Annotated in this window: 70 protein-coding genes and 1 tRNA gene (1 of these 71 running past the window's edge); 30 read left to right on the top strand and 41 right to left on the bottom strand. The window is 43.9% G+C overall.

What is annotated here, in order from left to right; translation table 11 throughout:
• Positions 1–207, top strand: partial view of a hypothetical protein gene (locus tag ACMXYT_RS17265; protein WP_415912889.1) — the final stretch only. Its footprint begins 384 nt before the window's first position; 207 of the gene's 591 nt are visible here — the last part of the coding sequence; its start codon lies beyond the left edge, outside the window; it ends in the stop codon at positions 205–207.
• A gap of 112 nt (positions 208–319) precedes the next feature.
• Here the strand turns inward: ACMXYT_RS17265 and parC are convergent, their stop codons facing one another.
• Positions 320–2,551: a DNA topoisomerase IV subunit A gene (gene parC / locus ACMXYT_RS17260; protein WP_415913438.1), complete on the bottom strand. Its 2,232-nt coding sequence runs from the start codon at positions 2,549–2,551 to the stop codon at positions 320–322.
• A 21-nt stretch (positions 2,552–2,572) separates the two neighbouring features.
• The gene (gene parE / locus ACMXYT_RS17255) at positions 2,573–4,471 is read right to left on the bottom strand and encodes a DNA topoisomerase IV subunit B (RefSeq protein ID WP_415912888.1); all 1,899 of its coding nucleotides are present in this window, start codon (positions 4,469–4,471) and stop codon (positions 2,573–2,575) included.
• 318 nt (positions 4,472–4,789) lie between these two features.
• Between parE and ACMXYT_RS17250 the strand changes: the two genes are divergently transcribed.
• Together ACMXYT_RS17250 and ACMXYT_RS17245 are read left to right on the top strand one after the other, a co-directional pair.
• Positions 4,790–5,677 (top strand): calcium-binding protein, encoded by an 888-nt coding sequence (locus ACMXYT_RS17250; RefSeq protein ID WP_415912887.1) that lies wholly within the window; start codon positions 4,790–4,792, stop codon positions 5,675–5,677.
• Positions 5,678–5,686: 9 nt separating this feature from the next.
• The gene (locus ACMXYT_RS17245) at positions 5,687–6,391 is read left to right on the top strand and encodes a hypothetical protein (protein WP_415912886.1); all 705 of its coding nucleotides are present in this window, start codon (positions 5,687–5,689) and stop codon (positions 6,389–6,391) included.
• Here ACMXYT_RS17245 and lepB read toward each other — a convergent pair.
• From lepB to ACMXYT_RS17220, 5 genes are all read right to left on the bottom strand, one after another.
• Entirely contained in the window at positions 6,381–6,953 is a 573-nt protein-coding gene (gene lepB, locus ACMXYT_RS17240; RefSeq protein WP_415913437.1) for a signal peptidase I, read from the bottom strand. The two genes, ACMXYT_RS17245 and lepB, sit on opposite strands and share 11 nt — an antisense overlap.
• Before the next feature lie 40 nt (positions 6,954–6,993).
• Entirely contained in the window at positions 6,994–7,569 is a 576-nt protein-coding gene (locus ACMXYT_RS17235) for a hypothetical protein (RefSeq protein WP_415912885.1), read from the bottom strand.
• A gap of 19 nt (positions 7,570–7,588) precedes the next feature.
• Complete coding sequence (locus ACMXYT_RS17230; RefSeq protein WP_415912884.1) at positions 7,589–9,265, bottom strand: methyl-accepting chemotaxis protein; 1,677 nt, start codon at positions 9,263–9,265, stop codon at positions 7,589–7,591.
• Entirely contained in the window at positions 9,266–9,634 is a 369-nt protein-coding gene (locus ACMXYT_RS17225) for a hypothetical protein (RefSeq protein WP_415912883.1), read from the bottom strand.
• Positions 9,635–9,830: 196 nt separating this feature from the next.
• On the bottom strand, positions 9,831–10,367 hold the full coding sequence (locus tag ACMXYT_RS17220) for a hypothetical protein (protein ID WP_415912882.1): 537 nt from the start codon (positions 10,365–10,367) through the stop codon (positions 9,831–9,833).
• A gap of 174 nt (positions 10,368–10,541) precedes the next feature.
• Here ACMXYT_RS17220 and ACMXYT_RS17215 point away from each other — a divergent pair, with 174 nt between their 5' ends.
• Complete coding sequence (locus ACMXYT_RS17215; protein ID WP_415912881.1) at positions 10,542–11,582, top strand: tetratricopeptide repeat protein; 1,041 nt, start codon at positions 10,542–10,544, stop codon at positions 11,580–11,582.
• On the opposite strand, the gene ACMXYT_RS17210 is transcribed toward ACMXYT_RS17215, so the two are convergent.
• The 8 genes from ACMXYT_RS17210 to ACMXYT_RS17175 form a co-directional block, all read right to left on the bottom strand.
• Positions 11,575–11,928, bottom strand: a complete 354-nt coding sequence (locus ACMXYT_RS17210) for a hypothetical protein (protein WP_415912880.1) — start codon at positions 11,926–11,928, stop codon at positions 11,575–11,577. The two genes, ACMXYT_RS17215 and ACMXYT_RS17210, sit on opposite strands and share 8 nt — an antisense overlap.
• Before the next feature lie 129 nt (positions 11,929–12,057).
• Complete coding sequence (locus ACMXYT_RS17205; protein WP_415912879.1) at positions 12,058–13,140, bottom strand: hypothetical protein; 1,083 nt, start codon at positions 13,138–13,140, stop codon at positions 12,058–12,060.
• A 95-nt stretch (positions 13,141–13,235) separates the two neighbouring features.
• Positions 13,236–13,421: a hypothetical protein gene (locus tag ACMXYT_RS17200; RefSeq protein ID WP_415912878.1), complete on the bottom strand. Its 186-nt coding sequence runs from the start codon at positions 13,419–13,421 to the stop codon at positions 13,236–13,238.
• 10 nt (positions 13,422–13,431) lie between these two features.
• Complete coding sequence (locus ACMXYT_RS17195; protein WP_415912877.1) at positions 13,432–13,998, bottom strand: hypothetical protein; 567 nt, start codon at positions 13,996–13,998, stop codon at positions 13,432–13,434.
• Between the two features lie 363 nt (positions 13,999–14,361).
• Positions 14,362–15,786, bottom strand: a complete 1,425-nt coding sequence (locus ACMXYT_RS17190; RefSeq protein WP_415912876.1) for a PhoH family protein — start codon at positions 15,784–15,786, stop codon at positions 14,362–14,364.
• A gap of 80 nt (positions 15,787–15,866) precedes the next feature.
• Entirely contained in the window at positions 15,867–16,229 is a 363-nt protein-coding gene (locus ACMXYT_RS17185; RefSeq protein WP_415912875.1) for a hypothetical protein, read from the bottom strand.
• 53 nt (positions 16,230–16,282) lie between these two features.
• Entirely contained in the window at positions 16,283–16,801 is a 519-nt protein-coding gene (locus ACMXYT_RS17180) for a hypothetical protein (protein ID WP_415912874.1), read from the bottom strand.
• Entirely contained in the window at positions 16,798–17,280 is a 483-nt protein-coding gene (locus ACMXYT_RS17175; RefSeq protein WP_415912873.1) for a hypothetical protein, read from the bottom strand. Before ACMXYT_RS17175 ends, ACMXYT_RS17180 begins: the two co-directional genes overlap by 4 nt.
• A 60-nt stretch (positions 17,281–17,340) precedes the next feature.
• On the opposite strand from ACMXYT_RS17175, the gene ACMXYT_RS17170 reads away from it, so the two are divergent.
• Positions 17,341–17,628, top strand: a complete 288-nt coding sequence (locus ACMXYT_RS17170; RefSeq protein WP_415912872.1) for a hypothetical protein — start codon at positions 17,341–17,343, stop codon at positions 17,626–17,628.
• A gap of 58 nt (positions 17,629–17,686) precedes the next feature.
• The gene (locus tag ACMXYT_RS17165) at positions 17,687–18,397 is read left to right on the top strand and encodes a hypothetical protein (protein ID WP_415912871.1); all 711 of its coding nucleotides are present in this window, start codon (positions 17,687–17,689) and stop codon (positions 18,395–18,397) included.
• Here ACMXYT_RS17165 and ACMXYT_RS17160 read toward each other — a convergent pair.
• From ACMXYT_RS17160 to ACMXYT_RS17150, 3 genes are all read right to left on the bottom strand, one after another.
• Positions 18,371–18,733, bottom strand: a complete 363-nt coding sequence (locus tag ACMXYT_RS17160) for a hypothetical protein (RefSeq protein WP_415912870.1) — start codon at positions 18,731–18,733, stop codon at positions 18,371–18,373. The genes ACMXYT_RS17165 and ACMXYT_RS17160 overlap by 27 nt on opposite strands.
• Positions 18,734–18,850: 117 nt before the next feature.
• Positions 18,851–19,045: a hypothetical protein gene (locus ACMXYT_RS17155; protein WP_415912869.1), complete on the bottom strand. Its 195-nt coding sequence runs from the start codon at positions 19,043–19,045 to the stop codon at positions 18,851–18,853.
• Positions 19,035–19,409 (bottom strand): hypothetical protein, encoded by a 375-nt coding sequence (locus tag ACMXYT_RS17150; protein ID WP_415912868.1) that lies wholly within the window; start codon positions 19,407–19,409, stop codon positions 19,035–19,037. Before ACMXYT_RS17150 ends, ACMXYT_RS17155 begins: the two co-directional genes overlap by 11 nt.
• A gap of 264 nt (positions 19,410–19,673) precedes the next feature.
• Here ACMXYT_RS17150 and ACMXYT_RS17145 point away from each other — a divergent pair, with 264 nt between their 5' ends.
• Positions 19,674–20,009: a hypothetical protein gene (locus ACMXYT_RS17145; protein WP_415912867.1), complete on the top strand. Its 336-nt coding sequence runs from the start codon at positions 19,674–19,676 to the stop codon at positions 20,007–20,009.
• Between the two features lie 65 nt (positions 20,010–20,074).
• Here the strand turns inward: ACMXYT_RS17145 and ACMXYT_RS17140 are convergent, their stop codons facing one another.
• Positions 20,075–20,623: a hypothetical protein gene (locus ACMXYT_RS17140; RefSeq protein WP_415912866.1), complete on the bottom strand. Its 549-nt coding sequence runs from the start codon at positions 20,621–20,623 to the stop codon at positions 20,075–20,077.
• A gap of 394 nt (positions 20,624–21,017) precedes the next feature.
• Here ACMXYT_RS17140 and ACMXYT_RS17135 point away from each other — a divergent pair, with 394 nt between their 5' ends.
• On the top strand, positions 21,018–21,281 hold the full coding sequence (locus tag ACMXYT_RS17135; RefSeq protein WP_415912865.1) for a hypothetical protein: 264 nt from the start codon (positions 21,018–21,020) through the stop codon (positions 21,279–21,281).
• Here the strand turns inward: ACMXYT_RS17135 and ACMXYT_RS17130 are convergent.
• Positions 21,274–22,053, bottom strand: a complete 780-nt coding sequence (locus ACMXYT_RS17130; protein WP_415912864.1) for a hypothetical protein — start codon at positions 22,051–22,053, stop codon at positions 21,274–21,276. The genes ACMXYT_RS17135 and ACMXYT_RS17130 overlap by 8 nt on opposite strands.
• Positions 22,054–22,201: 148 nt before the next feature.
• On the opposite strand from ACMXYT_RS17130, the gene ACMXYT_RS17125 reads away from it, so the two are divergent.
• Positions 22,202–22,783, top strand: a complete 582-nt coding sequence (locus ACMXYT_RS17125) for a hypothetical protein (RefSeq protein ID WP_415912863.1) — start codon at positions 22,202–22,204, stop codon at positions 22,781–22,783.
• Positions 22,784–22,785: 2 nt separating this feature from the next.
• Here the strand turns inward: ACMXYT_RS17125 and ACMXYT_RS17120 are convergent, their stop codons facing one another.
• The 6 genes from ACMXYT_RS17120 to ACMXYT_RS17095 all read right to left on the bottom strand — a co-directional run bounded on the left by ACMXYT_RS17120 (position 22,786) and on the right by ACMXYT_RS17095 (position 26,739).
• Positions 22,786–23,016, bottom strand: a complete 231-nt coding sequence (locus ACMXYT_RS17120; protein WP_415912862.1) for a hypothetical protein — start codon at positions 23,014–23,016, stop codon at positions 22,786–22,788.
• 4 nt (positions 23,017–23,020) lie between these two features.
• On the bottom strand, positions 23,021–23,335 hold the full coding sequence (locus ACMXYT_RS17115) for a hypothetical protein (protein WP_415912861.1): 315 nt from the start codon (positions 23,333–23,335) through the stop codon (positions 23,021–23,023).
• 30 nt (positions 23,336–23,365) lie between these two features.
• A tRNA-Gln gene (locus tag ACMXYT_RS17110) sits at positions 23,366–23,440 on the bottom strand.
• Positions 23,441–23,493: 53 nt separating this feature from the next.
• The gene (locus ACMXYT_RS17105) at positions 23,494–24,594 is read right to left on the bottom strand and encodes a M50 family metallopeptidase (RefSeq protein ID WP_415912860.1); all 1,101 of its coding nucleotides are present in this window, start codon (positions 24,592–24,594) and stop codon (positions 23,494–23,496) included.
• A 332-nt stretch (positions 24,595–24,926) separates the two neighbouring features.
• On the bottom strand, positions 24,927–26,054 hold the full coding sequence (locus tag ACMXYT_RS17100) for a hypothetical protein (protein ID WP_415912859.1): 1,128 nt from the start codon (positions 26,052–26,054) through the stop codon (positions 24,927–24,929).
• Positions 26,044–26,739: a hypothetical protein gene (locus ACMXYT_RS17095; protein ID WP_415912858.1), complete on the bottom strand. Its 696-nt coding sequence runs from the start codon at positions 26,737–26,739 to the stop codon at positions 26,044–26,046. Before ACMXYT_RS17095 ends, ACMXYT_RS17100 begins: the two co-directional genes overlap by 11 nt.
• 143 nt (positions 26,740–26,882) lie before the next feature.
• Between ACMXYT_RS17095 and ACMXYT_RS17090 the strand changes: the two genes are divergently transcribed.
• Complete coding sequence (locus ACMXYT_RS17090) at positions 26,883–27,743, top strand: hypothetical protein (protein WP_415912857.1); 861 nt, start codon at positions 26,883–26,885, stop codon at positions 27,741–27,743.
• Between the two features lie 14 nt (positions 27,744–27,757).
• On the opposite strand, the gene ACMXYT_RS17085 is transcribed toward ACMXYT_RS17090, so the two are convergent.
• Positions 27,758–28,009 carry a hypothetical protein gene (locus tag ACMXYT_RS17085; RefSeq protein WP_415912856.1) on the bottom strand — a complete coding sequence of 84 codons (252 nt, stop codon included), beginning with the start codon at positions 28,007–28,009 and terminating at the stop codon, positions 27,758–27,760.
• Positions 28,010–28,349: 340 nt separating this feature from the next.
• Between ACMXYT_RS17085 and ACMXYT_RS17080 the strand changes: the two genes are divergently transcribed.
• The 3 genes from ACMXYT_RS17080 to ACMXYT_RS17070 are packed head-to-tail and all read left to right on the top strand — an operon-like array spanning position 28,350 to position 30,266.
• Positions 28,350–29,105 carry a hypothetical protein gene (locus ACMXYT_RS17080; RefSeq protein ID WP_415912855.1) on the top strand — a complete coding sequence of 252 codons (756 nt, stop codon included), beginning with the start codon at positions 28,350–28,352 and terminating at the stop codon, positions 29,103–29,105.
• A complete protein-coding gene (locus ACMXYT_RS17075) occupies positions 29,102–29,722 on the top strand; it encodes a hypothetical protein (protein ID WP_415912854.1) in 621 nt (206 codons plus the stop codon). Before ACMXYT_RS17080 ends, ACMXYT_RS17075 begins: the two co-directional genes overlap by 4 nt.
• Entirely contained in the window at positions 29,712–30,266 is a 555-nt protein-coding gene (locus ACMXYT_RS17070) for a hypothetical protein (protein ID WP_415912853.1), read from the top strand. Before ACMXYT_RS17075 ends, ACMXYT_RS17070 begins: the two co-directional genes overlap by 11 nt.
• Positions 30,267–30,670: 404 nt before the next feature.
• Here ACMXYT_RS17070 and ACMXYT_RS17065 read toward each other — a convergent pair whose 3' ends face one another.
• The 3 genes from ACMXYT_RS17065 to ACMXYT_RS17055 all read right to left on the bottom strand — a co-directional run bounded on the left by ACMXYT_RS17065 (position 30,671) and on the right by ACMXYT_RS17055 (position 32,785).
• Complete coding sequence (locus tag ACMXYT_RS17065) at positions 30,671–31,822, bottom strand: hypothetical protein (RefSeq protein WP_415912852.1); 1,152 nt, start codon at positions 31,820–31,822, stop codon at positions 30,671–30,673.
• Positions 31,823–31,890: 68 nt separating this feature from the next.
• The gene (locus tag ACMXYT_RS17060; RefSeq protein ID WP_415912851.1) at positions 31,891–32,199 is read right to left on the bottom strand and encodes a glutaredoxin domain-containing protein; all 309 of its coding nucleotides are present in this window, start codon (positions 32,197–32,199) and stop codon (positions 31,891–31,893) included.
• A gap of 52 nt (positions 32,200–32,251) precedes the next feature.
• Positions 32,252–32,785, bottom strand: a complete 534-nt coding sequence (locus ACMXYT_RS17055; RefSeq protein WP_415912850.1) for a porin family protein — start codon at positions 32,783–32,785, stop codon at positions 32,252–32,254.
• Positions 32,786–32,972: 187 nt separating this feature from the next.
• Here ACMXYT_RS17055 and ACMXYT_RS17050 point away from each other — a divergent pair, with 187 nt between their 5' ends.
• Entirely contained in the window at positions 32,973–33,596 is a 624-nt protein-coding gene (locus tag ACMXYT_RS17050; RefSeq protein WP_415912849.1) for a hypothetical protein, read from the top strand.
• Positions 33,597–33,624: 28 nt separating this feature from the next.
• Here the strand turns inward: ACMXYT_RS17050 and ACMXYT_RS17045 are convergent, their stop codons facing one another.
• The 4 genes from ACMXYT_RS17045 to ACMXYT_RS17030 all read right to left on the bottom strand — a co-directional run bounded on the left by ACMXYT_RS17045 (position 33,625) and on the right by ACMXYT_RS17030 (position 36,669).
• Positions 33,625–34,368: a hypothetical protein gene (locus ACMXYT_RS17045; protein WP_415912848.1), complete on the bottom strand. Its 744-nt coding sequence runs from the start codon at positions 34,366–34,368 to the stop codon at positions 33,625–33,627.
• 90 nt (positions 34,369–34,458) lie between these two features.
• Complete coding sequence (locus ACMXYT_RS17040; protein ID WP_415912847.1) at positions 34,459–35,016, bottom strand: RNase H family protein; 558 nt, start codon at positions 35,014–35,016, stop codon at positions 34,459–34,461.
• A gap of 247 nt (positions 35,017–35,263) precedes the next feature.
• Positions 35,264–35,647, bottom strand: coding sequence for a hypothetical protein (locus tag ACMXYT_RS17035; protein ID WP_415912846.1), 384 nt, complete (start codon positions 35,645–35,647; stop codon positions 35,264–35,266).
• A 14-nt stretch (positions 35,648–35,661) separates the two neighbouring features.
• Complete coding sequence (locus ACMXYT_RS17030) at positions 35,662–36,669, bottom strand: DUF2333 family protein (protein ID WP_415912845.1); 1,008 nt, start codon at positions 36,667–36,669, stop codon at positions 35,662–35,664.
• A 129-nt stretch (positions 36,670–36,798) separates the two neighbouring features.
• Between ACMXYT_RS17030 and ACMXYT_RS17025 the strand changes: the two genes are divergently transcribed.
• Positions 36,799–37,143: a hypothetical protein gene (locus tag ACMXYT_RS17025; RefSeq protein ID WP_415912844.1), complete on the top strand. Its 345-nt coding sequence runs from the start codon at positions 36,799–36,801 to the stop codon at positions 37,141–37,143.
• Here the strand turns inward: ACMXYT_RS17025 and ACMXYT_RS17020 are convergent.
• Positions 37,137–37,955, bottom strand: a complete 819-nt coding sequence (locus ACMXYT_RS17020; RefSeq protein ID WP_415912843.1) for a hypothetical protein — start codon at positions 37,953–37,955, stop codon at positions 37,137–37,139. The genes ACMXYT_RS17025 and ACMXYT_RS17020 overlap by 7 nt on opposite strands.
• Before the next feature lie 332 nt (positions 37,956–38,287).
• Here ACMXYT_RS17020 and ACMXYT_RS17015 point away from each other — a divergent pair, with 332 nt between their 5' ends.
• The 3 genes from ACMXYT_RS17015 to ACMXYT_RS17005 are packed head-to-tail and all read left to right on the top strand — an operon-like array spanning position 38,288 to position 40,584.
• Positions 38,288–38,938: a hypothetical protein gene (locus ACMXYT_RS17015; RefSeq protein WP_415912842.1), complete on the top strand. Its 651-nt coding sequence runs from the start codon at positions 38,288–38,290 to the stop codon at positions 38,936–38,938.
• Positions 38,931–39,563, top strand: coding sequence for a hypothetical protein (locus tag ACMXYT_RS17010; RefSeq protein ID WP_415912841.1), 633 nt, complete (start codon positions 38,931–38,933; stop codon positions 39,561–39,563). Before ACMXYT_RS17015 ends, ACMXYT_RS17010 begins: the two co-directional genes overlap by 8 nt.
• Positions 39,550–40,584, top strand: a complete 1,035-nt coding sequence (locus ACMXYT_RS17005; RefSeq protein ID WP_415912840.1) for a Tfp pilus assembly protein FimT/FimU — start codon at positions 39,550–39,552, stop codon at positions 40,582–40,584. The genes ACMXYT_RS17010 and ACMXYT_RS17005 overlap by 14 nt, the downstream gene beginning before the upstream one ends.
• Positions 40,585–40,701: 117 nt before the next feature.
• On the opposite strand, the gene ACMXYT_RS17000 is transcribed toward ACMXYT_RS17005, so the two are convergent.
• Complete coding sequence (locus ACMXYT_RS17000; protein ID WP_415912839.1) at positions 40,702–42,117, bottom strand: HD domain-containing protein; 1,416 nt, start codon at positions 42,115–42,117, stop codon at positions 40,702–40,704.
• A 78-nt stretch (positions 42,118–42,195) separates the two neighbouring features.
• Here ACMXYT_RS17000 and ACMXYT_RS16995 point away from each other — a divergent pair, with 78 nt between their 5' ends.
• The 7 genes from ACMXYT_RS16995 (at position 42,196) to ACMXYT_RS16965 (ending at position 46,580) form a co-directional block, all read left to right on the top strand.
• Positions 42,196–42,639 (top strand): thermonuclease family protein, encoded by a 444-nt coding sequence (locus ACMXYT_RS16995; RefSeq protein WP_415912838.1) that lies wholly within the window; start codon positions 42,196–42,198, stop codon positions 42,637–42,639.
• A gap of 87 nt (positions 42,640–42,726) precedes the next feature.
• Positions 42,727–43,230, top strand: a complete 504-nt coding sequence (locus ACMXYT_RS16990) for a Tfp pilus assembly protein FimT/FimU (RefSeq protein WP_415912837.1) — start codon at positions 42,727–42,729, stop codon at positions 43,228–43,230.
• A 160-nt stretch (positions 43,231–43,390) separates the two neighbouring features.
• Complete coding sequence (locus ACMXYT_RS16985) at positions 43,391–43,882, top strand: Tfp pilus assembly protein FimT/FimU (protein ID WP_415912836.1); 492 nt, start codon at positions 43,391–43,393, stop codon at positions 43,880–43,882.
• 69 nt (positions 43,883–43,951) lie between these two features.
• Entirely contained in the window at positions 43,952–44,653 is a 702-nt protein-coding gene (locus ACMXYT_RS16980; protein ID WP_415912835.1) for an OmpA family protein, read from the top strand.
• A gap of 55 nt (positions 44,654–44,708) precedes the next feature.
• The gene (locus ACMXYT_RS16975) at positions 44,709–45,125 is read left to right on the top strand and encodes a hypothetical protein (RefSeq protein ID WP_415912834.1); all 417 of its coding nucleotides are present in this window, start codon (positions 44,709–44,711) and stop codon (positions 45,123–45,125) included.
• Between the two features lie 7 nt (positions 45,126–45,132).
• Complete coding sequence (gene xseA / locus ACMXYT_RS16970) at positions 45,133–46,365, top strand: exodeoxyribonuclease VII large subunit (protein WP_415912833.1); 1,233 nt, start codon at positions 45,133–45,135, stop codon at positions 46,363–46,365.
• On the top strand, positions 46,362–46,580 hold the full coding sequence (locus tag ACMXYT_RS16965) for a hypothetical protein (RefSeq protein ID WP_415912832.1): 219 nt from the start codon (positions 46,362–46,364) through the stop codon (positions 46,578–46,580). The genes xseA and ACMXYT_RS16965 overlap by 4 nt, the downstream gene beginning before the upstream one ends.
• A 20-nt stretch (positions 46,581–46,600) precedes the next feature.
• Here the strand turns inward: ACMXYT_RS16965 and ACMXYT_RS16960 are convergent, their stop codons facing one another.
• A complete protein-coding gene (locus ACMXYT_RS16960; RefSeq protein WP_415912831.1) occupies positions 46,601–47,269 on the bottom strand; it encodes a hypothetical protein in 669 nt (222 codons plus the stop codon).
• 565 nt (positions 47,270–47,834) lie between these two features.
• Here ACMXYT_RS16960 and ACMXYT_RS16955 point away from each other — a divergent pair.
• From ACMXYT_RS16955 to ACMXYT_RS16935, 5 genes are all read left to right on the top strand, one after another.
• Positions 47,835–48,140, top strand: coding sequence for a hypothetical protein (locus ACMXYT_RS16955; RefSeq protein WP_415912830.1), 306 nt, complete (start codon positions 47,835–47,837; stop codon positions 48,138–48,140).
• A 120-nt stretch (positions 48,141–48,260) separates the two neighbouring features.
• The gene (locus tag ACMXYT_RS16950; RefSeq protein WP_415912829.1) at positions 48,261–50,387 is read left to right on the top strand and encodes a patatin-like phospholipase family protein; all 2,127 of its coding nucleotides are present in this window, start codon (positions 48,261–48,263) and stop codon (positions 50,385–50,387) included.
• A 37-nt stretch (positions 50,388–50,424) separates the two neighbouring features.
• Positions 50,425–51,000, top strand: coding sequence for a hypothetical protein (locus ACMXYT_RS16945; RefSeq protein WP_415912828.1), 576 nt, complete (start codon positions 50,425–50,427; stop codon positions 50,998–51,000).
• On the top strand, positions 50,981–51,439 hold the full coding sequence (locus ACMXYT_RS16940; protein ID WP_415912827.1) for a helix-turn-helix domain-containing protein: 459 nt from the start codon (positions 50,981–50,983) through the stop codon (positions 51,437–51,439). The genes ACMXYT_RS16945 and ACMXYT_RS16940 overlap by 20 nt, the downstream gene beginning before the upstream one ends.
• Before the next feature lie 92 nt (positions 51,440–51,531).
• Entirely contained in the window at positions 51,532–51,855 is a 324-nt protein-coding gene (locus tag ACMXYT_RS16935; RefSeq protein WP_415912826.1) for a hypothetical protein, read from the top strand.
• 14 nt (positions 51,856–51,869) lie between these two features.
• On the opposite strand, the gene ACMXYT_RS16930 is transcribed toward ACMXYT_RS16935, so the two are convergent.
• The 4 genes from ACMXYT_RS16930 to ACMXYT_RS16915 form a co-directional block, all read right to left on the bottom strand.
• A complete protein-coding gene (locus ACMXYT_RS16930) occupies positions 51,870–52,193 on the bottom strand; it encodes a hypothetical protein (protein WP_415912825.1) in 324 nt (107 codons plus the stop codon).
• A 62-nt stretch (positions 52,194–52,255) separates the two neighbouring features.
• Entirely contained in the window at positions 52,256–52,807 is a 552-nt protein-coding gene (locus ACMXYT_RS16925; protein ID WP_415912824.1) for a hypothetical protein, read from the bottom strand.
• A gap of 1 nt (position 52,808) precedes the next feature.
• Entirely contained in the window at positions 52,809–53,450 is a 642-nt protein-coding gene (locus ACMXYT_RS16920; RefSeq protein ID WP_415912823.1) for a hypothetical protein, read from the bottom strand.
• A gap of 48 nt (positions 53,451–53,498) precedes the next feature.
• A complete protein-coding gene (locus ACMXYT_RS16915; protein ID WP_415912822.1) occupies positions 53,499–54,473 on the bottom strand; it encodes an HDOD domain-containing protein in 975 nt (324 codons plus the stop codon).

Raw genomic sequence — 54,473 nt, 5'->3', positions numbered from 1 at the left:
ATTAATGTATCTCTAGATATGGCACTATCAGAGGCTCAAAACAATCCCAATGGCAAACCTTATGACTTCAAATCAGACGGAATGGTTAGGGCCGCACTGCGAATGGCAAATGAGAACAATCAGGCGGAAATCATTTCCCTAATCAAAAGTAAAGTTAACAAAATCAACGCCACATATCAGCTGTCAGATATCGACATATCCTTTTGATATCCTCCCCATCCAAAGAAAGGGGATTTCCGCGTATGTTTTGTTAAATATTATAGCTTTAAGAATCACTCAGAATTAATAAAAAACCGGCCTAAGCCGGTTTTTTTGTAACCTATGATAGGCTAGCAATATCGCTATAGCCTTTAGGTAATTTCTTACCTCGACTGGCTCGCTTACCCATGTAATGATCCTGATCATCCACTGATAAGTTGAGCTTTTTGCCACCCGGAGTGTGCAACGTCACGGGATCTCCAACCTTATAGGTTGAAATAAGCTGTACTCGTGTCGCTCCCTTTGGCAGGTTTTGCAGTTTATTGCCCTTACCTTTGGCAAGGATGGGTAGTTCTGCTGCAGGGAAGATCAGCAGGTAACCATCTTCACTGATAACCGCAATGTTAGCTTCAGCGACATTCCCAACCTCTAGCGGGGTCAGGGCACTTGAGCCTTCTGGTACCGTAAGAACAGGCTTGCCATTCTTCTTACTGGCTTTCATATTCTCTAATTCGGTAATAAAACCATAGCCAGCAGAGGAGGCTATCAAACGCAACTCATCAGCCTTACCCACTTCAATAGATACTAACTCATCACCTGCAGGCCAATTAACCTTAGCAGAGATTGGGTCTCCTTGTCCTCGCGCACCCGGCAATGTGTGCGCAGCGATTGTGAAGCTACGACCCGAGTTACTAAAGAAGTGCAGTTCTTGATTAGATTTGGCATGCTTAATCAACGCAAGCTTATCGCCGGTACGGTACGTTAGAGAGCCGAGTTCATCGACTGCTTTGTGACCCTTACCTGCACGCAAATACAACTGCTTGGAGGCAACGATCGTTACGGGCTCACTGCTCATCAACTGCGTTTCATCCATTGCCTTGGCATCGGAGCGCGCTACCAATGGCGATTTACGAGCATCACCGTAGGTCTCTTTATCTTCTTCCAACTCCTCTTTGATCAAGCCATTCAGCGCTTCCGGATCAGAAAGCTGATTCTCAATCACTTTTCGTTCAGCTTCCAATTCATCACGCTCACTCTGGATTGCCATCTCTTCAATCTTGGCCAACTGGCGCAATTTTAGATCCAAAATGTAATCCGCCTGAATTTCCGACAGATTAAAGGCTGTAATAAGATCTTCTTTTGGCGTATCCGATTCTCGGATAACACGAATGACCTCGTCGATGCTCAGGTAAGCAATCTGCAAACCTTCCAGAATGTGTAACCGGGCCAATACCTGCTTAAGGCGATTCTCAAGACGACGCGTTACCGTTTCACGACGGAACTGTAGCCACTCATTGAGTATCATCAGCAGGCTCTTAACTTGCGGCTTACCATTCAGGCCTAGGATGTTGAAGTTGCAACGGAATGAACGCTCCAAATCGGTGTTTGCGCACACATGCCCCATGATTTCGTCCGCATCAAATCGTTTCTGCCGTGGGACAATTACGATGCGCGTAGGATTTTCGTGATCGGATTCATCACGCAAGTCGGCGATCATGGGCAACTTCTTCGCATTCATTTGAGCGGCCAGATCCGTCAAAACTTTTGCGCCTGACGTATTAAACGGTAGGGCAGTCACCACAATTTCATTGTTTTCTGTATGATAGACCGCACGCTGCTTAATGCTGCCACGACCTTTCTCATAGATCTTCTTCAACTCTGCTGCAGGCGTAATAACCTCAGCCGCCGTAGGCATGTCAGGGCCCTTAATATGCTTAAGTACATCACTTAAGGTAGCCTCGGGCTTTTTCAACAACATCAGTAAGGCATCAACCACTTCATTGACATTGTGTGGCAGCAAGTCCGTTGCCATACCCACGGCGATACCGGTCGTCGGATTCAGCAGAATATTAGGCAAGCGTGATGGAAGGAATTCTGGTTCCTTCAAGGTGCCGTCAAAGTTAGGCTGCCAGAGTGCCGTCCCTTTTTTGATTTCCTTCAGCAGGTATTCCGCAGACTTTGATAGTCGCGATTCGGTATAACGCATCGCTGCGAATGACTTAGGGTCATCCTGACTACCCCAGTTTCCCTGACCATCCACTAGCGGATAACGGTAACTAAAATCCTGTGCCATCAGCACCATCGCTTCGTAACACGCAGAGTCACCATGCGGGTGGTACTTACCGAGCACATCACCCACGGTACGTGCCGACTTCTTGTACTTTGCGGTGGACTTCAAGCCTAGCTCATTCATCGCATAGACAATACGTCGCTGAACCGGTTTAAGGCCATCACCAATAAACGGCAGGGCACGATCCAAGATTACATACATGGCGTAGTCGAGATATGCCCCTCGTGCGAAGGCACCCATAGGCTTTTGTTCGACGTTACTGCTATCAAAATTATCTTTCATATCTATCATAGTCTCTATCCTTTACACCGTCGCCAAGTCGCCTTCTTTCTCCAGCCAAACCTTACGGTCACCAGAGCGTTTTTTTGCCAGAAGGATATCGAACTGCTCCATGACAGAGAGGTCATTTTCAGCATCGGCTTTATCCACCAACTGAACCAATCGTCGTGTGTTGGCATCCATAGTTGTTTCTCGCAGCTGAAGTGGGTTCATCTCACCCAGCCCCTTAAATCGCTGCACATCAATTTTGGCATTAGGCTTGGACCGCTGAATCTTAGTGATAATCTGTTCACGCTCCTCCTCGTCCAATGCATAAAATGCTTCTTTACCAGCGTCAACTCGATACAGTGGCGGCATCGCTACATAGACATGACCTGCAGTAACCAAAGGCCGGAAGTGCTTAATAAACAAACAGCAGAGTAGGGTTGCGATATGAAGACCATCGGAGTCCGCATCGGCCAGAATAATAACTTTGCCATAGCGTAGCTCAGATAGATCTTCCGAATCAGGTTCCACGCCTATGGCGACCGAGATGTCATGTGCTTCCTGATTTCCTAACACTTCAGTACCCGGCACTTCCCATGTGTTCAGTATTTTACCGCGCAACGGCATAATAGCCTGCGTTTCACGGTCGCGCGCTTGTTTTGCAGAACCGCCCGCTGAATCACCCTCTACGAGAAATAATTCACCACGATCACGTGCATCAGCAGAACAGTCAGCCAACTTGCCCGGCAGTGCTGGTCCCTGAGTAACCTTTTTACGGACGACTTTCTTTTCAGACTTGCTTCGCAATTGCGCAGCGGCAATAACCAACTCTGCAAAGGCATCACCAAATTCACGGTTTTGGTTCATCTCATGCAGGAGGCCATCTCGGACAACGCCTGCGATGTAAGCCGAAATTTCACGCGAAGAAAGACGCTCTTTGGTCTGGCCTGCAAACTGTGGATCTGACATTTTAGCGGACAGGACATAAGAGCATTTCGCAAAACTATCATCCGCGGTGAGCTTAACGCCACGTGGAATTAGAGTATGCAGTTCACAATACTCTTTGACTGCATTAAAGATGCCTGTACGCATACCATTTACGTGCGTACCCCCTTGAATCGTTGGAATCAGGTTCACATAGCTTTCATTGATGCACTCTTGGGCACCAAACATCAATGCAACCTCAGCACCCGAGGTATCACCGGCATGTTCAATAATAATTGGCATTTCCGGAAGCGCCTCTTCATCACCTGAATGATGCTGGCCCAGATAGTCTTTCAAACCCTCTTCATAGAACCACGTATCTTCCTGACCCGATTCTTCATCGATCATAACCATTGTCAGGCGAGGGCAGAGAATTGCCTTAGCGCGGAGCAGATGACGTAAGCGCTTGGCATTAAACTTGACTGTATCGAAGTATTTTTCACATGGCCAAAAACGAACATAAGTACCTGTGTTCTTCTGCCCGCAATTGCCAGTTACTTCCAGCGGCGTGATTACAACCCCATGCTGAAATTCCATATGATGCTTACTGCCATTACGTTTGATACGTAATTCAACCTTTTCCGACAGGGCGTTTACGACTGAGATACCTACACCATGCAAACCACCACTGAAGGTGTAGTTGTCATCATCAAACTTACCACCCGCGTGAAGTTGCTGAAAAATAACCTCACAACCCGGCTTACCTTCTTCAGGGTGAATATCTACCGGCATACCACGACCGTCATCATCAACTGAAAGTGAGCCATCCTTATGCAAGGTGACAACAATACGCGTTGCATGACCTTCTAGAGCCTCATCAACGGAGTTATCGATTACTTCTTGTGCGAGATGGTTAGGGCGATCGGTATCGGTGTACATGCCCGGGCGCTTTTTGACAGGCTCTAAGCCTTTTAGCACCTTTACTGAGGCCGAATCATAATTATCTTTAGACATTAAGAATCCTTAACTGACTTCTTCTGTTGCAATTATTATAAGTAAAAAAATTAACAATGCAAGCTATCTGCTTATCAAATGGATACTGGCAAATTAACCTGCTTTTTTGTAGAATAATTAAAAAACCATATAATAATCAAGCTATGAATTACCCCCGTATCACTGTTTGCATAGAACCTACCGAAGAAAGAGTAAATTTTAGGTATCGCATACACTCCTACCCACGCTGTCCCGGTGTGGTATCACAAGCGCTTTATGATTCCGAGCAAACTGCACAAACAGCAGGTGAACGGTTTATTCAAAAGTTAGTGCAAAATTATGAGCAGGAGTAGGGCTTCTATCGCGGTTTTTACATTACTCGCCTTATCAGCGGCTCCTGTCAGTCATGCTGAGGAATTGCTTCGCCCCGACATTGTTCACTCGGGTGACCCCTACCATATAGTGCTGGTAGGCAAACTTAATCCAACAACTGGGAAATCGTCCTGTAAACCTGCCACCAGCATTGCGATACCCTTTGGTCGCTTCAAAGAGGATGTGGACGTAAAACGGTTTCGCGATCATCTCGACCTTTACGTAGAAGGGACCCTATGGGTGCGCGTATTTAAACATTTTTCAACATCATGCCCGGGCCTCAAGTCAGTTCAATTGCCTAGTGGAGATATTCTCCTGAAACGTGATGAAATTGATGCCAAGTTCATGCAGTCGAATGCAATATATACGCAGGGCACTGACAGGGATGATCAACTGAAAGGTGTGATCCTAAAAAGCAACCTCATGGATGGATTGAAAGGCGACGATCGCATTCATGGCGGCATTGATAAAGATGTCCTACGAGGTGATCATCATTCAGATTGGCTCTTTGGCCATCGTGGAGCCGATGTCCTTATTGGAGGCTTAGGTGATGACTATTTATTTGGCGGGAAGGGGAAGGATGAATACGTCATATCCCTAGGGGACGGCACAGATTACATTTTTGATGTTGATACAGACTACGACTACATAAAGTTCGAAGAACCGATTAATCACGAAAACATGGTTTTCAAAAAGATCGGGTTGAGCTTGCACATCAACTACAATCCAGAGGACGATTCTGATCGTCTTGTACTGAGCAATTGGTTTAAGCATTTAGGGCGGCATATTGAAGACATAAAGTGCTTAAAAAACGGCATGCAAAGAACGGTGCCTCTTCCTTACACGTTGGAATGAGGTTGATAAATGCCTTCAACCTTCTCCTCCTTACGAAAATCCGCTTATCAGGCCGCCCTGTCACTAATACAGTCAAAACAGGTGGTGGCAAAATCGATTCCTTGTATCGCGGAAGGGAAGAGCGCGACACTGCTCGGACTTCGGTTTGAAAATGCGCACTCGGCAGCATTTAACCCAACGTCTGGCGTTTGGTTTAAATATGTAACATTGATGCCATGCCGGACTGAAAAAGATTTAGCGTTCCTGACTATCCGGTTTCTGCAAACCAATGAGCATGTGCGCTCATTTTTAGCCCATCACAAACTACAAGCTCCAAAAGATACGAACGATAAAGCACTTCGTAAACTTGTTATTTTCGCCCGGATTCTTCAACGCAGACAACAGATCCTTACCTCCACGAAAGATCAGGTTACCGCATCGTTAAGTGGATTTACCCATAAATCTCACTTACAACCCCTTGAGATTGTTGCTTTTAGGCAACTCGCACTTTACCTATTTGACCGACACCCACGCTCATTCTTGCCTTTCCATGAGGCCATCAGGAATGTTTTAATGTATCAATGGACCGAGCAGGAGATCATTGAGGTGTTACGCCCGATTGCGATAGAACACGCTATCGAATTCTGTGAAGATAGTTGGGTTTCTAATAACGAATTTAGCGCCATTACGGCGCTAAATATTCAATGGGGAAGCTTTTCAGCTTTTAGAAAGTAATCACTTTCCCGGTTATATGCTCTCGCGGCACAAACAGGTAGCGATGATCCGTGTAAGGTGTTATCCGATTATCCGGAATGACCATGTACACGCCCTCAGGCACCTTTGAAGGCTGAAAGGAGGCATTAGGCGATGCCGTGATGCGCACACCATAGATGCCCTTATCGGTCTCCTCAGACGCATAGATGGCAACAGGCTGGCTGTGCTTGTTGGTCTCCTGCTTGTATTGATTGTAACGGAAACTTTGCCCGTATATCTGAATCATAAAGTTATTCATAGAAACCACTTCATTTGGTAATGCAACAACACGACCATACTGATGCGGGTAATACTTCCGGTTTAACGTGACAAAGTCACCCCGAACAGGATTATTTAATGACATAATAATTTGATCGGAATAGGGCTGATGGAGATCATAAGCGATATGGTTATAAACAACAATTTGGCCATCGGAGGCATTAGGACTCATGCTGTCATTCTGCAAAAAACCGGTCTCAAAGGTCACACTCAACACAGCCGACGTTATACTGAGTGCCAATACGGTTTTCACAATCGTTTTCATTTCTGGAAACTTCATATCACCTGATCTCCAACCTTACTACTTAGTGTGAGAACTTTGTTTCTGCCACGGAAATTGCAGAGAACGGCAGTGTTTTACGGATCTCGCGCATGTAGTGGCGGGCATCTTTGTCATGAACGGCTGCGCGCATTAACCAGCCATAGCCATCCACAGTCTCTGACATGACCCAGATATTTTCAATGAGCATTGTGCCATAGATTAACTGCAGGCAAACTTGAGCTTTACGCTCCAGTTCGGTCTGGTGGTCTGTTGGGCTGTATTCAACTTTTTTCTCGCACGCAACTTTTAGCGCGCCAATCAATTCTTCTCGATTCTTCAATAGACCGTCGCGATTTTCCAAAGGCATGCAAGCGCCCTTAATATCATAAAGGATACTTAAGAATAAGGAGAGGCGGGAACCTTCATCACTGCTCAGTTCAGAGAAGATACTGCTTTCAGCAGACGTATCACCAGCCTCGATTAGCTTATCCTTTTTGGCTTTTAGTGCGGCATGATTGGTACTTAATGGCTTATGTAAGCTATCCAAAATTGCTCGGATAAACTCAGGAAACCCCTCATCCAGTGCGTGCTTCAAGCTGCTTTTATTATCGTTATCCATTGTTTAATTTACCTTTTTATTAGATTTTGAATTGTTTAACAGACATAGAAAGAGATGTTTCCAAGCAACCCAGTTGCTGTGCTAGGCGCTCTGACTGAACTGCACTTTCGGTCGATGAGTTGCATATACTTTCAATATGATGAATACCGCTATTTATCTCTTCACTGACAGCAGATTGCTCTTCTGCAGCACTTGCAATTTGCGTGGTGTAATTAGCAATTTCATCGATTCGTGTGGAAATTTCATTAAGCGCATTACCGGCTTCATTTACAGCCAGCTTTGCTTGCTCAGTTTGAGACTGGCCAACTTTCATCTGCTCAACCGATTGAGAAGTATGAGATTGGAGTTTTTCGATCATGGCTTGAATTTCATTCGTGCTTTCTTGCGTGCGATTTGCCAGAACTCGAACTTCATCAGCTACAACAGAAAACCCGCGGCCGTGCTCTCCGGCACGCGCAGCCTCAATTGAGGCATTCAAGGCCAGTAAGTTTGTCTGCTCCGCAATACCACGGATAACATCAACAATGTCACCAATATTATTAGCATCATTTTCAACTTCACGGATGGTATCGGCCGCGGCATCGATCTCATTTGATAATACATTGGTTGTTTTAATCACTCCCTCTACGATGCGAATGCCGGAAGCTGCAGCCTGACTCGCCTCTTGTGCACTGGAAGCCCCCAGCATTGTTTGCTCAGATACTTCCCTTGAACTAGCGCTCATTTCATTGATAGCAGTGGCTATTTGGCTCGTTTCCTGCTGCTGTTGCTGCATCCCAGTTTTAACAGCAACCGAGCTACTCGACAGACTCCGCGTTGTCTGACTCAGCTGCATCGTGACGCTTTGCACGTCGGCCACAATACTCCGGATCTTCTCAGCAAAGGCATTAAAATTAGCTGCGACTTCACCAATTTCATCAGAGGTTTTAACTTCAAGACGACGGGTTAAATCCCCACCATCACCACTAATGTCCTTCAAAATATTGGCGGTTTCGACGATAGGTCCGGTTACGAACTTAACCACAAGCGGGGAGAGTAAACAGATCACTGCGAAGATCGCTCCAGCCACCATTAATATCATAGAGATAGATTCAAAGACACTCTCATCAAGCTTGGCTTTCATGTCTGCCACAGCATCATTTACATCATCAATATAAAAGCCCGTACCTACCATCCAGCTCCACTTATCAACCCCAATAGCAAAGCTTAATTTAGGCTGTTCTGAGCCCTTAGATGGCTTCATCCATTGATACTGAACATAATCACCACCTTTCTTGGATGCCGCAATGAGATCGGCGATTAAAGGCTTTCCAGTTGAATCTGTTAAGTGATACAAGTTCTTTCCATGGATACTCGGTTTTGGCCGATTGCCCAGCACAGTGCCATCGTAGTTGTAGACAAAGACATACCCATCGCCGTTCTCACCGTATTTAATGGCCGTGAGCAATTTAAGCGCGAGGGCTTTAGACTCGTCATCACCTTGATTAATCAGGGGCTGTACGGTTGATATGGCCTGCTCGACGTAGTCTTTCAACACAGCCTTTTTCGAGTCGATCATTTCAACACGGTCTCGCTCAATCTCTTCATGACCAAAAGAGATAAGCTGCGAATAGACTACCGCGCAAATGGCAACGGTAATTATGACTAGAGGAGGTAAGCAGACCGCTAAGAATTTAGTTTTCAACCCAACCTTCATTTATAGTGCCTCTTTCTTACTTAACTGAGTTACGTCCCATTCACTAACGAGTGGGGCAAAGCCTCCGAAAACAGCAATATCCACCCACAACCCACCTTCTATGGAGCGGCCTTGCTGGAAGGAAACGTTGCATACCTTTTCTATGGCGCCTATTAGGGCAGATTCCTTGACGCCATGCTGTTCGATATCCGACACCAAAATGCGCGTGGGTACACTCGAACCTTGAATATTACGAGTTATAAAAGTCAGTAATTCACGCAGCACGCTTACAACATCGGAATGATGCATGTCGAGTGCATGTGTGCGAAGGCGGCTGGATTCGAAGACAGCGACCCTTAGATCGTTATCAGTAACATTTTGCTTTGACATCTTATTATTTGATTTATCAAGATAGCTAGTTATAGTTGATGAACTAATACTATAACACTTTTTAAATAAATTGAAGAGAAAAATGCCCTTTGGAAAAGGGCATTTTAGTTTAACTTACTTATGTTGGTAGCTGCCAACTTGAGCACGAAAGGTGAGTTGCAATAATTAGATGATCAACCTTCGCACACCAACAATCTCAACGATTCGCCAAGATGTGCAGAATATGCTGTACATCGAACGCCCGAGCACTATTATTGTCGCGATCCAGTGCAAGAATCCCAACCTCATCCAGCACAGCCTTAACTTTTGGGATATCAAGCTTTCCCGCAGGGACGGCAAAGAGAGCTCGTGCGACATTCTGAAGCCCCCCTTCATCCCACTGTGGCTTAGCCCCATGCACACTACGAATCTCATTGATTACCCACGACGTCAGGTCACTCTCATTCTCAACGAGCATTACCGACTTATGGTTAAGCTGTACAGCTATTTCCACTAAATATTCTGCTTGCTGTCCCGCAACAATGATGGCGGCAACATCTTTCTCAAAGAACTCACCATGTCGACTGACATATGCGCAGTTTTCGCTTGGCACAAAGGTGATGGCCGGTGCTGCATCATCATCCTCATACTCGAGTAGAAGTGCAGGTTTATCATTAAAAAGGGTGTTTGTTGCCCTAAATAGAATATCCGAACCTTCTACGTTAATCAGGGTGTACGATAGATTGTCGCTCATGTATTCTCCATTTGTTATTATGTGCGAGATAACTTACTATAACATAAATTAAATTACTGACAATATTTACTTATCATGCTTAAAAAGATCCTTACTACACTCCTACTGGTGCTCCTGAGTAACCAAGCCTATTCCGATGATTCCATCAACTGGAAATCCTTAATAAAGGAAGGCATGTATGAAGATGCAGCCCATTTACTTACCAACCAAGCATCCAAAGGCGATGCCTCAGCACAATTTATGCTATCACACTTCTACAAAAAAGGATTAGGCGTAAGCCAAAGTAAAGCACAATCCTTTCACTGGCTGGGTAAAGCTGCGGCTCATGGGGAGGCCCTAGCGCAGCTGGAAATCGCTAAGCATTACATGAAAGGAGATGGCGTTAGTCAGTCAGTTGAGCAGGCCATTAAATGGTATGCAATGGCAGGCAACAACGACAACCCAGAAGCCGCCTACAAACTCGGCCGCATCTATGGAGAAGGGATTGGAGTCGAGATGGATCTGATCCGCTCCGCAAAGTGGTATCTACGAGCTGCTCATTTGGGACACCCTGAAGCGAGTGTATATGCTGCCATAAATCTCTCCTCTGGCAATGGCATTGAACGCGACCCATTTAAGGCGTGCCAGCTTTTTATTAGAGCATCAAACCTCGATCAGGCCTATGGCTCCTACAAGGCTGGGAAGTGCCTCTTAAATGGAGAGGCGGGGGCATCTACTCCAGAATCTGCTTACAAACACCTTCTGAAAGCTGCCAAGTCAGGCCATAATCCATCCCGTTTTTTGGTTGCTGAACTCAATCTGAGCGGCAAAATACCCAATGCAAGCCCATCATTTGCCATCAAACAACTTAAAAATGCTGCATTGGGAGGGGATTACAACTCAATGATGCTGCTTGGTGAAGCATATAAATCTGGGAACGGTACCCCTAAAAACATTATGTTAGCCGCCCACTGGTTCCGTGAAGCGCTGGCCAATAAGCCCATGGAGTTATCTTCGACAAGCAAGGAAGCTACCTCTTATGAATGGAAGAAGAATTACCCTGAAGAAATTGATGAGGGCTTAAAAGACTTTGCCCTCATGGTTGGCATCAGTGGACCTAATGCTAAATATATAGTCCCGGCACTATTGATTATGTATTTTATTGTCCTTCTGCAGCTGCTGGTTTTCATCTATCGCCAAAAACAAAAAATGAAAGCAGGCATTTACACTAACTAGCCTGCGCAATGCCCATCTGCTGCTGTAGGTGGGCTATAACTTCAGGCTGGCATTCTTTTGGACAATTCAGCTGATCCACGATGCGCAGCATGCCATCACGGCAAGCAGGATGGATAAGACTGTAGCGTTCACTATGAATATCTGAAATCTTAGAGATAAGCATTGGAAATGTGCGCCAGATCTCATTTAAATGAGCACGCAGCTTTTGCGTGCGGAAGTCCTTATCCGCATTCCGTAATACGAAGTACTCACCGTTCGCCATTCGAGCCAATACAGTGAGTTCATCGGGAGCAAGCTCCGACAATGTGAGGATTGAGCCTGATCCATATACACGTGTTTGCTTCATGCCTAATCTCCTAACGTAAGTCCTGTATAAATAATAATCAAAAAAGCAGAAAAGTCAAATTTCCATTATAATTATTATACTCTTAGTCAGAAGTCATTAAAAAACCGAGCCTAGGGCCCGGTTTTTTTATTAAAGTACCTGCTTTTTAAGCGCCTTGCCAGAGGGTATTTGCAACCGACATTCTGCAACGCTTCCGTCACTAAGTTTTGACGGAAGACCCGGGATGGCAAACTGATAGTATGGATAAAACTGATCCACATGATCGAGCCTACCAAACACTACAGGCTTTTCTAATTGAGCAGGTGCCATCTTCTCAGTTAATTCAGCAATTTGATCCCAAAACACGAGCGGTGAATCGATCCCATTATCGATATCTTGCAGAATTTCGACGGAGGTCTTATTCGGCAGGCAAATCATAAAATGACCGTCCATTTCCTCCACTGAGATAGCGTGAGTCAAATAGCTTGGCAACCCCTCCTGCTTGTCAGGGTATGTCATAGCCACATCAACCGTTAGCGGCAAATCCAGTGTAGGCAGCAATGGCAGAAGGTCTCTAAGATCACTCCAGCGTAGCGGGGGAGCTATTTCTGTCGTTGCTAACTCATTGTAAGCCTTCAAATTATCTGTCATACAGCACTCATTGGAAAACATGTGATGAAACCGCGTTCCCCATGTATGCAATTCGACGCGCTCCAACCCCTCAATTGAGATTAACTTATCATCATGCTTAATTATCACGCAATGATCAGGGTAATTAAAGATCTGCTCCGCCGCGCCCGTCAAGACAATCGACCCCTTATAACGAATATTAGGGTTCGCACTTGCCTCAGCTACTGACACTACCTTAATCTCAAGAGCGCTCTTTAGCGACACTTCCGTGACAAAGTACTCAGCGTCACCTACATACAAAATCATATGAGACTTCAGCTTACTCATGAGAGCATTATTATATGCATTGCAAACACTTTCAGCTATGCGACCGCCCACAGTCTTCCTGCGACCAATCTCGAGGATATTATCTATCCGCTTATGCCCAAAGCACATAGCATCCTCCGCCACAGTTTGCCACGAAGAGCGATTTCTACTGTGCGTAATAACACGAATAGACTTAGACAACAAAGCCCTTCCTAGGCAGTCTCTCCTTACACAACTAATGCCGCACTCAAATTGGTCATATGAGGTTACGCCACTGCAGAGACTTAGATTAGTCATACTGTTTCCTTAAAATTCCTACCGAACCTGTAATTTATTATAATAATAAATTAAAAATCAATAGGGGCCGCGCTCGCTGGAGCATTAATTCAAAACTAACTTACTTTTTGCGCCTGATTTTCCTGTTGCGCCAAACTTACAACACACTGAGCTTTGCGCTTCCCTCGCTTATCTCGGCGCGTATGCCGAGAAAGGAAGCCGCAGCCGTGGTAATCGTGTCCCTTTTTTTTAGTTACCAACAGCATTGGCTGTGGATCTTCATGCGCTACAAAATTCCCCATTCGCTTAACCTCACAAGCTTGGCTTATATGATTGAAGGATGTTATCAACAGAAAGCCCATCATCCTTCCCTCTGGCCACAATGTACAACTCTCTACGCTCAGGTGCATACAGCATGTAGTCATTCTTCCAGTCGCCGCAGGAAATCGTATACATTGAGAATGGGGAGTACTGAAATTCCATATCCTTCATGTAGTCAACCTGACATTCCTGAACGTGGTCCTGCGCAATAAACATAGGCGCGTAACGATCAGGGTCGTTATTCTCGATCGACGTACCATGCTGGTACTTCTTGAAGGCCTCAGGCGGAACAAACTGCCAACTCTCAAACTCATCAAGAGGCTGAAGGCGCATCCGCTCGCCTTTTTCCAAATAAACATCACCGTCCTTAGTTATCAGCAGGGCATTTTTCGTGAAATAGCGATACCGTTTAACCGGTATCTCCTCACCCCAGAAGATATTACCAATGGACTCCAATACCTGCTGACCTTTATCTGCCGTTTCAGGCGCTTTCTCTTCAACCTTGCAACCCACCAAAGCGACAGATGCAATAATTGGCACTAGCACAATCTTTTTCATTTTTCCGATCTCTTACTTTACAATATTACCAATTATAATAAAAAAAAATCAGAAGGCAAGTATTTGTATTAAAGTTATTTGCACGCAAGAAATTGCTGGAGGAGGGTAAGCTTACGACCGCGCGAGCTATGCAATAGCTCATTCTTTAAGACAGGTACATTCCCTTTTTCATACCTTAAGATAAACGGAGAGCGGACTGGGAGGCCTAGAAACATCCGGTGTGCAGAGCTATACATGGCGTATCACCTATAATATTTTTCACTATAGTATTAAAACATGAGGCATAGGTCAACGACTCCCCAATATAGTCACAAAAAAGGAGTACGCAAAAGCAATACCCCTTTTCTCAGAACTACTGTTGAGTTACAGATGCTTTTCAGCGAATGCCGCAAGGCGGCTGCGCTCGATACCCTGCAAATTAACAATCCCTGCAAAATTACACATCGCCAGCTTTTCAGATACATGCGTCAAGCCGGAAGTTAAAGGATTTAGGTACGGATCATCTATCTGACCAAGATTGCCCGTCAAAATCATTTTTGAGTTATGACCAACACGGCTGACCAATGTTTTCATCTGGAATGGAGAGAGATTTTGAGCCTCATCCAGAATAATAATGGCATCATTAAAGCTACGCCCACGCATGAAGTTAATTGATTTATACATAATACCCAAATCATTTCGAACTTCTTCCTGAGTTTTTTCCTTCCATTGTGGGTTGTGGCGCCTTATTACCTCTAGATTATCTTCAAATGCTGCCAGCCAAGGGCCCATCTTTTCCTCTTCACTGCCCGGCAGGAATCCAATATCTTCACCCAGCGGAGGTAAAGCGCGAGTAATAATGATCTGGCTCGCTTTCTTTTCAGAGACCTGCTCAATCGCATAAGCCAAGGCCATTAACGTCTTACCTGTCCCTGCCTGACCGGTCAGGGCTACAATGTCATTATCACGATGCTTCATTTGGTAGAGTGCCATCGCCTGACCAATATTCCGAGAATTAAGATTCATGCACTTAGTCAGCTTTAGCTTATTGAGGCCAATTTGCTGAATCGTATATTCCCTGTCTGCAACTGATTCAACAACAGCAGCGAAGTTACCCTCGTTGCCATCTTCAGATTTAGCAAGCAGTATCTGGCCCGGATATGGCTCAAATGCATCAACAATTGGCAGCACGGAGCGTCCCTTATCGTTTTTAACCTCCATATCCTGATATAGGGACCAAAAATCACCTTCACTCTCATAAAAACCTGTCTTCAACAGGCGGATATCGTCAAGAATCTTTTCTTTCTGGTAACCCTCGACCTTTTCGATGCCACTGGCAAGTGCCTTCAGTCGCATATTAATATCTTTCGTTACCAAAATGGTTTCAATCCCTTCAACAGAGCCCATTTCATCTTGCTGCGCCTTACTTGCGTTTTGCAGGTAGATAGCAGATGAAAGGATGCGGTTATCAGGAGATGTTAAGGGGAGGGTATTGCTGCCATACTGGTCGGTGAGTTTTGTGTCGTCCGGGAATATGCAAACGGTACCAACTTTGGGGTCTGATGGATCGCCCAAGGGAACACCACTGTAGATTTTTTCACTTGTATGGCCTTGGAAGATCTTTTCTAGCTGGTTTATGACAATACGGGCTTCTTTAGCGACACTCTTTTTTCGATCCTTGATGCTATCCAACTCTTCAAGCACGGTCATCGGAATGACTACTCGATGCTCTTCAAAATTTTTAAACGCAAACGGATCGCTGAGCAATACGTTTGTATCAAGGATGAACTGCTTTCTGGTTTTATCCATGGACTGGAACGCCTTTTTTATTATTGTTACCAATAATTAAAGCACGAATCCATATTTTTTTAAATATCTATTATAGTAAATTAGCGGAATAGGCTATTCCGAAGATGAGATCGATCCTCAAGAATTTTTGCAGCGCGCAAAACACCTTCAATATCATGTGTATTTTGAGTATGTGCTCCAAGCAAGTACCCATCAGCCGTTTTTACAACCATGTTCGGAGTCTGCCTTAGCACCTTATGGTTCTTCAGGTAAGCGCCAACAATCGATGCGGACAAACTATCGATAGTCAGTGCGCTGCGTGCTGGCGAAGCATTCTGTCCTAGTTGCTCCATGACAATAGAGTAAGCCTCTCTTTCACTTGCAGCATCTATAAAGACAGTAGCATCAGCATGGACTTGCTGGGTGACCTCATTCTTATAACTACTAATAAAAGGGTAGAGCATCTAATTTACACTGTTTTAAAAAGTTAAGGCGCTATAATAAAGCATAATTTAATTTAATCAAGTCCCGGTAAGCCTGTCATGAAAAAATCTCCCGCATCCAAATAATCCATGCTGCGCATCTCTTCTCGCAATTCTTCATTCTCACTTAGCACAACCATTATGGCTTCTTTTGCCCCTATTACTTTAAGTAACTTATATGCCAATATCATCGGCGTATCAAAACCCGCCTTTAGGCCATCATATTGCACCTCTGCAATGATAACTTCTTTTGGTGCCGCATTAAGCTCTAATCGCTCTTGAAGGATTGATAACTCCTCATCATCAATACCTTCAGGCAAAATCTGACCAAGTACCCTACGTGCCGTATTGGACATTCCTTGGCACTGCAACCAGCTTGACGGCTCATTCCGGATGTAATTCTGTGCATTTATCTGCAGCAATTCAACCCATCCATAATAAGAGCCTTCATGCTGGATATTACCTTTGGTGGTTCGGTAGATTATAGGCGTCACACCACTGATGCAAATCTCTTGCGGGTAAAGGGTGGTGCTAATGTCACACAGCTTCATCATTTTACCTGCAATTTATCTAAAGAGTCTCTGCAAGCCTTGTAGAGCAACTTTGTTTTCTTGCGCTTGTTTTTTGGCACAGATACACCCATAGGTCGAGAAAGTATACTAGGCTGAAAGGCATCTTTTACTTCTGCAGCGCCAGCGCCGCATAAGAACAGTGCATCCAATTCGCTTAGAAATGGTGCTGACTTGATTTTGTAATGATCAATTTGCCCCTCAATACACTGAAGATAATAGACATAAGATTTGAATATCTTACCGCTTTCCTGAAAAAGCATGCGCGTAACATCGAATCGCTGGTGCGCTTCCGTTTTTGTAGTAACCAAACCATTCCCACATTTACTTATGATATGCGATGCAACTGCCGAGATTCGAATTGCACTAAATTCTCCTGATCGTTCCTTCATAGCCACGGAATGGGACGGCAATGTTGACATCACAATTAACACAACTACTCTTACTATTTTTTTTCCGATCAAAACTTGATCACCGCTTCTATTTTTATTAATATAATAAAAACTATTTATGGAGTCGTAGCAATGGACCACTCTAGGTTGCGTGATATTCTCACACAAAACATCAAAGGACTCAACGATAAAGTCAGCAATACTGAAGGACTATCATCCACTCAGGCTGACACTCTGGAAAGAGCTATACTGGAACAGGGTATTGCACTTGATGTCCTTAATAATGGATGGGCCGAAGAGAAGTCGTGGGCGAATGCTGTAGCACTGGAAATTATGGATCGCACGGGTGAGAAACCGCAAAGAAATTTTGCCAGCTTTGAGCCCATGCTGGATCAGGAACACTCAATATCTATGCGCTAACCAGACGTTGAACTGGATTTAAAAATATTATAGTATGACCTCAAATTTGAGGTCATCTATGTTTACAGTAAAGCCTTGTCAGCTCAGTCGACTACCCATTAAACCCAACGATCCTATTTTGATCATTCCGGTACTTACTACGCAAGTGAACAGTAACGCACATAAAACCAGTGCGATAAATAGCATTCCAACAGGCCTACCTCTGATAGGGACCCTGTCAGAACAAGGCGATCTGAGCATCCATAAAGAGTCTATTCATGAGAGTGAATCACTCTCCATCAAAGATGTGATTGGCCTAAAAGATTGCGATGAAATCCCCTCTCAACACTCAAATTTGCTCACCCACCTGTCCACCGCTGAACTCATACAGTCACTACTTCAGGACCAACGAGTGCTAGTTAAGCGAGAGGGTCATCTTTACAAGCTGCAATACAAGGCGATCCGAATCTCTGTTCTTCACTTTTTGATGGATAACGTCCCAGCCCTTAATCATGAATGCAACTTGCTGGACCATGACTTGTTAAATAATGCGTATCAAACCTTTCTATACGGAGCCAACCATGCGCTTGAAGCCGAGGATTATAGAGTTAGATTGAGCCATACAGCACTGTCAGCGATGTCAGCATTAAACGTGACTCCCGTGCCTTACAGCGCCATGCAAGCTAACGAGGAAAGTGTATTTGCGCAATTCCCTGAAAATCGCGCTGAAAGTCTTTTCGAGTGCTACGCCAAACATCGACTATCAGAATTTTTTGCCCGCCCTCACTAGTAAGGCGAACTGCTCATACTCGTCCCGCGTAATAACGCTGTCACTTAGCGCCCGCTCAAGCACACGCTTGAGCGCGGGACTACCAAGCCTCTCAACCGTCTTTGCCATCATTTGAATATCATAAGTTGATGCCACTTCTTGAGGGTCGTACGCGTATCCACCAGTCGCACTTAACTTATGCCCTTGCTCTTCAATCTCATGAGCAGGCGCAAGTACGATGCCACGCTGCTCCATTCCCGACAAGCCCACTACCAACAAATATAACGCAGCCGCCCCTAAAGCAGCCTTCCCCGGGCTACTAGGCTTAACGCGCCTAATTTTGGTCACAAAATTCATTTTTACACCTCTAGTAGATTTATAACCATTATAATAATAAAAACAATGAAAGCAAGTTTGAGCACAAAAAAAACCAAGCTGTGCTTGGTTTTTTTATTTAAGCGATATACTAAATCGTCACACTTCGATAGGGCCCGGAATCACACCCAGTACAGCCTTCTCACAACAACCAGCAGTGCACACCACTTCATAATCTGAAGCTACGACTTCACCATTCACCACGACCTCTGAGAGCATTTCAAGATGAACAGGAGCCGCATTAATCGCCTTCGTACAACCCGGACAATCTCCTGAGAACCGATCAATGGACACGGGAACCACCGTAACGCTTAGAGGGTTTTAAGTTACCTTTAGTAAAGGCGGTATAACGTTCTTTTGTCACGCGGGCTTCGTCGAAATGATCCAGTGGTACTTGAACATCAGCTTTTTGCAGTAAGGCAATGAACGTATGATTCGAACGGGCAGGGCAGAATGATGCACCTTCAGGAACGACCTGAGCTAATTCAACACCATCCAAGGGGCCTAGGATAACGTGCTTCTTCAAGCGCTCACTATCCGAATACAAGACGCTGTGAACCTCGTTAGACATCACGTAAATATGGAGATTCTCATAGCCCAGACGACCAGTCAGCAGAGTACCACCTTGAGCAACGATATCATTAAGAGAATTTGGCATTATTATTAATCCCTCAAGAGCTAGCTTTTTCTTTTGAAATACACAACGCGCTAGCAAGACACTGGTATCCCATGCATGTTTCTTATCTGCAATATGCATTGATATTTGCAGATTTAATATAACGTAATTTAATGCCGATTTTGACTTTTGTCAATTACTTTTTAGAGCATTCTTACCACGCATTCGGGCTTGCGGAACGCTGGGAAAATCCGAGCTTTACTTGAATTGGTTTTCCTTTATAATAAATCAAAACAGGAGGATATAATGAATTTTTCGAAAGTTTTTCTCAGCCCTATTGGACCATGTAGTGATGAGTGCATAGCAGCGCGTAATGACACCTTAAATCTTGTAAGCCTTGTCATAGCAGCCAATTTCATCTTTATGTATTCGATTAGCAACCCCGAACAAGCAGGCACTTCAACCACGCCTTTTGGGATCATTCTGTACATTCTTTTTGGCGGTGCATGCTCTTTCCTATTCAATAGATTTGTAGCACTACGCTTAGTTGAATTCGCACTAGGTACCGCGTATACGCTAAGGTACTCACTGTCGATCATCATCTATGTGACACTCCTACTGGTTATTACCGCACTTTTTTAATCACCAGCCAATAAAAAGCCCCTATTGTGACAGCACAATAGGGGCTTTTCTTTGTAAAACATAAATCACAGTCGCTCTTTAGAATGACTCCATGCAAACCGCACTTCCATCGTTGGAGTGGTAATGACCTGCACTTCCTGTCCTCTAGTCACACTAAACGTGTCACAAAAATCTCCACGCTGTTTTTTCCGCCCTAAGCCACCAGAAGTTTGGGTCTCCTTATAGTCAATCCAACTAATCTCATGTTTATAGCAAATTTCAAAATCAGCCATACGGCCGGTCTCATCAGCACTAACGTGCCGAACCGTATACGAAACATCTCGTTTCTGAAAGCTCCTTAAACGGCCATGTCCCTGCTCATCCCTAACATTCTTCATGGCACTGTCTGTAGAACTCACTTTCGCCTCATGAGGCACCTTTAAGCGCAAGGTTCGCTCTATCTCAAGCCCCTGAGCACGCTCTTCTATAACAAGTTTTGCCCAATAGGATTTCTTAGGCGCGTGCGTGACCACTTCATTACCTGCAGTATTGTAATAAGCCACAGCCCCCTGCGCGGGTACAGCCATCGCCCCCACCATAAAACCGGCGACCATACTTTTCAAAAGCGTTTTCATAGACATTCTTATAGTGATTAATTTTCTATATAATATTAAATTACACAAAGTCAATCAAGCTGGAATTTGACTTATCTTATGTTTTGGCTATTCTAGTACCAACAGATCCTGAAATGATGATATATGTTTGCATTTGCGACCCTGACATTTTTTCTTTCGATAGCCATCAACAGCTTCTGCTTTGTGACTGTCAATTTTAAGCGTCATACTGGCTGCCTTATCATTATGGCAAGTTTTCTGTTTTCCATATTGCACTGCATTGTATTCAGTATCATGATGCAGAACACCCCCTTATTCGGCAATAACAGCTCTGGACTTGGGGTGTTTATAGCTGCCATAGTGACTCTCTTCGCTACATCTTTTGCTAGCTCTAAACTGAACAGGTTCTCATAAAATGATTAAAGCCACACTACTGATCTCAGTAAAATCTCACTCTGCTTGGATGCTTTTCTCCACCAACATGGCGGGCAACAAAATACTTGAAACATTTGAAGCATCACGGATCGTAGGGCAGGGGATTAAACCTAAAGATGTGATGTCTGATGCCTTAACATTCCTATCTAAAAGATTTAATCCGGCGGAGGAGGTTGAGGTAAACTCATCCGCAGCCATCCCAGATGAGCTTAAGGCTAAATTCCCAAACATTAGCTTTAGCTAGCCACCCGGACAGGACACTCAGCAGGCAGCAACTCAGGGCTTGTGATTACGAGCCCCAAGAGGTCATCCTGTTGTGTAACAACACCCTGATACTCACTGGCCAAACACCTTGCAAACATCAGCGCATCTTCTTGTCTTTGCAAGGGCATGTAAGTAGAACGCCCCCTGTTATCTTTGAATTCAGAGGCTGAACCAACTTGTATTACTGAGCGGGCAAGGTGAGTTCCCTTTAATCGATTTACGGTAATAGAAATCACGGGGGCACTGCATTTCTCGACCATTATACCGTCCAGTATGGCCACATCCTGAAGTGCGGTTGAAAATGCATCACGTAGCGCCTGTTGCTCATGGCTCTTGATTTTGGCATGACTCATCTTAAGTCCGTTAGGCTTAAGTTTCACACCACCATGTCCATTAAAGGCCTTTAATGTATTGAGAGCCTCTGAATTAAAATCGCACTTCTCCTTGAGAGCCGTCCGGATATCCGTTTTTCTCAAGGGAGCGCCATTCGTTACATTCAGTACGGTTCGCCAGTATCCCGTATCGGTATGATAGTACGACCTACCATCAGCCACCTTACAGACCAATGTCGCATCAGCGACTGGCAGCGAGCAGATATCCACATCAATGTAACCCGCCAATTCTTTCCATGCTACCGTAGTTCCACCCACGCGCCCTGCCGATAGCTCTAGAACATAGGGTACTTGTATACTTATTTGACAGGAAGATTGCATCTCACGAATGACGGAAAAAGGCATTACAGTGTCAGACATGTTAATAATGATACTTGAGTTTTGTTAAAAACATATTATAACGTTTTTTAAACAACTGCAAGGACTGCCGATGATAGAGGCTGCAAAGATTTGGCTTTTTTTCTTGCCTGTATTATAGTTTGACAAACACTCCCACTGTGAAGCTAACATGTATCAATTAAATGACATTAGAGATCGCCTTGAAGAAACAGGACTTAATCGAAACTTTGACGTTGCAGGCTTAGCGTGTCTTGAATTCGCTGCCCATCATCAGAGCGTATCCTCTGAGGAGTTTATGAAGTACGCAGGCTTTTGGGATGCGGATCACTATAAATATTGCATAAAGAAATTGAGTAGCGAGCCCTTATCTTGGCTGACCTGCAACAGCAATAACCTCTTTAAAGATTACACAATTTCCAAAGCAGGGATTGACGCTTACCATTACATCTCCGAGGGCCATAAAAGCAACCTGTTTAGACAGCTAAACACACTGCTGCAGCAGCAATTCGGCGCAGGAATTCAGCACTTAACGCCACTCATATGGATTGTGAGATTTGCGAAATCAGGCACTCTGACCGTAAACGAGGCCTCAGATATTGACGGCATGACAAACTCAGGTGCGTACAAACTCATCCATAAGCTTATTGAGAGTAACTGCATTCAAGAAGTGCCTAACTCAAGTACAGGCATGAAAGAATTCTGCCTAACGGAAAAATCTGTGCACATTCTGGATCAATTAAGCTGCATCTAGATTTAAGCAGCGGTAACCAACTCACGACTCTGATTATAGGCGCGGAGTCGCGCCTGAAAATAAATGTTCTTCCAATCCGAAGCGGGGTAGGCGGTATATGCGACAACATCATGCTCGTACTTAAGTTCATCGATCCGCGCAACTACATCATCACCGTCAACGCAATTCAATATAATACCCTGACCAGAGCGCACAAACACCTCTACAACCGTTTTCAGTACAGCTTGAGTCATTATCTTATTCCCAAATTATTTCGCATTTTTTATTAGGCACTTGGCGGCCATCAATATGTCGATACACTTCCTCACCAGCCCATTCTGATAACGACTCAAGTGCCATCGCCACTTCAGGCTCAGTACAGTTCTTACCGGAAAGCATCATGAAGACATCAATGTGTGCCATCAACTCTATCTTGAGCCAATCTTGCTCAATGTCAGAAAGAAAACTCAACAGTTCTTTTACTAACAAAGCAGATGTTTCTGCAGGACTACTTTCCGCGCCATCCAGCATCACGCACAGATCGCGGAGATCCAACTTAAAAAAAGCATTCATGTATCTGAAGCACCACATATAGACGTGTATTGGCTGGGGTAGCAGGATTCGAACCTGCGCATGACGGGATCAAAACCCGTTGCCTTACCGCTTGGCGATACCCCAAATGACCTAAGCAAAACTTATTATAAGACTTATTAATTAAGTGTCAATGGTTGCTAGGCAATAAGATAATAATAAATATCGTTTGAAACAGATAGCAACATAAAGCACGCTATTAACGCAAAGCCCACATACAACGAATAACGATGGATTGCCTCAGGAAGTGGCCTTCGAATCAATATTTCTACTGACAGAAACAGCAAGTGCCCACCATCCAATGGCCTAATCGGCAATAAATTAAGTATCCCGATATTTATACTTAAGACAGCCGTCAGAATAGCAAATGAGATCCATCCAACCTGCAAGGCCTCCCCAGCATTATCACCTATTGTGATAGCCGAACCTAAGTTATCTGTAGCAACACTGCCTGTGAATAAATTACCTATCGTACTAAGCGTTAACTGCGTAAAGAACGCCGTCTCTGAAACGCCGTGACCGACTGCCTCAGCGATAGTGATCGGTGGCGTAGGTGCCACCTCGATACTTGATGCGCGCAATCCCAGCAAGTCAAGAATATTAGTTTCGCGCTCCAGCACTGCGTCTCTTAAATCAACCGTCAGCATCACTTCAGATTCTGCACGGAGTACAACAACATTAAATTCAGATCCAATGTGAGGAATAAGTGATTGGACCGCACGGGTCATTGTTGGTGTGGGCTCTCCAGCAACACTCATTAGCTGATCACCTACCTCAAAACCCGCCATAGCAAGGGGCTTGTCTTCAATTGGCTGGATGAGTGGCAATATTTCAGGTCTAGGATTAAATGCCAAAATAAAGAAAATAAAAAACGTTAGCAGGAAATTGAAAGCAGGGCCCATAAAGTACATGATCCACTGCCTAGCGGAACCTGCCTTGTCGATGCATTGGCTTGCAACAGCTTTTTGCTCATCAGGCTTTAAATTCTTAAATACTTCCTCTGATGTACTAAGCGGTTTGACATAACCTCCAATCGGTAACCAGCAAATTTTGAAGATTGTTGCTGTTTTCTTGCTTTGCCACTGACAGGCCGTAGGCCCCATACCCACGGCGAATTCAAGAACTTGAATACCCAGCATTCGACAAGCTATGAAATGTCCTAGCTCATGAATAAATACGATACAACCCAGTAATAGGAATAGACCCAATACGCCCCAAGCAATAGTTTGCGCAGCTTCCAAATTTATTTTCCTTATAGTATTAATTTTATGCTAAAAGATATCATCGACCAGTGCAGTCAGGCTGTTAGGCTCAACCCACTTAATTACTGATGACTTAAAGTACTTATTCACGGTTCTTTTGTACCGTCTCTCTGAATTAATACGGAAAACTACAGAGTCACCTGAGATTAATTGTGCTCGTATTAGGTAAACACTCTGACTCTTTTGAACCTGAATGATAGGCTTGAATCGAACTAAACCCACGCACTTATGGCACTTTTTTAGCTCAAACTTTACGCCACCTTCAGTATCCTTAATTACCTCACCACAATCACAGAACATGCACGCACCAATTAACCTTTTAATATTTCTTCAGATGAATATATCAAACGGTTTGCGGAACTTTCAAGGGCTGTTAACTCCTTTAATGTGAAAAGCACACCTTGATCACCTGTGAGGGTACGCTCAAGCGCCTCACAAGTACCCCGTGTGGTTTCAATAATTTGACTTATTCCGGCTAACAACTCCCTGAGTAGGGAGGCTTTTTCTTTGCGGAGCGCCTTAAGTCGCAGGACGCATTCGTCACTTAGCACGCTAGGAAGACTTTCTAAGGTTACAGCACCAGATTCAATTGTGCGCAGCATGGTATCCACAAAATACTCAATCTTAACTGCACCGCATTCAAACATATCTTGGCGCGCTTTCAGAAGTTGATATTCATGAACAGCATCTTCAACAAACGACATTTTCTTGCTGGTTTCCAGCACCAAGCCACTCAGCTCAGATAATTGATTTACCAGTGATTTCATCTCAACTGGTAACTCTTCTAGCGTATAGCACTCCGGGTTTAACCTTGATGTCTCAGTTACCAGCAATTCAAACTCATGATTGACTCGCAACACCTTCGGCAAAATTTGCTTCCACCAAGGCGCTCTAAGGAGCGCCAATAATTCGGCCTGATCTACCTTTTGCTCCCGCATGAATTCCTGATACCGAGCCATTGTAGCCTCTAAGCCAGAAAGAGCCTGCTGCCCCTCTTTAAGCTGACGGCCATAACGATCCTTTTCATGAGACAATTCAGCCTTACGAGCATTCAAAGAACCAATAGATCCCAGCCTGTTCTTCCTAGCGGCGATACCAGTCTCCTCGCGCTGCAGATGAACCTCGATCTCGGAGGGGTCAACTAAGTCGCGCTCTACGGCATGGCGCCAGAGGCGATCGTAAACCTCTTTATCCTGACACGCATTCAGCAAAAGCAGGCGATGGGGCAGGGCGCTTACATCAACGGTCCCTACGTAGGATGACAGGGTATCCATTAAACGGCTCTGGACAGATGCTAGCCGCTCATCAAGCTCCAAAAGACGGACCAGAATTTCACCTCTAGACTCTGCATCCAGCAACTGAAAATCCGTCCGCCCATGGCAAAACGAAGCGAGCAGCTCCAACTCACTTTGGCTAGCAGAGTCTGCATTATGCTGCACGCTGACCTCCTGAAGCCTGCTTCTTACCCTTGGAGTCTTCAACAACGGTCATGATAGGTGCTTCATTTTCAGCCTGCTTGACTGTCTTGACGGCCTGAATCAGCGCCTCTGCCGTTTCTACTGACAGGGCTACAGCAATCCGTCCATTTTTAGCGCTATCTACGCGCCCCTGAATACCCGCATCTTTAATGAAGCGTTCAAGCGTTGCGGCAGCATCCTTATAGACTTTCTTCGGCGCAGTACGAGACGTATCATTGCCGGAGAGCGCGGAATCGGTCAACCTACCTTTCTGCACAGCCACGTCGCGCCCCAGCAATTCATGGATCTTATCAATAGCGTCTTCCTTATGGGCACGAACAATCTTCACGGCCATAGTTACGCTAAGCCGCCCCTGCTCAACAAGATCTTTAATCTCATCATCTGCCGCATGAAAGTTCAGCATCTGATCGACCTTGCCAAACGAACAGCCTACCAGCTCAGCTATATCCACCAATCGCAGACACACATGGTCACCAACCTCACTTTCCTTACTGATCTGCTGCATTTGGTGGAATATAGTGCCGCGATCCGAAGCTGTTAAAGGCTGCCCCTTACGCTCAGCGTCATTGTATTTCTTCGCTAACTGCTTGATGGCAGGCAGATTCTGCAGGTCTTCATAGACTTTGTCATTCTTATTTCTAGGCATAATATTCTCCAAGCTATATTTTTATTTAGAATATAATAGAAAAAATTCAACTGTCAATATTAAAGTTGTTATAATTTCAACTTCTTCATCTAATCCATTAGTGTTATAATTATATCAATAGTACCTTTTGGGGATAAGATCCTGTGAATATAACAAAAATTATTAACTCACAGAGCCCTGACAACAAGATCAGCCATGTGTTTGTCAGTGATGACAGATGGGCAATTTGCGGTGTTGATCAGTCAGTGCTTGCAGAAAGCCGCGTCTCTAAGATAGGTGGTTTAGTTGACCTTTGTAAGGGCAAGAACATTCCATATATCGATGCGCGAAACATCCCTTACGACCTACAAGGCATTGTCCGCGTGCTGCCTTGCGGTACCGCTGCATACGCGTCTGGGCCATTCGGTACGGGAAACGCACCAATAGAGGTTTCGGCCAGCATTGTTGAACTCCTAGGCGGAGAAGTGAAGGGGATACAAACGACCAAAATTCCTTCAAATATACTGGCAGATGGTGACCTGAAATTTAACCTAATGTCTCAGGGCTTTCTTCATGACTCGGCCTCTATGCCTTACTCTGCCCAGCAAATGATTGCTAACAACTACCACGCGATGCACACCCGGATTACCGTAAGAATTGAAAAATCCATCAAGCATTGTGAGCAACAACAGGCCGCATCAAACAATGATTTCAAACGCCGAGATAACAATGAAGCAGTCCTTTGGACACAGCGCAAACAGGCCTGCCAGAAAGCATTAAGCCATGTTTTATTTGAGAGCTTACTTTATCAAAATCAAGATGTAACCTTGGAAACCAGTGCTGAACGGTTACGATCCACCATCCAGAACTGCATAGACAATCAAAGCAAAGGACTAAAGGACATACTATCGTCACGATTCACGCCAGAAAGCGATGAAGTTTCTAAATCCTTACAAACGTGCTTCAATGTTATTGAAGAAGAGTGCACTAAAGAGCTGGGCAAACAGGCCTCCCTCCATTTATGACGGAAGAGGAGCCATTAAGCCCCTCTGATCAGCTTCCACATCAACCGCACCATATCCTCCTCATACGATAAAGACTCGCACAGTTTTCTTTCGTACTTCTTCAGCACGCCACCCGAATAACAAGCGCGCCCGCCTGACACCTCGTACAGCATAATACATAACGATCCTACCAAACGCTCATATGCACGGTGCATATCGGACTCAGAATTCGCCATCAAACACTGCTCATCATATGCCTCAACCAAAGCATAAGTGCGCTGCGACACTTCACACTGCATAATATATTCCTCTCTCTTTATCTCTCAATAAATATTATAATAATAAAATAAAAGAATGCAACCCCTACCTGAGAATCATGAAATATTTGAAAAAAAACTTATACTGATTTAATATATGAAAAAACAATAAAAATAAAGACACACTATGCTATTTCAGCGTCGCAAATTTGATATAATTGGACTAAGCTTTCTTGGCGACAAAGGTGTTGCCGCTACGCACTGCACGCACCTACCTGATGCCCCTCATTTTAAGAGTTCCATGGCATTTGACTCTCAAGCGGCACTTAGGAAGCACCTCGGAAAACACTGCCTCAGGAGAATGCCTGCAGTGATTTCACTGCAGCCACATGAATACGATATTCAGATTAAACAACTTCCTGAACTAAAAATGCCAGACACCGAAGTGGCTAGCTATCTAACTTTAGAGCATGCTAAGCACAAGGACCTTGATCCCTTATCTATTGTTACGGACTTTGCCTACCTCCCCGAAGACGCCTATTACGGTCGAGGCCGCTGGGTATATGCGGTCTATGCAGATCGAAATACCATGGACAGTGTTGTTCGATTTGCTGAGTCAACCTTACGTTCACGACTAGTGTCGATTGACATACCTGAATTCTCTCTACATAAACTTACGCAGCTTGATGAAAGTTACTCGACTTCTGCAGAACAGGGTGAGATCATCGCCTACGTGCTACTGGGCTCACCTTTCAGTATTTGTAACATTGTTAAAAAGGGACAACTCTATTTTAGCAAACAGATACCTTTCGATGCCTTACGCAGCGACAGAGTAGCCGCGCTAAATGATTGTGCTCTCCAGATTCAGCGGACACTTGATTACTTTACAAAGCAATTGGGGGTTGGTGAATGCGCAACTGTTAAATTTTTACCGACAACCAGTGCCATGCAGGCTTTTACAGAAACACTCGCAGTCAACCTTTCATCGCCTATCACGGCCACCAAGATACTTATGAAAGACAAGAAAGGGCAGGATGCCTCAAACCTTCTACTGCCCGAGACAGCTATTTCCATAGGCGCATCACTAATGCGACCCACAGTCTTTACTGGCGAGAGAGCGAAATGAACAACGTTCAACAAATTGACTTACTCAGTGCTTTACGTGCCAAGCCGCAAAAAAAAGGCGCAAAAAAGAATTCCAATTGGATTACTTACGCACTCCCAGTCGTTGCCGGTGGAGCCTTGTCCGGGTTGGCTGTTTTTGCATTTTTAGGTCCCAAGTACCTTTCACTACAGGACTCTCTCACAACAGCACAAGAGCAATACACGGCTGCTAATTTAGCCTATGATGAAGCGGCCAAAAAAGCTGAGACTTACGCAAAAACCAACACAAAATCACAGCTCAAAGAGGTGCACGCTACCAATCGGCGAATCAACGACTTATTAAACAGGGCGGCACCGTGGGAGTCGAGCTACTCGAGGTCAGGCCTGCTGGACAATATCGCTCTTAATTGGCGCGCACTCCATAACTCCGCATACATTAATAACGTATCGTTAAGCCACCAGCATTCACACATTATAATGCAAGGTGGTGTATCCGGCATTAAAGATGCTCTTCAACTCCCTGCACATGTTTCTGCTTTATTAGAGCGACAGGTCAGAGCAGACAGTTTTGAGCTAACCCAACTTGATGACGGGCGTGTAATTTTCAAGTTTAACTTGGAGAACAACAATGAAGAGTAAGCATAAATTTTACAGCATTGCAGCCTTAACGACGATTCTTTCCTCCGCAGGCATGGGATATTATTTAGCCAGTGACATAAGTGACATGAGTCACCAAATCTCATACTATGAAGGCCGGATAGACGATCGGACATCTGGAGCTAAACGCTATACAGATCAGATATCTGGCAAGACAAGCTTATCACCCAAGATTGCTGCTATGGCTAAAGCCAATAAGACGCGTATAGCCAATATGCCAGCCACCATTAATCATGGTGAGAGCCTGCTGAATGATGTCCTTCATGTCATTTCTGATTATGAAATACACAGCCTAAAAACCAAAACGGCTGAATCCAGCACCGTTAGACTAGATAAACACCGTTATCGAATAGAAACCTTTGAAGTGACTTTTTCGGTTAATGAAGATTTTGAAGTGCTATTTTCAGCCCTGAGGGAGAGAGGGCTGCTCGGTAAATTATTGCATTACGAAGCAGTAAATAAAGGCAAGGGAGGCTGGTCCATTACGTTAGCTCTACCTGTCGTAGAAATGACGGTGTTAGGCTGAGGAACTCGGATAGCGACCAGCTCACTGGTCGTTAAGACGCAGGTCAAAACATCGAGAAATTGCCTTGACAATCCCGCGCCAAAACTCAGCCTATCCGCATGAAGTTCAAACAATAAACAGGCGCTTTTTATGATGATAATCATGTTCTCACCACTTTTTATCACCTGATGCTTCCTCAAAAGCAGCCATTGTACTTCAAAAGTATTTTCATACTGCCGAGCATAGAAGAAGTCTTCAACTTTCAGCTCAATGCAGTGGTTACTAAATTCAAACTCCATTGAGCGCCTCCTCTTATCTTGTGGCAGCGAATATACTGATTAATCCCTACAGTTGCAAGGACTATAACGAAAAAAACCATCCCGAAGTTAGAGATGGTTTTTAAATTAATAATAACTAATAGTTAATCATTTATTAATAACTGCTTCATTTGCGATAAAGGAGGCATTGCAGTCTCCACGCTCAATCAATTTACCAGTAATAAGCAGCTTATCACCCTTCAACAGGTCATAACCTGCACCTTCACTCTTAAACTTAAAGACGGCAGTCACACCTTCCGCCTCAGGCATGGATAGCTTAACCGCTGTTTTATCTACATGCAGTATTTCACCGGCCCAGCGAATAAAGTGACCCGCATATGCAGTGTTAAAGGTGTCAGCTTTTCGCTCTTCCGAGTAACGGCTCTCACAACCCACCAACGCGCTTGCTTGAGCAAAAGTATCTGTATTGATCAATACTGGCTTTTCTTCTAACGCAGCCTTCTGCAGGGCGAGTGCATCGTATTCAGACTTCATTCGAGCCAACTCTTCATTATGTTTGGCAAACAAACTACCCAAGTCTTTATCATGCAGCGCCATTAACGTCGCGACTCGCTCAGCATGAACTTCGTCAAGCTTCTTCATTGCAGCAGTGCGCTCATCGATCTCAGCTTTTAACTTAGCGATGTCTTCGGACTGCTCAATTGCAGAAGAGGAATTTGCGCTTTCGGAGGCCATCGCAGCGACCTTAGCTTCTGCTTCTACGAGTGCGGTCTTTTTCGCCTCAAGTTCAGCACTAAGTGACTCAAGCTTAGCTGTCATTTCAGTGCTTGGCACCGCGGCACCATCTTCAAAGAAATACTGTGCAGGCAAAGGAGTAAATCCCAACTGAAGTTCTTGCTGCGCATACGTATTCACTTCATCTTTAAAAAAGCGCTCAGCAACCATCACAGTTAAGATTAAGGTAATGATTAATGCATACGGGCCCCAAGAACCTTTGCCACCTTTCTTCCATGTGACAAATCGCGACCATGCACCCGCCGATAAAATTACCATGATTAGGTGCGCAATAGGGTTGCGATATTTCTTGTCTTTGGCGGCTTTCTTTTCAGGCGGCACCGCTTCAGACTCATCTGATACTTCCGCATCCACTTCTACATCCACCTCAATGGACTCTAGCTTATCAATTTCGTCGCTATGCTTTGGATCATCCAGTGTTAGCGCCTCATCTGTTGTAATAGGGTTATCATTACCCAAAGCAGAGCCGTCACCCTTTGGAAGATTATTTGATTCATGAGTCATAATAATGCCTTTTATTAATTATTTGATGATTACCGTATCATAACGATAATTATTATAATGTCAATTAATTACAGTTCAAACTTTGCAAAGTCAACTTCTGCAACATCCAGTGCTGACTTAGGCAGCACTAGGCGAGCAATCAAGTCATCGTAACCCCCAACATAATGCGCCTTATTAACTTTACCTAGGAATATTTGAGGTACAGTTTCAGGCATCGCTTCAATAACACTTGCCAAGGCATGCTGGAATGCCTCCTTAGACTCAAAATCTCGGCCTATTTTCTGCTCATGGATTTCATAGCCATGTTCAAGCAATAATTCTTTTGCCTTAAGGCAGTAGGGGCAGTCAGGCTTGCTATATATTGTTGCAAACTTCATGCAACCTCCAAATAAAAAAAGCCGGTAAAACCGGCTTTTTTTCGAAAATAAATTAATACTTGTAGCTTACAGTCACACTCAATGACTCAGCGTTGAAGTCGTGGCCATCGACCAGAACATCGTATCCTGCGCTGTATTCCCACTGTGTGCCTTTTGGCTGGTAGGAAACACCAATACCATAGCCTAATCCAGTGACATCATCGTTTTCATGAATGCCGGGCGCATCAAAATCAACATCCACATGACTTAAACCTACACGAGCGTTCGCGGAGAACTCATCGGTCAGATCGTAATCTGCTTTAACGAATACACTAGCCATGTAGTTAACATCTGCGTCCAGACCCTGATCAGCGTCATCGTCAACCCCGAAACCTACTTTACCTTCAACAGATACGTTATCCATGATTTCGTAACCTGCACCAAGGCTAACAACCAGAGGGTTTGCATCATAACCACCTTCACCCTCAATGGACATACGCTCCAGAGCTACCGTACTATAAACACCTTCAGGCATAACATCAGCCTGAGCAACCATGGATGTAGACATTGCGCCACATACTGCCAGTGCGATTAAAGACTTCTTCATAACTTATAAACTCCAATAGATAAATACATAATTGTGCAACCGCACATCATGGGAAAGGCAAGATATTACTATAATAGTTATTTAAAAATCAACCCTATATTTTTAAAGTTCAACAAAATATATGTTTTACGCCTCATTTAAAACTGTTATAATTAACATAATTAGCAATAATAACAAGGTGTACACCATGTCCGACCTAAACAATATGCAAGATTCAGCCACAGATGGCTGCGTTGAACTAGACATTGAGCTATCAAATGCACAATTGGCTAGAGAAGTTGAAGCTGAAGTTGCCTCCCAGACCGAGAACACAAGCTCACGTACACTCAGGGAAATGGGTAAAGAGGTTCAGACTGATTGGCTTAATGAGCCGGAAGCGCTTCACAAAGAAGTGTCCGATCTCTTAGGTCATTGCGAACACATGCTAAATAAAATCCTCACCCCAACGCGCATGGATGACCTCTCGGGATTTGAACCACGCTTTAAAGCCTTTTTGGTAGGTGCCGAAGTCGAACGACAGAAAAGGAAATGCGATGTCCGCAAACTAAATGATCTAATGCTGCAATCGATGCAGCACATGGCCGCAGACTATAATTTCCGTTACGAGGCTGATGTTCATATGACGGGCCTATGCCCTCGTGATCAGAAGGCTGATTACCTAGAAGATGCGCTGGAAACGTTCGGTTCCGACACGCTACTTCATGTCGCAGAAGTTCTGACCCAAAAACATCCTGAAAAAATTATCGAGCTGGTAGATAAGTCTTTAGAAAAAACTCGCAATCAGGAATCCTCTCTGGCTGCATCGATGTAGGCTGGTCAGCTCCACCACAATAGGCAGATCAAGCTGTTGCAGTTTGATCTGCCTCTCTAATTTTTTCCTGACTCAATAAATCCAACCAATCCTCTATATAGGCTGAATGCTCATTTTCTTTGCGAATTTCATCTACGATTGCGGTGCAAATTTCGTTTCGATTATTGTCCGGAATGCACTTCCAATGTTGTCGCAACATCGTCAAAGCCAAGTTGATATCCACTTCTTCCTTGTCGAGCGAGTTCATGAAAATATTCGTCAGTATAGATGCCACCTGATCCTCATTTGCAGGCATGCTAGAAGACGCAATAGGGGGCTCATGATTTGATTTTGCCAGCTCTTGCAGTGCATCTAGACACTGCTGCTGATCCTCCATGCAGTCCAACATGTCTAAAACCACATTGATTGGCAGGGTAACATGTCCATTTACCTCTGGGTTTTGCAAGCAAATGAGGTCCATGATTCGACGCTTAGTTCTCACCAACTTTGCGCCAATCTTGCTCCAGCGGCCAGCAGTCTTAAAATAACAAACCGCGCCCTTCTTTTCGGGAGGCAGGGTCTCGCTCGTGGGCGCTTTTTGATTTACACTTTTGGCTGGCGCATCCTTAGTGGCAGCCGACTTACGCACTGGCTGCAGAACCCCACCAACAATATCCTCTTGTGATACAAAGCGCTTCAGCTGCTTATCCATCCGCAGCAAGGGTTTTTCGCCTTCCACCGTTGAAAGAGGGGTATCTTCTACCGCCTGTTTTGCAGCACTGGTCTGCAACATTCTCCTCAATGCACCTTTAACCATACATCACCTCAATAATATTCCTATTATTATAATAGTAATAATTAAAGAGTCAATATTTAATAAGGTTTAGGTCTCGGGTTTTTCAAGCAACCAATGCTGGTACCGGAAGGCTGCACGAAGAGAATGCCGATCGGTTAACTCCCATCTGAACCGCGACAGCTTAAACATGGCTGCCATTAACTGAAGCCACAGATCTTTGTTTGCAACCTCACTGCCACTCTGGGTTTTCCAGTTATTTTCAACCCATTTTTTTCGGCTTCTAATAAAGTTCTTATACAAATATTCAGAATCTGTGTAGATTCTCACCTCAACCCCTGAGGGAAGCGCTTCTATCGCATTAATGGCAGCCATGAGATCGATACGGTTTCGCGTAGTCCGTTGCACTGAACCATGAATACTCAAGCGGGGCAGGGTGGTCAATATATCCGCATTTGCATTGAAGATACTATATGCCCAAACTCCGTAGTCTCGGTGCTCTCGCCAGCTAATCCCCTCAATAAAAACATGAAATTTTGGTGTGCGCGTATGCCTCTCAACCTGCGCCTCCAATTCTTCTATAGCGGGTTTACTGTCGGGGTAATTCGTGCGCGCTTTTTCAAAAGAGTTACGGAGGGCGGTTTTCATGAAAGGGCCTCTGTTCGAGTGATGTAGCCCATAAAATGGAGAATCTCTATGCGCTCAGATAATGCCTTCGCAGAATTCAACACTTCACTTTTGAATTTTCGGTTGTACGGGTCAGATATGTGAAGACGGAACCGCTTTACAGTTCTATGCCTCTTTTTTTGCTGTTGCATAATACACCTAGTTTATGGATGCGTAGTTAATTATAACACATATAATAATTACGCATCCATAGTTGGGTACCTACCCCTTATTCTGGAGTTGCATCCGGTGTGCTTTCTTTATCGGCTAAAGCGATGACTTTATTTTCATACAGTACGTTGAAAAACTCTTCATCACTCATAATGCCTTTCAAAATTACCCGCTGTACATACTGCTCATAAGTCCAGCAGCAAGCACAGTACAGAAGGGCACCGACAATCATCAGTTTAAATGGCGTGAAAAGCAGAGCGACACCGCCAACCCCTACCAACCATTTACTTGCCTTCACTTTTTGAACAGAAGACATTGAACGCTTCACATCATCAGGTAATACCTTATCCAGCACCACGCCATACTGTTTTGGATTAAACAATACATCGATCTTACCCAACTTAATACCTTCAACTGTAGCTTTGTAATCAATATTTTTCATTATTACTTCTCCCGTTAACCCTTATTTAGCAGCTGCTCTAACTCGATAACTGCCGCATTCGCTCGGCTAATAAAGTTAGCCATGGTGTACGAATGGTTAGCAAAGATACCGAACCCATCACCATTCAATACCACTGGCGACCACAAACTGCGCTGCGTAGCCTCTAACTCCTCAATGATATTGCGAACCACTGGGCCTGCATTCTTATCTTCCAGAACCGGTTTAAAATCATACTCAACGGCTTTAAACATATGAATCAATGCCCATGTTTGACCGCGCGCCTCCCAGTAAACATCATCAATTTTCAACCAAGGCGTACCCACATCCTGTGTCTGAGCACGGGCTTTAGCAGCCTCAGCATTTTTATCACCCGCCAAATCAATATTGGTGCGGTAACGCTCACCACTAGCAGACAATCGCTTACTCATACTCCCTAGGGAGCTGCGTACGTGGTCGAGCCATGCAGCCAAATTATCAGCTCGCGTAAAGAATGAAGAATCTGAACCATCATTATCATCAGCGATGTCATGCAGGTAGATTTTAAGAAGATCTATACCATCCTTATACTTACCCTCTGCCGCAGGCATCATCCAGCTGGTATTATCAATCGTAAAGCGCGTCTGCGCATCGACTACCTCTTTCACCTCTACGGACTGAGACTGGGAACGGCTAAGCTCTTTACGCAGAGACAATGTTGCCATTCTTACTTCATTAAGGACACCGTATTCCCAGTTGGCCATATTGTCATAGACTGGCACCATATTGACCAGAATATCATTACTGACATGCCCCCCATTTTTATTCAATAGGGTTTCTGCCGTGTAGATAACAGATGATACAAAAGCGAAGCCCGGCACTACCGTCTCTTTCTTTTCTTTGAGACGATACATTTCAACAATTTCCTTAACGTTCTTCTGTTCCGGCTCCACTGATATATACTGACCCCAAGCTACAGAGCCAATCAAAACCGCACCAGCAATAGCCTTAAACCCCAATGCCTTAAGTGAAAATGCTTTTTCCATAGTAGTATCCGTTTTTTTATTCGTTGATTAATTTCCACTATAATATAAGAACAAATGAAGCAATGTCAATAAATTTGACAGATAAGCAGATTATGATTAATATAACGAAAAATTAATAAGGTTATTCACATGCCCAATGCACTTTATGTTGCTGCCATGCCGAATGGAAAACGATTCGGCATTCCCATCACGACCTTGATCGATCACATTGAGGGGACTAATCCCCCCTTATTCTTAGTGTTTGAGAAAACACTCGCCAATAAGCATGGCAAAGGCACTAAAGAGGAATACTTGGCAGCTATCAATAAAGATCCTGCAGAATATACGCATATTTTGCATACCATGGTAACGTCTCTGAGCTACGAGACGGCTCAAACTATCTGGCAGGAACTGCCATCAATTGAAGTTGATTACCGGACCATATGGGACGAAAGGAAATACGCTCCCGAGTTTCAATTCGCAGCCGATCAATAAACATCTAGTGTTACATAATCACGATTCTTTAGAGCTCTCCTCACGCGACTATCTAAGTGACCGGGCTCTGAAGGTATGGTCGTCTCAAGTGACAAGAATTTCTTCCCATGTATCGTCAACGTTGGCCATGGGCTTTTCCGATATGGCCACTCAAACAGCGTTACAGCATGACCTGTAGCCTCTGCTTTATTCCAAACACCCAAAACTTTCACCTGATGCTTCGGAAAAATATCCTTCAATACCATACCTAATAGAAGGCTCTTTTCATCACAGTCGCCTTTATTGTCGATGAGTACCTTGGCAGGGGAGCGGAAATTCGACTCACGCCAGTTTCCGCTGTCATAAGGGATGCCTTGCGACACCGCCAGTGCAGTCATCATATAGTCCACCGGCGTCGCTCTCCGTCCCTGCTTAAGCACTTTTTGCCCAACCATTAACCTGAGTTTCTCAGAGTATCCACGGATAAGGGGATTCTGCCTCGCAGACATTCTTGAATAATCGAAAAACACCTCTTTATTGCCTTTCACTGTGGCCTTGGCAAGATAGTAGTCCTCCTTCAAGGTCTTCTCGACGATCCCATCGTAAATCACCTGCATTCTTTCAAGACTTTCAGGACTATCTACTTTATGGTTTATGCGGGTATCAACCGGTCCAATCACGACCTCAACCGGTGTTTTCTTGTGCCGCCTATTGAAGCTTTTTACAGCCTGCTGCACCCTGCTATTAAATTCTTCATTTTGGGATAAATCACGCTGACTCACAGTACGGCCTAAGCTTAATGGGCCATAGTTATTGAGGTCACGTTCGGACATGGCGTGGCTGAATTTACCAATCAGAGACCTTTTCTTGATGAGTATATAATCTCGTGCGACATGACCCGGATAATCCTTGTTCTGAACTTTAAGGTAAGTGGAGGCCTGCACGTCGACCGGATGCATTAGAATGAGACTGGCGGTTATAGCCACCGTTATATGGGCTATCTTACTTTTGAGACTATTGCTTCGCGCGCTTAACATGCGATTTACTCTTTTATTATTATAATTATTCAGCTCTATAACATCCTATACTGACATAAATATTATAGATTTGAAATACCTCTGACTTTCAATTAATATAATAGAAATTTTTTTATTGGCTACATGATATGAATAAAAACATCCTTAGCACTCTTCTTGCATCCGCCGTTTTGGCTGGCCTGCCCAGTCAAGCTTCAGCATCGCTATCAAAGGACGAAGTCTCTACGTGGTGTCAGGCTGTATCTAGTTACTCAGACTTCGCCTTCAATTCTCGTGAAAAAAATGTAGGCATTGAGGATGCACTGGCGGCTACACGCGAAATGGTGCGTATATCAAAAGTCACTGAGGACATTGATTCCAGCACTTCAGTCCTGCTGGATGGATTTCAGCGCCAAATCTTTCTCGGCGTCTATGGTCACCCTAATTGGGATCAAGAAGATGCATACAATAAGAGTTATGCATGGTGCACTGATGCACTATCCTCTCTTCAGCACCTTATTGCAGACCACTCTGAATCCTGCAAGAAGGAGTCCAACTTTCTTGTATACATTAATCGACTTAAAGCGAAAGGGTACAGCCACACAGAAAGTAGAACACATATGACGTACCAATTGTCGCAATACATTGACCCGCACACATCTGAGTTTAGCAACAAACAAGCGCAGGCCTTTGACTCTATCGACCTTATTTACTCTACGAATGTGGGGGACAATAGGCTCTACAAAGACTCTTATGACATTTGCATGGAATCATTGGTAGAAGGGTTCTCACATGAATAGCCCCTATATTCCCATTGCAGTCCAACTAGCCAAAGAGCTTGCTCAGCATTGTGAAGTAACTGGAGTTGATGCTAATGATGCTTCAGCACTTACCTCTGCACTAAGCCAATTCAAGGCTGATAAGATTGACTACCCCTCCATTATTTCAGCAGTACTGGAGGAGGGAAATCGCGCGCCTTGTGCTGAGGATTTTGCTTTTGTAGCACCATCATTTCGCGTAAATGTAACCCTAAGCCTTTCGATGCCAATTGAACCGCAACTTGCGGTTGACCCGATGGCTGTATTTTTGCAACTAAAAAAATCACCCATTGTCCCAGCTTTTCCAGCGGAATGGGCCCTCGTGAGCATGCCATCACTTAAACTCAGCGACATACATATTGAGCATGATCAGATGGTCCACTTGAAGCAGAAAGTACTCATACAATTCAACCAACCATTGGCAGCGGAGACCCAATCGGAATTACTTGCTGCATTTAATAAATTGTCTCTTCAGGCCAAACCTGTTGGTGACTGGATTGTAGAGGACATATCCATCGCTACCCATCTAAACGAAGTCCAGATGATTGAAAAAGACCTCTGTGATTCCCATTTCCAATACGAAGGAAATAGTTATGAAAAATCCTAACAACAAACAATCCGGCTTTACGATGATAGAGCTTATTGTCGTAATGGTCATTATGGCCATCATGTACGCCATGACAATGCCTCACACTAAAATGATGATTAGACAGTCACACCTAACCACATTGATGTCCATTCAAGGAGTTGTGCATAACATTGCCAGCCTCAGCCACACTATTGCAATTGTTGAAGCACAAGTAACATTGCCTAAAGTTGAGATTATCAATCAGGATGCTCTCCAAAACATCCAGCAAACAGGCGGAGCAACAACACGCAGTGGCTTCATTCGCACAGCTGGAGAACCACTAGCCACTTCAGGCATATATACCGACACACCCATTTCCTACTTGAGCCAGTCTGGTGGGATGATGCGCGTCAAACGCTATGACGATGATGACTATTGGGATGATTACTTTTCTAAAGGCAAAGGGAAAGGAAAGGGGCATAAGGATCATGGTGAAGGAAACGGCCATGGCCATGATAAGCATGATGGCTGCGGTTCAGGTAAAGGTCATCGCTATGATGACAATGATGACTGTAATGATGACGATAAATGCCACGGCAAAAAAGGCCATGCCTATGGTAAAGATTGCGATGATGACGATGACGATAAATGCCACGGCAAAAAAGGCCATGCCTATGGTAAAGATTGCGATGATGACGGAAATGGCGGAAATGGCGGAAATGGCAACGGTAATGGTGGCTGGAATGGGGATGTGCCTGAATGGAAATTCACACCCGGCGAACTTATTATTCCGGATGAAATTCGCTACCCAACAGGCCTTCAGGTTGGCCTAGTTGGCGGATTCCCGCAATCTCAGAAAAAGAACGGGCGTAATGGCATGGCAGATGTTGTGTTAGCACTTGGAATGGCTGAATCATTAAAAGTTCAATATCCAAACACTAAGACAATGCGCGTTGGCTACAACACCAACGAAAATGGCTGCTATGTGGAATACATTGAGCCGGATAGCGCGATCGAAAACGGACTATACACAGTCAATGTAGAAATCGATGGTTGCTGACTGCACATCCAATCCGCTCTCATACCCTTTGAGGCGTTGAAATTACGGAGTAGAACATACAAATAACAAAGCGGCCTATGGCCGCTTTGTTTGCGCGAGAGGGGACTTATTTAGCCCCTAAAATGGACAATAGTAGAAATTAGTAACAACCACCTCAGGATGCAAAGTTAACCGATCCTTTTGCTCGCTGAGTGCTTGAATAGAGAACCCATTCGTTATTGGATTTTTATTCAACACTCGAATTTCACTGTAATCATCATTAATTTTAGAAAAACGTACCCTGTTTGTAATATGTCTGATTCGATCAGATGATACACCCAACTGTTCGGCGTACTCACACACAACATCAGACATCCTGAATTCCGGAAGGTTATGATGACTACCAATAAACTTTAATTTTTCTCGGCTTAATAATGCCCGACTGGAAGTACTTACATTACGATGCTTGCGGGCAAATCCTCTGAACTTTTCTAGAAAATACGTATCTGTAAAGTCTTGAAAACCCTCCATGTCTGTCAACATATACCGAACCTCTGCGGCTATCTCCGGCTCCGACATGCACTCATCAATTGCAGATCGCAATATCAAATCAAAGGCTGTGGCCGTCTTATGGCTATAAATATTCTTATATAGCTGATAGCGACTATACAAAAAAGCCTCAAATGCCATTAGGCCTTTATCTCGGATAACAAGCCCTAACCACTCATCTCCCTCATGCCATGCACAAGATAAGTTGTTGATTAGTGTATCCAATGTTCCTTCGGCAGCAGAAAGACTGGAATGATACGAATCACGGAGAATATAGTCACTTTTATCACTATCATACTCTCCAGAAAGAATTGTGCGCAGCATGCGTATCATCAAGGTACCAGCTGTATTCCGCTTCACGGGGCACTCAGCCTGAGAGTTGCAAACAATCAATGACCAAGCTGATGCCGCTGCCTTATCAAAATGTTTAGAGGGTGTAATGTTCGTCGTCTCCATAATGGATAGCACATCAAACAAATCCACCTTTAGAACATCCTTTGGTAAACCACGAAGTATTTCATAGGCCACTCGGACACTGTAATGCTCATGCTTGAGATACTTTGGCACCTTACCGTAAAGCCGACTAGCAACCTCTTCATGCCCCGCCCAGAGCTCCTCAAACAGGTCCTTTTCAGCCATAATAGCCTGAATGCTTGGAGTCAGCTCAAACTGATGACTAAATGCGCCATGACCCGTATCATGCAGTAATGCTGCCAAACGTACACAGCTACGTAGGTACTGCGCCGATTCAATAGCTTTTCTTGAGTAACCACCTGTAGCTTGCTCACGGGTAATGCTGTCAAAAATTCGACCCGTCATATGCATCACACCCAGCGAGTGGGCAAAGCGGGAATGATTGGCACTCCTAAAGACAAGATACAGAACATCATTCTGATAAATATACTGCAACCGCTGAAACAGTGGGTGATCAGTGACCTGAAGCTCCGCCTCATTTACATCTATGCCGCGATGCACACTATCCATCAGGGTGTAGGTTTTTTCCATCTCTCTTTCTCACTTGCAATCTATTGTTTATTTATTATAATAATAATATACACAGTTGCAATAGGCGGAGCACCCCTTATGAAGAAAATATTTGCCACCCTTATCACCTGCATAGCACTGATTACTACAAATGCCAATGCTTTTCCTATTATTGGCAAGGGCACAGTATACAAAGTCAGTGATGGAGACACCTACATTATAAATATAGGCGCAAAGGAATTTCGACAATTCCAAGAGCAGGCCTCAAACAACTCTCATCAATATCTCTATAGTAAGTACAAATCCGTTAAAATGAGACTGGCTGGAGCAAATACACCGGAGTCAAATCATGTTGACCCAAGCAAAAACACTGAATCCGGAAAGAGGGTGAGCGCCATTGTCAAGCAGGCTCTGACTGGTGCAGATGTTGAGTACCGGTGCACGAAATGGGGTTATTATGGCCGTCCGATCTGCAGCGTGTCCGCCAATGGTGTTGATGTAGCAAAGTGGCTAATTGACAATAATTATGCACAGCCCTATTAATTTATTATTGCTATAATAATAGAGCACTGTTAAACTAATGCGGTGTTTCTATCTAATAGAAAATAATAACAAAACAGGAATATAATCATGAAACCAATGAAAGCTAATGCCGCTAAACAGGGCGGTTTTACGATCATCGAACTTATCGTAGTGATTGCCATTCTCGGCATTATTGCTGCAGTAGCTTTACCACGCTACATGGATCTAGCACGTGATGCTCGAATTGCAACTCTGGAAGGTGTAAAAGGCTCTGTTGCAGCTGCCGCTACAATGGTTCACGGCAAATCAATCGTTGTTAACGCTAATAACCAGAGCAGCAACAGCGCTGATGTCATTATCCAGAATCAGGTTGTCGATACAAACTACGGCTACCCAGTAGCTAATTCTATTAATGCAGGCCATGGCGACATTGAAGATGTGCTAAACCTGAAAGCTGACTCTAAACTGAGCAAAACTAACCCGACTCCTAACGTGCTACGCATTGGTTTTGATAACAACGCTAACGGTTGCTACATTGAGTACATCGAAGCGGACGCTACAAACCCGAATCCAAACGAGTTTGAGCTAAATCAGGTAACTACTGGCTGCTAATTGCTGCTAATTGCTGCTAATTGCTGCTAATTGCTGCTAATCAGTGTTTTCTTAAAAAACCCGGTCCTGCCGGGTTTTTTGTTATCTACAAGTTGTCATGGTAATTAATTTCTATTATAGTAATAGAATAATTAACCAAAATAAAAACTGGAGCAATACTATGAAGAAGGCACCTGCCGGTCAGGGCGGTTTTACTATTATTGAACTGATTGTGGTTATTGCACTGCTAGGCATTCTGTCTGCTGTCGCATTACCACGTTTTATGAATCTAACAACGGACGCTCGAATTTCCGTTCTTGAAGGCGTAAGCGGCTCCGTAAATGAAGCTGCTTCCCTTGTTTATTCAAAAGCCCTAATTAAGGGCGTTCAGTCTAGCTCAACCAACACTACCGACGTGGTTGTTGAAGGCACTGTCATTGATCTCCACTGGGGCTATCCACGCGCCAATGTTACCGCTGCCGGTCATGGTGACATTACTGCCGCAATCAAGCTTAGTGACGGCCAGCTTTCCACAACAAGCCCTGCTGCGGACAAAGTTCGCATCGGCTTTGATAATGCAGATGGCGGTTGTTACCTAGAATATACTGAACCTGATGCAACTTCTGCAACTGCGGATCAGTACGAAACCACTCTTGTGAAGGATAATTGCTAATCACCCAATTAGCTCTCCAATGCAGCGCACTTTATGTTCCATAAAGTGCGCTTTTATATAGGAAATAGTATGAAAAACATCATCCCCTCTACACTCATAGCTATCACCCTTGCCGGGTGTGGCACCTTTGAAAGCACTCATCCAATTTCGGGTGAATCCCAAACTGACCCTTCTGTGACATATGCCATTGCTGGCGGCGCTGCTGGCGCTGCAGTAGGCGCGGTTGCTTCGGGCGACTCAGCCAAAGGTGCAGTGATTGGTGGAATTATTGGTGCCAGTGCAGGCTATTCCATTAGCCAAAACCAATTAGACAATATGAGGAATGATGTTTTAGCGCTTTCCCGGCAGGGAATTGCTCATAACTTAGGCTCGAGTTGGCCGTATATGATTATTTCCTATACCCCTAATGAAGACTACTTCAGCGACACAACGCCATTATCTATGGCACAGGTCACTGCAGTTGCTGCTGTACTATCCCATGTGGACAATAGTCACGACATCAAAATTACAAGCTTTTCAGGCAATCTCAAGTCAGCATCACGCAACAGCGTTGAATCCAAGGTGGTAAGCCAATCCCTTGCAGACGCACTTATTGAAAAGGGCGTTAAATCGAGCTCAATAAGCATTCTGAAAGGTGGTGAAAAATCACCTCTTTGCCACAATTCAACCCCACAAGGCAGATCATGTAATTATCGTATTGTTATCCAAATAACAGCACCAAAACCACAACCCTTCAAAGATCCGGCTATTTGGAATACGGAAAATTCTTGATTTTTGTCTAGTTTTTTCCTATTATAATATTCCAATTAACTGCCTTTGAGCATAAATGGATACGGACCAACAATCTCAGAATTTTCAGCGATCACTTGGGCTTTTACTATATATGGGGTTTAAATACGAACCTCATGTTACCAAAAACTGCCTAAGTGACATTCATGTTTTCCCTAAACGTCTCGCTTGTGCATTTGAGCTAAAAGGTGATATTGTTTGGCTAGACTCGAATGGCCTAGTATTTGATGAGGGCGGTGTTTCTGAGCATTACTGCCAACCAGAACAGTCTACCACTCTTATTCGTGCCGCCTCACAGCAAAGGATATTGGCGCAAGACTCAACTGACATTAAATTTAACTGGGATTCCATCCCTATAGCGGGTGATAACTTATCCTTCTCTACCATACCAAGGCTACTTAGCCGGAAACTTAAATTTAAATCGATTGATACTGTAAGTATTGTGTCGATTTGAGGTTACTATGGACTCTATTGGCCTTTCTACACTACTTAAAGATGTTGAAGCACAGCTTAAACGTCAATTTTCATCCACGTGCTGGGTTACAGCGGAAGTTCTTCGAATATCAGGTTCTGGCCATAAATACCTTGAACTAGCTGAGTATGACCCGTCAGGCAAACAAATCGCTAAAACGCAGGCCACCATATGGAAATCGGCCGCCTCAAAGATTTTTGATAAATTTAACACCGCAACAGGCATGCAACTCAAAAGCGGCATGAAGATCCTTTGCAATGTTAAAGTCCAGTTTAGCCCACAATATGGCTTTTCATTGCAGATGCTGGATATCGACCCAAACTACACCTTAGGAGATATGGAGGCCAAGCTCAAAGAGATCCGTGATCGACTTGCCAATAAAGGACTTACTAGCCTCAATAAACAAAAGCCCCTCAAGCGTGATTTTTTTAAAATTGCTGTCTTAAGTCCGGTTGCAGCAGCAGGGCTGGGTGATTTCAAAACACAGGCCGAAATTCTTAACAGTAGGGGGCTTTGTAAATTTGATTACTATGAGGCCACCTTCCAAGGAGTTAATGCTAAGCAAGAAATTTTATCAAGCCTACGCGGCATTTACTCCAAACTTCAGTCCGATCCAGAGTGCTATGACTGCCTCGTGATTATTCGCGGAGGAGGGGATAAAGGTGGCCTTTACGCCCTCAATGAATTCGAATTTGCTTTGGCGGTTTGCCATATGCAAATACCCGTTATTACCGGTATAGGACACCAACAAGACAATACGATCATTGATGAAGTTGCCCATACCAGAACCCCAACACCGAGTCTGGCAATTGCCTTTATCAAGGAACATATTGTAAAAAACATACAAGCTGTCTGTAATTCCATTTACAATATTGACCAATCCTGTCAACAGTTAGTGACCTTGGCTTGCGTGCAAACAACCAGCCTCAATGACGGCATTAGCAGCAAAATGCACCAGTTAATTGAGCGCAGTGCGACTTCCGTGGCTGCACTCTCCGAATCCTGCAAGCAAAACCTTGGGAGGCAGACTCTGGAAGCGGCGATGCAAGTTAATTTGCTGGATAGTAAAATCAACGCATGCGATCCACGCCGAATTTTAGATAGAGGCTTTAGCTATATACGTGACTCTGATGATTCTGTTATAACGTCAGTGACGGACGCGATCGGAGAACCAAACCTCACAATTGAATTTAAAGACGGTAAATTAAAGGTTAAACCATGAGCAAAAAAGATGAATTATCATTTGAGCAAGCCTATGTTCGCCTGCAAGAGATAGCAAACCTGCTTGAAAGTAAGCTGGATGTCAAAGATCTAGATCGTTCTGTTGAACTACTTAAAGAAAAAAATCAGTTAGTTGAGTTTCTGCGTGAGCGGATTGTGCAGGTAGCTGATTTAACCGGTATGGATTTACCCGCTAGCTTCAATGAAGCCAACTGATAGTAGCTTAGGTCAGGGGTTTAGTCCCCTGACTCTTCTTCTGGCAGTCTTATCTCAAAATCAAACTCTTCCTCTAAAAATTCACCACCTTCCTCGATAAAGAGGTTAAACCACTGAGTCTCCTTGCTTCTCTTTTCCTTAATGCGCTGCAGCATGGCTTTACGATCATCACCCTCCAACTCACCAAGCTGAGATTCCATTGCCTCCATCCGCTCTGCAACTTCATCACTGTACAATGCCATAGAAAAAAATGTTTGCTTGGTTGGATTACCGGATTTTGTCGTGTTTTTACAACGAAGCACTGCCTTCGTGCCGGTTAGCGTATAAGCATTCCCGTCTTCCTCTATTTTCACATACTCATATACTTGAGCCGCATCTTCAGGCTTATCAACCTGCTTACCTTTACGATCCAAATAATTCTTGTTCTTGTCTTGCTTTGGTCGGGTTATGAAGCGACCGTCAGTGTCTTGCTTACGTATGGGCATGCGAATAATTAAATACACATCCTTATTGCCAGCGGAAAACATTTTACCCCAATAAGGGGGGTGGTATGTGTCTGTTTGATCCCGCTCCTGAATTAAGACCGCGTAGGTATCGTCATCATCCTTGGAATCAAAACACTTAAGGAAAAGCTGCTTAGGAAAGCCCTTATCAGCCTTGTTGGAGTTCATCTTGAACAGTAATGGCATGCTAACCTCATTATTATAATTATAGCCACAAATATTATAATGCTTTTATATGCCAACTTCAATTACAGTATCCTATTTGCAACAATCTTGCTAAATGCAATTAATTCACAATTACGCTAATCCGACGTGACCCTTATCCTTAAGTCTAACCACCGTGATTGTAGGACTTTAGCACTATTTCATATGCTTATTTGGGTGCAAGTGAGCCCGGAAATAGTGCGGCACACCTCCCTCAAAAATTGATTTAGATCAAAAGAGATATGGCAATAAATTGCAGCTAGCCAAGCAAATAATTTTTTAATATTTCTTTCAATGCCATTTCAATCACTCCACATAATCACCTATAGCTTCATGTTATTGCCATAACCTGTTGTTCTTAAAGGACTCTATCCATTAGTAGCAGACCCTTCAATAAAGAATTTTTGTTTAAATTAGGGCGGCAATTTTTTGCCCTTTTCGCTTGCAAGGCATTTTTTCATGTGCCATTATTCACCTCCGCTAGCGACCACTCGATCGTTAGCCTAAAAATAACTAAGCAAGCGTTAATACAGTTTGGAGCCATAACATGAGTGATGTAGTACCAGACAGCAATGTAGACCTAACAGAGATCCGAGCTCTGCTTGAGGCGGCTGGGCTAGATATCCAGATTGAAGAGCTGAACCAGCCCGCGCTTATTGCCCTACATAAGACGCTTAAGCTCCAACAGCACTTCGAGTCCATGCTGCAAGAAGCACAGCATGCCCTGTCCGCACTACCGGAAAAATACCGATCACCTGATCGACTTGAGGTGGAAGGTAAGATTTTAGCGCTGCTTACTCATTTAGAATATACTCGTGCCAAGAGTCAAAGCCTAGGGCAAACCCTGCATTGAGACCAAAGTACTAAATTATTCGCACTGAGCAAAATACGCCAAGGTAACCCCTTGGCGTTTTTCTTTGCCCTGCACTATGTTATAATTTATAACAATAATAATAAAAAAGGTGTGCAGGGCATGAGTTTATTTTTCCCGAAGTTTATTGGCGTCCGAAAAGTAAATAGATTGCTGGATAAGCTCAACGATGACATTAATGAGTACAATAAATATGAGCAGACCCATAACGTCACAAAGGAACTTGCGGGAATTCTAGCATTCTCGCTTGACCTCCAGATCAACGTTTTTGCACCTAGCCCAGCCACGAAGCAGCTAATGAGTGCAGGAAATCGTTTTAGAAACCCCTATAAGCCCACTGTACACCTCAATGATGCCCAGTTTAACCTAAACCCAATCGATCCAATTGTGGCTCAGGCAATTGCGGATGATGATGTTAGGTTGTCAGAGGCAGACAAATCTCGATTTGTAGAATTAATGTCTGAGCTCCACTTAATGTGTACTGAACACCCCCTGCCAGATAATGGAGAGCCTGTATTTAATGAAAGTCGTTACCGGGATGCTTTGCGATTAATTAGCTTCCAATTATCTCAGCAGTCTAAGAATTATAAGAAAATTAAAAACCTTTGCCTTTCAGGTGGAGGGGCTAAAGGCATGGCTTACCCGGGCGTACTTGAAGCACTTGAGGATGCCGACATACTTGAAGGCATTGAGCGTGTAGCAGGCACTTCAGCCGGTGGCATCTCAGCACTGCCCCTCGCATTGGGATACCCGCCTAGGGTGATTCGAGACATAGTTCTCAATAAAGCTTTTGCCCAGTTCCTAACGCAGGCGACCCCAATACTGCGCTTCGGAGCACACTTCTCCTCGAGAGGGAGAAGGCTAGTCGGCGACCAAAAATTCCTCAATGAATTTAAAAAAGTTACCCTCAAGACGTTTTCCAAAATTGCGCCAGACCTATCGGCTCTACCCAGCCAACTGCGTACAGATATTAAGTTTGAACTCGATCTGGGAAATGAAAAAAAAGCCCAAAGAGTTCTTGAGCAGCACGTTCAATCATTATCTGCTGATGGCGTTATACAGTTGATTGATTATTTTGATAAACATGTAAATATTGACTTCATAGTTCAGGAGTTGATTCGGGCAGCGGAACTTGAGGTAGACCCTTCGGGCCAATTCCCTCATATGGGATTCTCCAATGCAGGTGGTCAGCGAAACCTTGATGCAATACGCAATGTATGCAGGCTTATCCGCAACGAAGATATTATCGAAGAGTTCTTTGGAGACCTTATTGAAGAACGTCTTCAGCAAATCCACCCCGAATCACTCTATGATCTCTTTGTAAAGAATCAGTTTATTAATCAAGGTGAACCGATCACTCCTACCATGTTGAGAAACCTAACATTCCCGCAGTTGAAAGCACTTGCAGATCAACTCCCAGAATTTGGCTTCAAAGAACTTTACATCTGTATCGCAAAAGAGAAAGATATTATTTCATACGAACAGATTGATGTATGGCATGGAAATAAAGAATATCAAGACATGCCTATCAAAACGGCTGTCCGTATCTCCATGAACCTGCCTATTGTATTTAAGCCTTATAAATATAAGGATAATAAATATGTTGATGGAGGTGTTCGCGCAAATTATCCAATGCATATTTTTGACCGAGTCTTAGGTCACGATCTAGATGAAAGTATTGGTTTTATATTCTCACCTGAAGGCAATTTCTCCAAATCACCTAAAGTTGAACAAATCCTCCATCACGACAGTGCAGCGCCTGAGTTTGACTCATCAAATATGCTTGAATTCATTAAAGACAAAGCCGCACATAAAGCCCAATCCATCACTTCGTTCTTTCACATGAAAAAACAACAGGCCAGTGCGGAGATTTCTATCAAGGACTACAATCGCCTTGGCATAATTAATGCCCAAACTGTTGGTACTGCAGATTTTGATCTGAGCACTGAAAGGCGAAAAGACCTAATGAAACAGGGGGGTCATGCGGCTGAAATCATTTTCTCTCAGGACTATGATCTACGCCTCCACTTCTTAAGGGAGAAATGTCTAAAAGATGTCAAACAACTCCATAAGGCGGTCGAAAAGTTTGGCATTAACTGCGATATGACCTTGAATAAAGTTGAGGCTGCCCGTGGAGAGGCTGAAACCCACCTTAAAGCAGATCTATCTAAATACTCAGTCAAAAAGGACGATGGTGGCAATTCTGGATTGCGCTACGGCTCGATTTGAGATACTATTTATTTCCGTTATATTATATGAGTGAGAGATGATTAATAGCATTGCCTACAAAAGTCATCAAGAGGGTGTAACGAGCGAAGGTTTACCTATTTTTTGGGTATCTCCTGCTTGGTACGGTATCTATGCGAATTGGGATTCACAGCATTCTGACCCGCAAAAGAAGCTATATATCTGCTTGATTTCCGATCACCTCTTTACTGACTGTCACTGGTCAGTTGAAGCATTGGAGAATGATGGGCAGGCATATCTATCCTTAGAAAGCGCACATGAAACGTTAAGGTTACTGACTGAGGTCCTCAGTACCACCGATATTAGCGAGCTATTGCATCAGGCTGAGCTTGTCTTTTTAGTTCAAATCCACTCAAATGTGGATTCGGAGTGGATTGACTTAACGACTAAGCAGGTCTCAATACACCAAGAAAGTATGGAAAATCCATGCGATCTGGAAACCCTCACCCATTTGGCGCTTGAGAGCGGGGCGATTAATTTCCTAACGCCTCTGTTTTGTTCTGATTTTATGTGTAACGCATTATTGTCAGGAACGTTACACGAACTATTACCTTTTGTATCGGAAAGCTGTATTAATGAAGTTACTACAAAATAAAAACACCAAGATGGTCATTGTAGAGCCCGAAGTAGATTACAAACAATACCCAAACCTTAAAAGCGCAACTGAAATTAGAGCCTGCATCAACCTTAATACCCTATATAAGCAATTAAAAGTCTCTTCTCAGCACATGGATCAAGAAATCTTTGCGGGCTGCTGCGGCATGTCACAAGGCTACATGAGTAAGCTTCTTAAGGGGCAAAACCCTATATCTCCGAAGACAGCCCTTAAGCTGTCCGAAGGACTCGGATGTGAGTCTTATCATATTCGGCCTGATACCATTACAGAATCAGGGATCAGTGATTTGCTTAAGGCGCAAGATCTCTTAAATGATGTTGCTGAGATACTAGCTGCTAAAGACCTCTCCTCTGAAGAAATGGAGATGCTTGAGCGCTGCGATGAATTGCTATTAAGCAGACGATTTAAAGTTGCTTAGGGCATTATTTTTATAATAATGGTGAAAATTCTAAAAGTTGCTATTTGGCTTTTTTTGCCTTATGCTTTCCTCACACTGCCTGAGGATATGCAATGCTAAACTATTTCACGTTCGTTGATAAATTTAACAAGTGTGAATTCCCCGATCCCGGTGCTTCCGACCCCCTGATATACAAGCCTGAAGGTATTGTGCTTACCGTCAATTACCCTCTAAACAGAAAGGATGGTTGTGACCTGCTAGTAATGTATCAAACCCCTTTAGGAATTATAATGCGAGAATATCGCGCCATCTCTGATGTTAATCTTTCTGAAACCTCAGAAGAAAACTGGAAGGCGCGAATGGAATTTATTGAAAGCAGCCACAACCAAGTTGCCAGCCTAATACAAAATAATCAAGTTAAGGCCATTAGCCACTGAGAAGGGAAGGAACCTTACTTCTGCAAATAAACATCCTTATCTGACACGCAACGTAGCGATACTGATTCACCTGAGCATTGACTTACCCAGACACAATCTTGTTCAGTTAATTGGATAATTTCATTAGGAGGGAGTCTGTGCACTCCGCGATGAGCAGTATTACAGGCAAGTGCCAATCTTGAGCGCTGATTTAATTTATCAGCAAAAACGCCATCACCGACCGCCATCTTAAATTCTGGGGTGGGCCCAGCTTTAAGGAGTTCTATATTGATTGCATCACCGATCAATAAACAATCTCCAGCCCGCAAAGGTGCAAAAACAGAATCTGTTGTACTCAATTGACACTCCAGCGCATATATTTATTATAAATATAATTAAAAACGCAAAAAAGTCAAGTCACTTAAACGGCTTTAAAATTCTTTAATACTCGGTGGCGCTTAATAAAACGCAATGCATCTTCAATCTCATGCATAGGCACACCCAGTGGACAAAAGATTTTAGCTAACTTTTCTGGTGTCACAGCCAACATGTCCAGCTCAAGGCCTTTATGCTCCTGTAAAGGAGGTGCGTACTGGAGCAGGGTATGCGGCCCAGAGACATCAAGGTATTCATCATCAACCTCATTCTCAATGACTGCTGCATGAGGTACTGATGATTCATCCAAAACGCGAATAATTGCAGTTTCTTTGCCCAACAATTGATGAAGTGCAAGCGCCATAGGGTCAGAAAGAAACTCTTGATAAGCCTCAAATTTCTTAAATTCTAAGCGCATCTGCAATATATCAAGAACGTCAAGCTCTTCAATAGTGCACTTACCTCGCTTCACACTATCCTCAAGTGCAAATAGAGAAGTTTCTTTTAAGTAAATTGACTGAGAGCCTTCAACCTCAATGCAGATTTTTGCCTTCACCGTGTCCAAATACCAATTTAGCGAAGTTTTACGTTCTGCCATTTTAATACCTCCTAACATGCTCATAATGACGACGTACTTGCCCATCAAAAACAGTAAAGCGGTAAGGATTTAGCCCACCTTGAAGCCAGCTTTTATCACGCTCCGTATACTCACCCGCAATACAGCCCGATAAAGGAAAATATCCCGGTCGGGTACCACAATCGACTATCAATCCCGCAGAGCCAATGAGAGCCTTCATGACTGCATCAAAGTTATCACTCTCATAGGGTTGCGTAAAATCTTGATGCGCAATAATTATAACTGTTTTATTGTTTATACAGTATTTCACTAAGTCATCCACTTTACTAGAGAGGAAGACATCATCAATAAATATTATACCATTTTTAATTTGAGGTAGGATATTGAAATCAAATTTCCCATTTTCTTCCCTGCAGGGCTCAATATAACTTACCTGTTTTGAGTACTGGAGATTTAGCCGTTTTTTTAGCTTTTCATCAGCCTCACCCCTGTAACTAACCACAATGGCATTTAGGTTTTTTTTCAATGCCTGCTCGACAAACTCCATTCCCAGAACACTCTTCCCGGTTTCAGAAGCACCTTGCATAAGAATTAATGGAGACTGCTTTGTAAATAAATATCGAATATCCCCCTCAGGATGCGTAAGGAAAGCCTCCGCCTTCATAGACTTTACTTTCCCACATAAACCACTAAGCGCTCGGAGCATCGTCAATCAACCTTTCGGAACTACCGCTTGGTACATTGAATAATCGCCTGAAAACTTCTCTACGAGCGCCTCAGCCCCTTTTGGAGACATAGATTGTTGCTGAATCAAAAAGTCCACCTCACAATAGAGGTTGGCCTCATGCAATACTTTCTCTTGTGGCTTGAGACTATCAAAGCGTTTAGCGTATGCGAGCTTAGACAATACCTGCGTGTAAGTAATTGGAATATCCCAATGATCCATTGCTTTCAATGTGAGCATATGAGAATACTTCTGAAGTATCTTAACGAAGACAATCGGGCGAGGATCTTCAATCACATCATGCTCAGAGAAGGCCTCAACCAGCACTTTAAACGCAATAATCTTGCCGACATCATGCACAAGGCCTAAAAAATAGCTCGCAAATCCATCAGCACCATAATGCTCAGCTAATTGAGATGCTGCGAGCGCCGTCTTTTGTGAATGCTCCCAAATATGCTTGCCATACATATGGAAATAGATCGGTTTAATATCCATCATTGGCTTCATGAGGACCGTCATGAGAATCTTCTCGAGACGCTCATTACCAAGAAGTACGCTAGCCCGCTCAATACTGGTTATCTCAGACTTAGAAACTCGGTACATGGGTGAGTTCACCATCTTAATCACATTGCCTGCAATCGCAGGATCAGATTGAATTAGCTCTACAACCTTGCGATGATCAGGCTCATCGGAATTCAACTCATTCAGCAATTCTGTAGCGGTCTTAGGGAAGTTTGGAATGACATCCTCATCAAGACTATCAGCCTCGCAAATTTGAGCCAGCTTCTTATTTATCCGCTTTTCTATTTCATTCAAGCCTGTCACACGCTCAGCCGTCTCTGCGTTCAAGGCCGTGCCAATGAAAGCCCCTTGCAGACTATCAAGCGTAACCCTTTCAATATCTTCCTTCTCTGGCGGGGCAGGGCAGTAATCCGGCTCTTTAGATTTAAACAATGAGAACAT

This window comes from Neptuniibacter sp. QD37_11, from assembly GCF_047778105.1.
Lineage (GTDB): Bacteria > Pseudomonadota > Gammaproteobacteria > Pseudomonadales > Balneatricaceae > Neptuniibacter.
The sequence above is the reverse complement of the archived record's forward strand: the minus strand, read 5'-3'. Positions and strand labels throughout refer to the sequence as shown.

What these genes read in the sequence shown, in the direction of transcription:
- ACMXYT_RS17195 (WP_415912877.1), bottom strand. Translation starts at nt 13,998, where the DNA reads ATGAAAAAGATTGTGCTAGTGCCAATTATTGCATCTGTCGCTTTGGTG.
- ACMXYT_RS17050 (WP_415912849.1), top strand. Translation starts at nt 32,973, where the DNA reads ATGTCCGACCTAAACAATATGCAAGATTCAGCCACAGATGGCTGCGTT.
- ACMXYT_RS17035 (WP_415912846.1), bottom strand. Translation starts at nt 35,647, where the DNA reads ATGAAAAATATTGATTACAAAGCTACAGTTGAAGGTATTAAGTTGGGT.
- ACMXYT_RS17010 (WP_415912841.1), top strand. Translation starts at nt 38,931, where the DNA reads ATGAATAGCCCCTATATTCCCATTGCAGTCCAACTAGCCAAAGAGCTT.
- ACMXYT_RS16920 (WP_415912823.1), bottom strand. Translation starts at nt 53,450, where the DNA reads ATGAAGGCGGAGGCTTTCCTTACGCATCCTGAGGGGGATATTCGATAT.
- ACMXYT_RS17145 (WP_415912867.1), top strand. Translation starts at nt 19,674, where the DNA reads ATGAATTTTTCGAAAGTTTTTCTCAGCCCTATTGGACCATGTAGTGAT.
- ACMXYT_RS17040 (WP_415912847.1), bottom strand. Translation starts at nt 35,016, where the DNA reads ATGAAAACCGCCCTCCGTAACTCTTTTGAAAAAGCGCGCACGAATTAC.
- ACMXYT_RS17115 (WP_415912861.1), bottom strand. Translation starts at nt 23,335, where the DNA reads ATGAATGCTTTTTTTAAGTTGGATCTCCGCGATCTGTGCGTGATGCTG.
- ACMXYT_RS17045 (WP_415912848.1), bottom strand. Translation starts at nt 34,368, where the DNA reads ATGTTGCAGACCAGTGCTGCAAAACAGGCGGTAGAAGATACCCCTCTT.
- ACMXYT_RS17075 (WP_415912854.1), top strand. Translation starts at nt 29,102, where the DNA reads ATGAACAACGTTCAACAAATTGACTTACTCAGTGCTTTACGTGCCAAG.
- ACMXYT_RS17235 (WP_415912885.1), bottom strand. Translation starts at nt 7,569, where the DNA reads ATGGATAACGATAATAAAAGCAGCTTGAAGCACGCACTGGATGAGGGG.
- ACMXYT_RS17140 (WP_415912866.1), bottom strand. Translation starts at nt 20,623, where the DNA reads ATGAAAACGCTTTTGAAAAGTATGGTCGCCGGTTTTATGGTGGGGGCG.
- ACMXYT_RS17070 (WP_415912853.1), top strand. Translation starts at nt 29,712, where the DNA reads ATGAAGAGTAAGCATAAATTTTACAGCATTGCAGCCTTAACGACGATT.
- ACMXYT_RS16995 (WP_415912838.1), top strand. Translation starts at nt 42,196, where the DNA reads ATGAAGAAAATATTTGCCACCCTTATCACCTGCATAGCACTGATTACT.
- ACMXYT_RS17170 (WP_415912872.1), top strand. Translation starts at nt 17,341, where the DNA reads ATGGACCACTCTAGGTTGCGTGATATTCTCACACAAAACATCAAAGGA.
- ACMXYT_RS16940 (WP_415912827.1), top strand. Translation starts at nt 50,981, where the DNA reads ATGAAGTTACTACAAAATAAAAACACCAAGATGGTCATTGTAGAGCCC.
- ACMXYT_RS17065 (WP_415912852.1), bottom strand. Translation starts at nt 31,822, where the DNA reads ATGACTCATGAATCAAATAATCTTCCAAAGGGTGACGGCTCTGCTTTG.
- ACMXYT_RS17055 (WP_415912850.1), bottom strand. Translation starts at nt 32,785, where the DNA reads ATGAAGAAGTCTTTAATCGCACTGGCAGTATGTGGCGCAATGTCTACA.
- ACMXYT_RS16950 (WP_415912829.1), top strand. Translation starts at nt 48,261, where the DNA reads ATGAGTTTATTTTTCCCGAAGTTTATTGGCGTCCGAAAAGTAAATAGA.
- ACMXYT_RS16935 (WP_415912826.1), top strand. Translation starts at nt 51,532, where the DNA reads ATGCTAAACTATTTCACGTTCGTTGATAAATTTAACAAGTGTGAATTC.
- ACMXYT_RS16915 (WP_415912822.1), bottom strand. Translation starts at nt 54,473, where the DNA reads ATGTTCTCATTGTTTAAATCTAAAGAGCCGGATTACTGCCCTGCCCCG.
- ACMXYT_RS17015 (WP_415912842.1), top strand. Translation starts at nt 38,288, where the DNA reads ATGAATAAAAACATCCTTAGCACTCTTCTTGCATCCGCCGTTTTGGCT.
- ACMXYT_RS17025 (WP_415912844.1), top strand. Translation starts at nt 36,799, where the DNA reads ATGCCCAATGCACTTTATGTTGCTGCCATGCCGAATGGAAAACGATTC.
- ACMXYT_RS16945 (WP_415912828.1), top strand. Translation starts at nt 50,425, where the DNA reads ATGATTAATAGCATTGCCTACAAAAGTCATCAAGAGGGTGTAACGAGC.
- ACMXYT_RS17150 (WP_415912868.1), bottom strand. Translation starts at nt 19,409, where the DNA reads ATGCCAAATTCTCTTAATGATATCGTTGCTCAAGGTGGTACTCTGCTG.
- ACMXYT_RS17165 (WP_415912871.1), top strand. Translation starts at nt 17,687, where the DNA reads ATGTTTACAGTAAAGCCTTGTCAGCTCAGTCGACTACCCATTAAACCC.
- ACMXYT_RS16975 (WP_415912834.1), top strand. Translation starts at nt 44,709, where the DNA reads ATGGATACGGACCAACAATCTCAGAATTTTCAGCGATCACTTGGGCTT.
- ACMXYT_RS17095 (WP_415912858.1), bottom strand. Translation starts at nt 26,739, where the DNA reads ATGCCTAGAAATAAGAATGACAAAGTCTATGAAGACCTGCAGAATCTG.
- ACMXYT_RS17245 (WP_415912886.1), top strand. Translation starts at nt 5,687, where the DNA reads ATGCCTTCAACCTTCTCCTCCTTACGAAAATCCGCTTATCAGGCCGCC.
- ACMXYT_RS17210 (WP_415912880.1), bottom strand. Translation starts at nt 11,928, where the DNA reads ATGAAGCAAACACGTGTATATGGATCAGGCTCAATCCTCACATTGTCG.
- ACMXYT_RS16980 (WP_415912835.1), top strand. Translation starts at nt 43,952, where the DNA reads ATGAAAAACATCATCCCCTCTACACTCATAGCTATCACCCTTGCCGGG.
- ACMXYT_RS17200 (WP_415912878.1), bottom strand. Translation starts at nt 13,421, where the DNA reads ATGGGGAATTTTGTAGCGCATGAAGATCCACAGCCAATGCTGTTGGTA.
- ACMXYT_RS17220 (WP_415912882.1), bottom strand. Translation starts at nt 10,367, where the DNA reads ATGAGCGACAATCTATCGTACACCCTGATTAACGTAGAAGGTTCGGAT.
- ACMXYT_RS17000 (WP_415912839.1), bottom strand. Translation starts at nt 42,117, where the DNA reads ATGGAAAAAACCTACACCCTGATGGATAGTGTGCATCGCGGCATAGAT.
- ACMXYT_RS16985 (WP_415912836.1), top strand. Translation starts at nt 43,391, where the DNA reads ATGAAGAAGGCACCTGCCGGTCAGGGCGGTTTTACTATTATTGAACTG.
- ACMXYT_RS16990 (WP_415912837.1), top strand. Translation starts at nt 42,727, where the DNA reads ATGAAACCAATGAAAGCTAATGCCGCTAAACAGGGCGGTTTTACGATC.
- lepB (WP_415913437.1), bottom strand. Translation starts at nt 6,953, where the DNA reads ATGAAAACGATTGTGAAAACCGTATTGGCACTCAGTATAACGTCGGCT.
- ACMXYT_RS17135 (WP_415912865.1), top strand. Translation starts at nt 21,018, where the DNA reads ATGATTAAAGCCACACTACTGATCTCAGTAAAATCTCACTCTGCTTGG.
- ACMXYT_RS17190 (WP_415912876.1), bottom strand. Translation starts at nt 15,786, where the DNA reads ATGGATAAAACCAGAAAGCAGTTCATCCTTGATACAAACGTATTGCTC.
- ACMXYT_RS17180 (WP_415912874.1), bottom strand. Translation starts at nt 16,801, where the DNA reads ATGATGAAGCTGTGTGACATTAGCACCACCCTTTACCCGCAAGAGATT.
- ACMXYT_RS17120 (WP_415912862.1), bottom strand. Translation starts at nt 23,016, where the DNA reads ATGACTCAAGCTGTACTGAAAACGGTTGTAGAGGTGTTTGTGCGCTCT.
- ACMXYT_RS16960 (WP_415912831.1), bottom strand. Translation starts at nt 47,269, where the DNA reads ATGCCATTACTGTTCAAGATGAACTCCAACAAGGCTGATAAGGGCTTT.
- ACMXYT_RS17130 (WP_415912864.1), bottom strand. Translation starts at nt 22,053, where the DNA reads ATGTCTGACACTGTAATGCCTTTTTCCGTCATTCGTGAGATGCAATCT.
- ACMXYT_RS17005 (WP_415912840.1), top strand. Translation starts at nt 39,550, where the DNA reads ATGAAAAATCCTAACAACAAACAATCCGGCTTTACGATGATAGAGCTT.
- ACMXYT_RS17225 (WP_415912883.1), bottom strand. Translation starts at nt 9,634, where the DNA reads ATGTCAAAGCAAAATGTTACTGATAACGATCTAAGGGTCGCTGTCTTC.
- ACMXYT_RS16925 (WP_415912824.1), bottom strand. Translation starts at nt 52,807, where the DNA reads ATGGCAGAACGTAAAACTTCGCTAAATTGGTATTTGGACACGGTGAAG.
- ACMXYT_RS17230 (WP_415912884.1), bottom strand. Translation starts at nt 9,265, where the DNA reads ATGAAGGTTGGGTTGAAAACTAAATTCTTAGCGGTCTGCTTACCTCCT.
- ACMXYT_RS17160 (WP_415912870.1), bottom strand. Translation starts at nt 18,733, where the DNA reads ATGAATTTTGTGACCAAAATTAGGCGCGTTAAGCCTAGTAGCCCGGGG.
- ACMXYT_RS17060 (WP_415912851.1), bottom strand. Translation starts at nt 32,199, where the DNA reads ATGAAGTTTGCAACAATATATAGCAAGCCTGACTGCCCCTACTGCCTT.
- parE (WP_415912888.1), bottom strand. Translation starts at nt 4,471, where the DNA reads ATGTCTAAAGATAATTATGATTCGGCCTCAGTAAAGGTGCTAAAAGGC.
- xseA (WP_415912833.1), top strand. Translation starts at nt 45,133, where the DNA reads ATGGACTCTATTGGCCTTTCTACACTACTTAAAGATGTTGAAGCACAG.
- ACMXYT_RS17205 (WP_415912879.1), bottom strand. Translation starts at nt 13,140, where the DNA reads ATGACTAATCTAAGTCTCTGCAGTGGCGTAACCTCATATGACCAATTT.
- ACMXYT_RS17030 (WP_415912845.1), bottom strand. Translation starts at nt 36,669, where the DNA reads ATGGAAAAAGCATTTTCACTTAAGGCATTGGGGTTTAAGGCTATTGCT.
- ACMXYT_RS16955 (WP_415912830.1), top strand. Translation starts at nt 47,835, where the DNA reads ATGAGTGATGTAGTACCAGACAGCAATGTAGACCTAACAGAGATCCGA.
- ACMXYT_RS16965 (WP_415912832.1), top strand. Translation starts at nt 46,362, where the DNA reads ATGAGCAAAAAAGATGAATTATCATTTGAGCAAGCCTATGTTCGCCTG.
- ACMXYT_RS17125 (WP_415912863.1), top strand. Translation starts at nt 22,202, where the DNA reads ATGTATCAATTAAATGACATTAGAGATCGCCTTGAAGAAACAGGACTT.
- ACMXYT_RS17215 (WP_415912881.1), top strand. Translation starts at nt 10,542, where the DNA reads ATGTATGAAGATGCAGCCCATTTACTTACCAACCAAGCATCCAAAGGC.
- parC (WP_415913438.1), bottom strand. Translation starts at nt 2,551, where the DNA reads ATGAAAGATAATTTTGATAGCAGTAACGTCGAACAAAAGCCTATGGGT.
- ACMXYT_RS17250 (WP_415912887.1), top strand. Translation starts at nt 4,790, where the DNA reads ATGAGCAGGAGTAGGGCTTCTATCGCGGTTTTTACATTACTCGCCTTA.
- ACMXYT_RS17020 (WP_415912843.1), bottom strand. Translation starts at nt 37,955, where the DNA reads ATGTCCGAACGTGACCTCAATAACTATGGCCCATTAAGCTTAGGCCGT.
- ACMXYT_RS17185 (WP_415912875.1), bottom strand. Translation starts at nt 16,229, where the DNA reads ATGCTCTACCCTTTTATTAGTAGTTATAAGAATGAGGTCACCCAGCAA.